Source organism: Amycolatopsis sp. NPDC059235, from assembly GCF_042754125.1.
GTDB lineage: Bacteria > Actinomycetota > Actinomycetes > Mycobacteriales > Pseudonocardiaceae > Amycolatopsis > Amycolatopsis albidoflava.
On the sequence record NZ_JBHZAG010000044.1, the window covers coordinates 1 to 57,671 of the forward strand.

A 57,671-nucleotide genomic window follows, 5' to 3' on the forward strand; every position below is an offset into this window, starting at 1 on the left:
CCCGTGACGCTGCCCAACGCCGTCTGCATCCACGAGGAGGACGACAACCTGGCCTGGAAACACACCGACGGCAACCTCGGGCACGCCGAAACCCGTCGGCAACGCCGGCTTGTGGTCTCCTGCTGGGCCACGGCGAACAATTACGACTACGGGTTCTTCTGGTACTTCTACCTCGACGGCACCATCGAGTTCGAAGTGAAGCTCACCGGCATCGTCTCCACCGGCGCGTACGAGGGAGATGCTCCGCGCTACGGCACCGCGGTCGCTCCCGGCCTGTACGCACCGAACCATCAGCACTTCTTCAACATGCGGCTGGACATGTCCGTCGACGGCGAGCACAACAGCGTGTACGAAGTGGACACTGTCGCGGTGCCAGGCTCCGAGCAGCACAACGCGTTCGCCGCGCAACCGACGCTGCTCGCCCGGGAAAGCCAGGCACAGCGGCTGGTCGACCCGCTCTCCGGTCGCAATTGGACAGTCGTCAACCCGTCGGTCCGCCACCACACCGGCCGCCCAGTCGGCTACCAGCTGATGCCGGGGACCAACATCCTGCCGCTGGCCCAGACCGGATCGCAAACGAGCAGGCGCGCGGGCTTCGCGTACCGGCATTTGTGGGTCACCGCCTACGATCCGGACCAGCGCTACGCGTCCGGCGACTACCCCAACCAGCGTCCCGGCGACGACGGACTCGTCGAGTACGTCCGGGCCAACCGCCCGCTCGTGGACGCCGATGTCGTTGTCTGGTACACGTTCGGAGCGAACCACGTGCCGCGCCCGGAGGACTGGCCGGTGATGCCGGTGTCCAAAGTGGGCTTCCACCTCAAACCGGTAGCGTTCTTCGCCGCGAACCCAGCGCTGGATCTGCCGAGACCCGGACACCACTGTTAAAGTCTGCTTCGCGCCGTCCGGCAAGTTGACTGCCGGGCGGCGCGAAGCTACCCAGGAGTGCTCACAGGTAGCCGACGCTGTAGGGAAGCTTCAGCTGCACCAGCTTCGTAGCGCTCAAAGCGCACCCTGAGGTACGCGTTGAATGATTTGCCCTCGTGGACAGCGCACGGCTTCGCCGCGCAGCTTCGCTCGTTGCGTTTGTCATAGCTGTAGGCAACTTGGAGCACCGCCGGCCGGTTGAGGCCGATCAACGTCGCCTTGTCCATCTCGCAGGTCAGATAGACTGTCTTCCCCGGCGCGATCATGCATTTCGAGCTCGTCGCCGTCCTGCGGCCGTTCTGCCAGACGCCCATCGACACGTCGGTGAAATGGACGGGCACCTCGACGACGAGCGTTTTTCCGCTGATCGTGTAGTTGACCGGCTGGCGGTCCCTGTTGGTGTCGGTCCATTTCGAGTCCAGCAGCAGCGTTTGCTTGACGGTTTTAGCCTGCCCGTTCGGCGGCGGGAAGGCGATTGCGACGTCCTTGCCCGCCACTTTGTGCGTCTCCCACTTGAGGTCCGCGCCGGACTCGAACAGTTCCTGCGGTGTCCCCGGCGGATCGGCGATCCAGTCCCGGGGCTTGGCGCTGAACCAGCCAATGAACATCTTCGCCAGGTAGTAGGCGGCAAGCGCGACCGCGACGACCGCCCCGGCCGGCGGGAACGCGACGCTGACCGCGGTGCCGATCAACGACACCACCGCGACTGCTCCACCCTCGATGTCGCCATTCGCGATCGACTCGCCGAGCGAGAAGATGTCGCCGATCACCGGGGTCATCGAGATGACCGACTTGGCGACGGCGACTTCGGTGCTCTCGGACAGTCCAGCCTGGGCGTATGTGGCGTTAGTGACGTGACCGGCGATCTCGCCGATGTCGTCGGCCTTGTCCGCCAGTCGTCGCACGGCCGGGTTTGACGCGAACTTGGCGACGGTCTTGACCAGCTTGCCGAAGCCGCTGCCGATGCCGCGGGACTCCTGCTGTTGCTTCCGGTCCTGCTTCAGTTCAGCGACCTCGGCCGGGTTGGCCAGGATCTCGTCGTGCATCTGCTTCGTCAGCGTCCGGATGTCGTTCTGCAGCGCCCGGGCTTGCGGACCGGTCATCTCGCAGGCGGTGCCACCGTGCTCGATGCAGCCCTCCTCAAGAGATTCGTTCCACTCCTCGGGCGACTGCTTTGACCAGACGTCAAACTGCCTGGTCGTGCGCTCGGCGGCCGGATCCGTGCCTGGCGGGTCGGCGAGCCGGACCTGCGCGGCACGTGGGGCGGGCGGTGTCGTGGCCGAAACAGCTTCACCAATACCGACCTGCGCGATCAACGCCAGGGCTGTCACCACGGCAGCCGCGGTGAACCCTGTCAATTTCCCGATACTTCGCACCCGCGCACTCCTGTTGGACGTCGCGAAACCGCCTGATGAGAACACAGAATGATACGAACGAAAGATCTGTGACGAGAACAACCGACGCGCAGCCCGATCCGCTGAAGATCTCATCGAGGCCGACTCGATCGCGCTACTGACTGTAGGCCTCGCGCATCGGATTCCTCCTGCGGTGCGCGCTGAATATTCGCCCAGTACGGCAGTCCTCGGCGCTGCGAGGAAAGGCGGCACCGGATTCGGGTCCGAACCCCCGAACCAGCGGTTCGCCGAGGAATGGCACAGCGCGGCTTCTGGGAGGAATTCGTTCCGGATTGTCCGAATTTCGCTTTTCTGCTTCACCTCGAGTGTCAGAGCGGGACTCTTGCCGAATTTGTCCCGTACGTCTGCTTGCTGGCTACCATGCACGTCTCCTCTGGGGAAGCGTCATCGGGACGGATTGCACTATTGCGGTCCTTCGGTGCCCTTTTGCTTGCCGAATGCGGCAAGGTTGAACCGCTTGTTTCACTTGAATGAGTGATCGTGTCCGCTGGCTATCCTGAAATGGAGGCCGGGCGCCGATCATCGTGCTGCTACTTCAGCGACATCCCCTGCTCTGAAAGGCGGTTGCCTTCATGCCCGTTGACGGCTACATGGAGAACCCATTCGCGCTCCGCGACGACGACCTCGCCAAGCTCTGTGCGATCCGCGAGGCATTGCTCGATCCTTCGCCGCGCCGCATCGGCCGGCTCGACCAGTGGGGCATGGCTGACATCTACGAGACGTACGCGGAAGTCGCCGCCTACGACGAGTTCCCGATTTCCATGTCGGACGGGACGCGGATCGACGCGGCGCTGAGCGTCCCGCGCGACCGCGCGTCCGGGCAGACCTGTCCGACGATCCTCATGCCCGCCCCGTTGAACAGGATCGGCCGGCTGGCCTGCGTCGGCTTGCTCCCGCGCTGGGCGCTCGGCGGATATGCGGTCCTTTCCTACAGTCAGCGCGGCCTTGCCGAATCCGGAGGCGAGATCCAGTTCTCCGGGCCGCAGGACATCGCCGACGCCTCCGAGATCATCGACTGGCTGTCTGGGCACCGGTCTGTCGCCGCAGATCGGATCGGCTGTTTCGGAGCGTCCTACGGCGCCGGGACCGGTCTTCTGCTCGCCGCGCGCGACCAGCGGATCAAAGCGGTCGTCGGGACCAGTGCGTGGGGCAACCTGCTGACGTCGTTGTGCGAGAACGGCACTCGTCGCACGAAGGCGTTCGAAGCGCTCGTGGCGCTGTTCGGCGAGGACCGGTGCTCGAAGGAGTTCCGAGCCGTGATCGAGAAGATCCGCGACAACGACATCGACGACGAGGTCAGAGAGTTCGCCCGGCTCCGCTCGCCCAACCACTACCTGCGGGCCTACAACGACGCACAGACGCCGATCATGCTGACCACCTCGTGGCACGAAACGATTTTCCCGGCACCCGCTGTCGTCGACCTGTTCACCGGGCTGCAGTGCCCCAAATCGCTGCTGATCCAGATCGGCGACCACGGCAACAGCGAACTGCCCGGCCTGCTCGGCGCCGTCTCCAAGCCCACCGAAATGGCCTACCGATGGATGGACCACTTCCTTGGCGGAAACGCTGGTGACGGGGTAGCGCCGCGGTTTGGCGTGCGCTCTGAGTACATGCACAACCTGCTGTCCGACCTGTCCCACCCCGACTGGGAAAGCTGCAACCTGCCCAAGGTCCGGTTGTACCTGACGGGCGCCTCCGCCGGACGGCGCGACGCGCAGATGACGGAGAGCCGGCCGGAGCCGGGCTGGGCTCGGCCGGTGGCTGCGACCGGCAAGGAAACCCAGGTCGTCGTCGCCCCCAAACTGGTCCGGACCGGCCTGGCCGAGCGTGCGGGCCTGCCCCAAGTCTACCGGACCGCCGAGATTGACCGGGACCTCGCCGCGATCTGGACTGCCGCTCCAGCGGAGCACCCGATGCGCATCCAGGGGGACCTCGATCTGCAACTGACCGTGACTTCGGATCAGCGGAACACGACGATCGTCGCCTATCTCATGGACAGCGACCCCGTCAGCGGCGAGGCGACAATCATCACGCACGCCCCTTTCACCCTCGGCGGCGGCCGACCAAGCCGGACCGCCATCGCGACCTTCGCGCTGCATCCTGTCCACTATGTTCTGGCCAAAGGCCGGCAGCTCCAGTTGGTCATCGCCACCCACGATCCGTCCTACGCGGACGCCAACACCGCGCCCGCCGTCATTTCGATTGGTTCCCCTCGAGGCGCTGAGTCCTGCCTCGACATCCCGATCAGAGCGCTGCGGTAGCATCTGCTCCTCACGGCGCTCCGTGATCCGGCCCATGCCTCGGCGGGCCGGATCACGGAGCGCCGTGCGACTGCCCGTGGTCGATCCTGGGCTGGAAATCGTGGTGTCGAGAGGTTGCTGCCCGGGGTGTCGGATCCGCCGGGCAACGGTCGTCCGTGTCAGCCCGCGGAGTCGAAAGAGGAACCGATTTCGCCGTGCTTAGGGGAATCTTCAGGTCAGTCCGGATCCACGGTTCCTCCGGGACGTCACTGATCGGGGCGGCGGTGGATCGTTCGGGCCGAATTGCGGGAGTATGGTGGTTCCCGGTCGCTAATGACCAATTCCCGGGGAGGTCTCGGTACCGGCCAGATGCCTTTATGCGGTTTCGCGGTCGGTGGCTGCGCCGCTGGGCAGGCAGCCAAGCCTGTTGGCGAATAGCAATGGCGAGCATTGTCATATTGACGAGCCGGATCCCTCGTATGGTGATGTGGCGGCTGTAACCGCGCGTCCGGTGCGCGGCTGGGTGACGCGCGCGGTTCAGCGCGCCCCGCAGCTTGGGAAGATGACTTTGCGCATCGAGGCGGGAGCCAATTGTCGGCGTGCTGGACGCGCTCAAGCTGTCCGCAGGTGGAAATCCGCTGCGCCGCATCGACCGATGACGCAGCACTTCCCTTGCGGAGGCGTGGGGCATCCTGACGGAAACAGCGCCCAGAAGCCGGCTTCGGGGAGGTCTGCTCGCCAATTCCGTTGGGCTACTTCGCGGCAGGTTTTCTCATCGCTCGGTTGCGGGGTGGCTTCGGTTCCTCCTGCTGGCGTTCGTCGTACGCGGTGATGACTTCGGTCGGGATGCGGCCGCGCTCGGCGACGGCCCAGCCGTTCTCGACGGCCCAGGCGCGGATCGCTCGAGAGCGTTCGCGATCCTCCGCCGTGGGCGCGGCCGAGATGTGCGCGGTGGTCCTGCGCCCGCCGGTGCGCCGTCCTGCGGCGATGAACCTGGCGAGTTCGTCGCGCAGGGCGGACGCGTTGTCGTCGGACAGGTCGATCTCGTACTGGGCGCCATCGAGTCCGAATCGGACAGTCTGGCCGGCTGCGGAGCTGTCGAGGTCGTCGACCATCTCGACGAGGACTTTCTGCGCCATGACGGGTGATTCCTCCTGAAAATGGAAAGCGATCTCCCTGACTCTAACAACCGGACCGCTGTGGTTGCCAGGCGGCGGGAATCATCGGGACCGGCTGGTGTCTCATCTCTTCTGCGACCGCGGCGAGCGGAGACGGCAGGCATGGATAATGACGACGCCGAACGCCGGGAGAGAGCCCCGTCTGGTGGTTTCGGCAGGAGACGGGCGGTGCGGCTCGGGTCGAACCGGTTTCGGATCGGTCGTGGCAGTTTTCGCCGAAGGCACTGCCGGTCCGGCCGGACGAGCGCTGTCGCTCGGCGATCCAGGTGGGCAATTTCCGTACGCAATGGCGTGGCGGCAGACGTCTGCCCGGCCCCGGCAGCACAACAGATCAAGGGTCCGCGTCGATCGGTGCATTTCGCGAACCGGCTGAATGGACGCCTGCGCGGGTGGACCCCGTTGCGATGGCAGACGATCTGCTCCCTGCCCCCGTTCGGTGCCGACAAGGTCACGGACCTGCTGCAAATCAATCGCGATCAACGCTCTCCGCTCGCTGATCTCGGCTGACGGGCGCTCTCGCCGGCGGCGGCCGCGATCCCGCACGACATCTCTTCGGCCGCCGCTCTGGCGAGTAGTTCGCGCCTCGTCCGATACCGACTCCCTGCCGGAGCTCCAAGCAGCCCGCGGCTGAACCCGGTTCGTCAAGTGTTGCCTGGACATCGGCCGCGAGCAGGACTGCTCGTTCCTCGCGCGCCGGCAGCGATCATCGCGCACCTGCCCGCTGTGCGCCGCTGTCCCACGGCCCAGCGGCGAATTCATCTCGCGCGGTGCCGAACGTCCTGGCGTCGCGCGGCTCTTCCGTGCCCACCGGCGGTTGCTTCGGCTGCCCGGCTCCTGGGCAAACCCAGTGTGGTCGTGGCCCCTTTGGGCACTATTTTAACAAATAGCATGGACGATCATTGCCAAATGAGAGTTGGATGTCCCGGGTGGGCGACGACGCGGTCGCAATGACTGTGCATAGCGGCCGGTATCCTCGTCGGCGGCCCGGTTGGGTGTTCCTGTCGGCTCTCGGGGCGGACTTCGGTCCGGCTGGAACCTGTCATCCGCGAACAAGGCGCTGCGGCACCCGGTGACCGCGGTCGTCGGCAGCAGCGGCATCGAGGCGGATCGTCGGCAAGCGGGGCAGCGGCCATGACGGTGCCGTTCGACCTGTGTTCGTCCCAGGTGGGCATTCCTCGCTGGCGCAATGGGCGCAGCTGTACCGGCTGATCGAGCGCGCGGACGCGCGCCTGAAACCGCGGCGGAAAGAATTCTAGGCACTGCTGTGCGGATCAGGAGAACGACTGCGTGAGACGAGTGATTCCGGTGACCGGCGACAGTGCGGCGGTGGCCGCGGCGCATTGCGCTTCTTCGTGTGAGCCGCATATTCTTTACGAGAACGGGGGAACCGTCTCCTGGCCAAGGGTGAACGCGCCGTGGTCGAGGCTTGTCCGGGACGCGTGCGGTTGCGCGTGGGCGGGCGGCATCGCGGCACCTCGCGGGCCGTTGCCCGCGATCGGGGCGGCGTTGCGGGCAGGAGCGACAGAGAACCAGGCTTACGGCTGGCTTGCGGCGGAACTCTTCGAGTCCGCCGTGGAGGAATACAGTCGCACGCTTCTTAGTGCCGCAGCGGGAAATCGTCTTCGAGCCAGGGGCGCGGTGCTTTCCGCCGACAGTGTCGGGGAGCTGGACGACCTTGCTCAGCAGGTGGGCAGTGCGGAGCGAAAGGCGGCCGGACCTTCGCCCTCCGAGCGGATTCCGCCCGGAGGAAGCCACGGCCACGAGCCCGTCGGCGACCGGCCGACCGTCCCGGTGAACCATGTGGACGCGGCGATCGCCGAGAGCCGGTTCGACCAGCTGGACCGGCGGATCCACTGGATCGGCGAGGTGTCCCAGGCCGACCCCGCCCCGCGGATCGGGGAGCTCCTCGCCAAGAGCGGCCGGGCCACCGGGCGGACGACCGGCCGGGTCCGCGCCGTCAACGCCACGGTGACGGTGAACTACCCGCACGGGCGGGTCGCGCGCTTCGCCAAGCAGATCGTCGCCGACGCCACCCTCGCCGCGCCCGGCGACTCCGGCGCGGTGGCCGTCGACCGCCAGCAGCGCGCGGCCGGCCTGGTGTTCGCGACCTCCCCGACGGTCAGCCTGCTCAACCCGGTCCCGCTCGTCGAGCACCTCCTCGGCGTCCGGATCGCCAGCCCGGAGCGCGAGGACCGGCCCGCCGGCCGCTAGCCCGCGCCTCCCCGGCCGCGGCCCGCGTCCCCGAACGCCCGGCCGCGGCGACACGACCGGGGGTGCGCCCCTTGCCCCTCCCAAGCGCGGGGCGCACCCCCCGGCGGACGCAGCCGCCGCCGCGTGACCCCCGGGTGCCGCCGGAGGTCACGCGGCGGCGGCTGCCTCGCCGCCCGGCGTGCCCGGCTCCGGCGACGCGGCTCCGGCGGGCGGCCACGCCGCGAGGCGCCGGTCGAGGCCGGGGTCCCCGACCTCGCGCAGCACCGGCCGGTCCGGTCGGCCGGGCCGGCCGCCCGCCGTCAGCGCCCGCACGAACCGCGCCACAGCGGCGGGGACGGGCAGCACGTCCCCGCCCAGATAGGACACCTCGACCAGGTCGAAGCCCGAGTCGGCCTCGACCGCGACCGCCCAGCCGGCCTGCTCGTCCCACACCAGCGCCAGGTCCAGCTCCGGGAACACCGGCAACCGCCCGTACAGGGGGACGTAGGCAGTCGCGGGGGCGTCCAGCAGCCACACCACCAGATCCGGGCCCGCCCCCACCGCGGCCCCGACCGCGTCCACGTACCGGCGCAGGCCCCGCGCCGGCACCGCGTCCTCGTCCAGATCCACCGAACCCACCGCCTACCCGCCGCCGGGCACCGGCTGTGCCCCGCGATGTACGCCCGCACCCCGCCCGCCGCCGACATCGCTCGGCCCGGCTCTCGACATGGACCGAGGGTTCTCGGCTGGGTGATCACTGCCGGTCCCCGGTTGAGTCCCGGCCGCGGCGAGCCGACCAAGTCAGAGCCCACACCCCTGAAGGGAAGGACCTGCTCGATGCCCACGCGGCTCGACATCCGGCGCGCGGCCGGCGGGCTGCGGCTGCTCGTCCCCGCATGCGAGAGGCCGCCGCAGCCGATCCGGCTCAGTTACGCCCAGGCCGACGACCTGATCACGCGATCCGCGCTAGCCGCCTCCGTACCCTCGGCCCAGAGGGTGGCACGCGGTGCCGGAGCGTCGTCGGCCGAGCTGGGCGAGGCGTGCGGCTGGCTGCACCTGCGCGAACCGGATCTCGCCGCCCTGGGCGACGCGCTGCGCGCCCGCATGCCCGACCGGATGACCCCCGCTCCCAGCACTGCGCACACCACTGCCCTCATGCGCCTCCGGCCCCGATGACGGCGAGAGCGTCGAGCGGGAACCCGAGCCCGCCAGCGGCGAGCAGGACTGCTGGGCAATGAAGGCCGTGCTGGCTGGCGGGTGACCGCACCGGCGGCGCGGTCACCCGCGACCGGTCGGTTACCCTCCCCTGATGCTCGGCTGGCCTATGCAAAAGGGGCCGTGCGGTCGCTGATCTGATCGGCATCGAATGAGGAAAAGTGACAAGTACGGGACCGATCAGGCGACGCGGCCGTGAAGCAACCCAAAGACTGAAGGTCGAACGTGATCGACATGTCGCGCACCCCGAGACCCTGCAAGGCAGTCGCCATCCGACACCCCGTGATCCACATCGTTCAACGCGAACCATAGAGACCAGGGGCCCCACGAACGTCGTGGGGGCGAGCTCGGGGGAAGTGATCACCATGGACCCAGCAACCCTGAACCACCGGGAACACGCGATCCTGCTTGCGGCCGCCCAGGGACGCGGCGAACTGCTCGCCGGCTGCGAACCCAGCCTCGCTATCGACGGCGGCTGGTGTCGACCATGCCGCAGTCGCGCGAAGCGTTCCTGGCGTCCGGAGGAGCGGTAGCGGATCTGGGTGCAGGCAGCCTGCCAGGTCACGCGGTTCAGGTCGGCGGCCGAGATCCGGTGCCAGCACGGCGACGCCCGTAGTCAATGGGTGTGGGAAGCTCGTCGAGCCTTCCGGCGAGCTGGCCGAGTGCGCTGAGTACGGGCTCTCAGCTGCCGGTCTGGCGGAGTTGCTTGGTGATGTGGGCGCAGACGGCGCTGCTGGCCGGCGGTTGGCCCAGCAGCGCCCGGGCGCGGGTGTGACGACGGCTCCTCCGGCGGCACCGGAGGTTGCGGTGACCCGTTCCGAATTGCCTGACCAGGTACCTGCGAGCAGGTGAGGACCGCGATCAGTTAGGCGACACCGGACGAGTTCTAGGCCGACGCTGCCTATGACGACGACCAGACGTTCGACTGCCGGCAATCGGCGGACGCTGATCTGCTGGTGTGCATGCCCGCTCCCGGGCCACGGTGCTGCTGCTGGTCGTCGACGAGACGAACGATTCGTTCTCCGGAACATCGAGTCATGTGCATCGGCCCGGAGGACGGTTGGCCGGGACCGCCTCGCCAACGTAGGGTTGGCCGTCGTCGCCAGCCGCGTCGGCGACTGCGTGCGCCGGGCGACCTTTGCCTGCTGCGGCATCGAGGACTTGCCCGACAGCTACGCGACCGCAAAGCCATTCGAGCCCTGCAGGTCACCGCTCTCTCGGCGCGGTGCGGAGGCGAGATGCCGGCGCGGACGGCGTTGTGCGGCCAGTTTCGGTACCGGGCTTTTCAGGGTTGACTGCCGAGTTCGACCTCACGGTCGTGCGATCGCGCTCGGGCTGCCATTAGCAGCCGGCTTGGCCCAGCGGCCGGCCGCGATGAACGTTTCTCACTGGATCGCACAAGTCTTCGGAGTGGGGTTGGCGTTAGACGACATGCGAGTTCGCCGCCCTGCGTAGCTTGTCCGACGTGGACCTATGTGTGCGGAGCCCGCATACGCCGTCCTGACTGGCGTTCGCCGGACACACAGCTGCGGATCGTCTTGCTGCCACTCCCGAGGCGCACTCTCCACTGTGGTCGCCGTCCTTGCAGGGCGGTGAGCTAGGCCCCGTGCGCCGGCGGGTACCGCCGCGAAACAACGGTGCAGCGTACCGGGTATGGACGTCCAAAGAGTTCGGCGCAGAAGGGCACGCCCCGACGCCGCAAGAGGACGGAAAGCCGAATCGGTGCGACTGTGTCGGGGCTTAGGTTTTAAAAGCAGTCGGGACGAGAAGCAGGTACATCGTGACTACGTCGACCGCCGTGGTTCCTGAAGACCTGGTGATTGCTATCAGCGGCGGTGCCGGTCTGGAGGTGAGCCCGCACCTGCTCCACGAGGTCGCGCGAGGCGGCGGGTTGGGAGTGGTCGACCTTGCAGACGACGACAGTGCTGTTCGTGGCCTTCGGCACTGCCGTGGACGGACCCGGGGCAGGTTGGGAGTCCGGATCGGCAGCGGCAACGCCCTGCCTCTGGCCGATGTGGAGGATCTACTTGGCGCTAAGCCCGCGGTGGTGGTGCTGGCAGCCGGCCTGACGTGGCTGGGTTCCGCGCTGCCCGCAGGCTGCCGAACGATTGTCGAGGTGACCGATCTTGGCGAGGCCCGCGCGGCGGTGCATGCCGGTGCGGCAGGCCTCATCGCGCGCGGAATGGAGTCGGGCGGCCGGGTCAGTGAGCTCAGTGCCTTCGTTCTCCTGCAGCAGTTGCTTGCCGATGATGCGGTGACCGTTCCGGTCTGGGCAGCGGGCGGTATCGGGCCGCGAACGGCGGTCGCATCTGTTGTCGGCGGAGCGGCCGGGGTCGTTTTGGACAGCCAGCTGCTGATGCAGCCGGAGGCTGTCGTCGACGACGACTTGCGTGCCTTGATGAGGCGAATGGACGGCAGCGAGATTGTTCGCGAAGGCGACCTCCGGGGCCTGAAGCTTGGTGGAGAACTGCTTCCCATCGGTCAAGACGGCTGGCTCGCCGCTTCGTTCGCCCATCGCTGGGCGGGCACGGCCGCTGCCGTGCGCGGCATACGGCAGGCCGTACGCGCCGCGGCGACGTCCGAGACGGCAGGCCGATCGTTCTGCGTGGGCGCGCCGCTGGCCCGCACCCTCGGCACGGCGTTGCCTGTCGTGCAGGGGCCGATGACAAGAGTCAGCGACGAGGCGGCCTTCGCCGCTTCGGTCGCCGATCAAGGTGGCCTTCCTACCATCGCGCTCTCTCTCGCAGATCCCGAGCAGTCAAGGCGCATGCTGACGGAGGCGGCCGCTGCCATGGGCACTCGGCCGTGGGGAGCCGGACTGCTCGGATTCGCGCCTGAAGCGTTGCGTGAGGCACAGACTCGCCTGCTCCTTGAGATCAAGCCGACGTGTGCGATCATCGCGGGCGGCCGGCCAGCGCTCGCGAAAGACCTCGAAGCGGCGGGCATCAGCACGTTCCTGCATGTGCCGTCGCCGACTCTGCTGCGCCAGTACCTGGTTGCCGGCACCCGCAAGTTCGTCTTCGAAGGGGCCGAGTGCGGCGGTCACATCGGATCCCGAACGAGTTATGCGCTGTGGGAGGTGCAGCTGCAAGTCGTCGAGGACTTCCTCGTCGACCACCCTGCGGTTCCGGCAACGGACCTCCAAATGCTCTTCGCTGGCGGCATCCACGACGAGCGGTCCGCCGCCATGGTCGCGGCGATGGCGGGGACGCTGTCCGATCGCGGCGTACAGGTGGGCCTGGTCATGGGCACCGCCTATCTCTTCACCGACGAAGCCGTGGCGTCCGGTGCCATCCAGCCGCTGTTCCGGCAGCGCGCCGTGGAGGCCACCACCACCAGTCTGCTGGAGACCGCGCCGGGTCTGGTGACCCGTTGTCTGCCGTCACCGTTCGTTGACGACTTCCACAACCTGCGGCGAGGACTTGAGCAGGCCGGCTCATCGAACCGAGAGCTGTGGGACCAGTTGGAGGTGCTCAACGTCGGCCGCCTGCGCATTGCCAGCAAGGGGCTGCGCCGAGAGGGCGACGAACTGGTGACTGTGGACGGTGCGGTCCAGGCCGAACAAGGACTGTTCATGGCCGGGCAGGTCTCGGTGCTGCGCACGGCAGGCACCACGATCAAAACGCTGCACACTCAAGTGACGTCCGGTGCGGCGGACTTTCACGCCGAGCGGTTGACGGCACTGCGGGCCTGCTTCGAGGACACGCAACACGAGAAGGCGGAACCCAAACCGGTCGACGTCGCCATCATCGGAATGGCCTGCGTCCTTCCCGGTTCTCCCGACCTCGCCTCGTTCTGGCAGACCGTGCTCAGCGGTGCCGACAGGATCACCGAAGTCCCCGCCGATCGCTGGGACGCCGACCTTTACTATTCACCGACCCTCGAACCGGGCCAGGCGGGGAAGATCACCGTTTCCAGATGGGGCGGCTTTATCGACCCGGTGCCCGTCGATGCGGTCGGATACGGGATCCCTCCCGCCGCGCTGGCCAGCATCGACCCAAACCAGATTTTGGCGCTGGAGATGTCGAACCGGGCATTGCGCGACGCCGGGTATCCGTACGATGCGCGAGACGCGGACCACGCCCGCACCGGCGTGATCTTCGGTGCTGAAGGCGGCAGCGAAATGGCCAACGCACAGACGCTCCGGCTCGTCCTGCCGGCGTACTTCGGCGCGGTGCCTGCGGATATGGAAAACCTGCTCCCGCGGATCACCGAGGACTCGTTCCCCGGTGTGCTGCCTAATGTCATCGCGGGACGGGTGGCGAGCCGGCTTGACCTCGGCGGGCCCAATTACACGGTGGACGCGGCCTGTGCCTCCTCGCTGACCGCGCTGGACGTGGCATGCAAGGAACTTGTCGGCGGACACAGCGACTTGATGGTCTGCGGAGGCGCGGATCTGCACAACAACATCAACGACTACCTGATGTTCACCACGGTGCACGCGTTGTCGCCTACCGGGCGCAGCCGCACCTTCGACCGTACCGGTGACGGCATCGCCATCGGCGAGGGCGTCGCCTGTGTGGTGCTCAAGCGCCTCGCCGACGCGGAGCGTGACGGCGACCGGGTGTACGCGGTCGTCAAAGGCGTGGGCGCGGGGAGCGATGGGCGGGCAATGGGCCTGACCGCGCCGCGCCCGGAAGGCCAACGACGTGCGCTCGACCGCGCGTACGCGATGGCAGGTATTTCCCCCGCCCAGGTTGGCCTTGTCGAAGCTCACGGCACCGGCACCGTCGTCGGTGACCGCACCGAGTTGCGGACCTTGACCGAGCTGTTCGCCGACTCGGGCGCGGAGCCGGGCAGCACTGCGCTCGGGTCGGTGAAGTCCCAGATCGGGCACACCAAGTGCACGGCCGGAATGGCCGGTTTGATCAAGACTGCGCTGGCGCTGCACTACGGCGTGAAACCGCCGACGATCAACCTCACCCGGCCCAACGCTGCCTGGGACCCGCAGACCAGCCCGTTCGCCTTTCATACGGAGGCCAGTCCGTGGGCGACCCCGGCCTGCGAACGGATCGCCGGAGTCAGCGCGTTCGGGTTCGGCGGCACCAACTTCCACGTCGTGCTCAGCGCCCATGCCCCGACGGCCGACCCTCGGCATGCACAGTGGGAGTGGCCCGTCGAGTTGTTCTGCTTCCGTGGCAACGACCTGGCCGGCGCCCATGTCGCCGTGCGCAGGCTGCGCGACGAGGTCGACGCGGGCCGGAGCGGATCCATGCGGCAACTGGCCGCCGCCGTCGCCCGGAACTCCAACCCGCGCAGCGGTCCGGTGCGGGTCGCGGTGGTGGCCTCGGATCTCACGGAGTTGCGTCGGTTGCTCGTCCGAGCTCTGGCCGGGGAACACGATCCCCGCGGCGGGCTTGTGCAACCATCCGAGGTTCCGGCCGAGGGAACCGGCAAGGTGGCGTTCGTATTCCCAGGGCAGGGAAGCCAGCGGCCTGGCGCGCTGGCGGACCTCTTCGTTGCGTTCCCCGAACTTCGTGAGTATGCGGTGCTGGGGCGTGAGTGGTCCGACTTGCTGTTCCCGCCCACTGCCTTCGACGAGGCCACTGCGCACGCGCAGGGGGACCGGTTGCGGGACACACGGGTGGCTCAACCGGTCCTCGGCATAGGCGGACTTGCCGTGGATCATGTCCTGCGGAGGCTCGGCATACGGCCCGACATGGTGGCCGGGCACAGCTATGGCGAACTGGTCGCCTTGTGTACGGTCGGTGCCTACGAGCCTGGTGCCCTGCTGGATCTGAGCCGTGAACGGGCTGCCGCCATCGTCGCCGCGGCCGGAGACGACCCGGGTGCGATGGCAGCGGTGACCGGCAGCGCGGTCGAGGTCACCGACGTGCTCGAACAGGCGGGCCTGGTCGGCCGGGTAGTGCTCGCCAACCACAACACGCCGACCCAAGCGGTCATCTCCGGTCCCAGCCATGACGTCGCCAAGGCCGTCGACGCCCTAGCGGCCGTCGGCCTGCAAGCCCGTCGTCTCCCCGTCATGTGCGCTTTCCACAGCCCGGTCGTTGCGCAGGCATCGGACGCGTTTGCCGCGGTGCTCGAGGAAAAGGCCGTGTCGGCACCTGCCACGCCTGTCTGGTCCAACCGCACCGCCGCACCGTATCCGGCGGATGCCGAAGGGATTCGTGCGGAGCTGGCCGCGCAAGTGGCCGCGCCGGTCCGGTTCGTCGAACAGCTCGAAGGGATGTACGCGGCAGGTGCCCGTGTGTTCGTCGAAACGGGACCCGGCCAGGTGATAACTGGCCTGGTCAAGGCGGTGCTGGGCGAGCGTCCGCACCTGGCGGTGGCCTGCGACGCCCGGCCGGGCGGCGGCCCGGGCAACGGGCTCAGGGCATTCCTGACCACGATCGCGGAACTTGCCTGCGCTGGTGTGCAGGTGAGGACGAACTGGCTCTTCGACGGCCGGGACATCGACTCGGCCACGTCTGTCGATCACTCCCGTCCGCACTGGATGGTCGACGGTCAGCTGATCCGCGACCAGCACGGGGCCGTGCTGCCAGGGGGAATGGCTCCCGCACGACGAATCAAGGAGAATCCGATGGCATCAGGTGACGACGGCGTCCCGGGCGCGGGCGGCCGGGACGCCCGCGCCGACTTGGTCAGCCAGTTCATCCACGCCGGCCGGGACATGATCGCCGCGCAGCGGGACATCATGCTCGCCTTGCTCACCGGCGGCGAACCGGGCGGACGGCTGGTCCGGGAGCCCACCCAGAGCGACCTGAGGGAGCTTCCTGCACCCGTAACGAGCCTCCCTGCCACCGGGTCCGCGGTGAACTACGCCGGGCCGATGCAGGAGGTCGGCTCCGCCTCGTACGCGGCGGAGCCGGTTGACCCGGTGCCGGAGCAGGTGGGGGCGCCTGCGCGGCAGAGCGGGCAGGAGCGCGCTCCGGCAGCTGGCCAACCGGATATCTCAGGCGTGATGCTGGCAGTGATCGGCGAACGCACTGGGTATCCGGAAGAACTGATCGAGCCGGATCTGGATCTGGAGGCGGACCTCAGCATCGACTCGATCAAGAGGGCCGAAGTGGTCGGTGAGGTGGCCACCAGGTTGGGGCTGTCGACCAGTGACGAGTCGACAATGGAGGAACTGGTCCGGTCCCGGACGGTGCGGCTGATGGCGGCCGCGTTGGAGCAGCAGTTCGCTGCGCGGCCTGCCGCTCCCGAGACCGTGGCTTCTGAGGGGGAGCCGCCGACGGGAAACGCAGTGCCGAGCCCGGCCGTCGCTCGCGTTCCCGAGCCGATCGCCGGCGGCCGCGTAGTCGGCCGCCCGGCCCGGCGGATGACGGTCCAGCCGGTCACCGCCGCCTTGCCCGCCGGATCACCTCGCGAGCTGGCGGGTGCCCGGTTCCTTGTGACCGGTGCCGCCGAGGCCTTGGATGCGCTCGCTGCACGCCTGGGAGAGCACGGTGCCACCGTTGTGCGCCGACCGGACGACTCGGCGGATCTGGACGGCCTGGTGCTGCTCGATCCGCTCGGGGCTGGCTCGGAGGGGCCGCTGCCGGATCGTGTTCCGCTCCTGCAGTCTTTCCTCGCGCGGGCACCGCGATGGCTTGCCGCCGTGGGCAGGGCCGACAGTCGCGCGGCGGACGGGTTGCCGGGATTGTTCCGTACCCTCGCGCTCGAATATCCCGCTACCGCGGTGCGTTACGTCGAGGTTGAGCCCGAGGTGCCCGCAGGAGAGGTCGCCAATCGGATCATCGACGAACTGACGGCGAATGCGACCGAGGCGGTGGTCCGCTACCGCAGCGGCATGCGTCAGGGGGAACAGACCGCCCCGGCGGACCTGGGACGGCTGGCCGTCGGCGGCGCCGGGTCCAGCGGCGACGGCATTGCGGAGGTCCGGGCACTTGGCCTCGACGAGGAGTCCGTCGTCGTCCTGTTTGGCGGTGCGCGGGGAATTACCGCACGCTTCGCTCTCACGCTCGCCGGAGCCGCTCGTTGCCGTGTCGAACTGGTGGGCAGAACGCCTTTGCCGACACTCTCCGAGGAGGCCGATCTCGCCGCGGCGGGCGACATGACTGCACTGCGTGCCGTTCTCACCCGACATGGCATGCGCTCTCCTGCAGAGATCGAGAGGCGGGCGCGGGGCATCTTGGCCGGCCGTGAAGTCGCTGCCACGGTCTCGGAGATCGGCGAACTTGGTACGCGGGTCCGGTACCACACCGTCGACGTCCAGGACGTCGAGGCGATGCAACGTCTGCTCAAGCAGATCCACAACGACTACGGCCGGGTGGACGGGGTGGTCTACGGGGCGGGAATCATCGAGGACAAGCTGTTCGCGGAAAAGACCCTCGAATCCTTCGCGCGGGTGTATGGCACAAAGGTCAACGGTGCCGCGGCCGTGCTCGAAGGACTCGACTCATGCGGGGCCACGCCGTCGTTCGTCGTGCTGTTCGGCAGCATCGCGGCGGTCTACGGCAGCCGGGGCCAGACGGACTACGCCGCGGCCAACGACACTCTCGAAACGATGGGTGCGCGATGGGCCGCGGGCCGCGAGCGGCGATGCCTCACCGTGCACTGGGGCCCGTGGGCGCCGTCCGGCAGCCACGACGGGATGGTGACCGCCGAACTGGTCGGCGAGTACGCACGCCGCGGCATCGACCTGATCGATCCCGTAGAGGGCGCACGAAGCCTGCTGCGTGAGCTGGCCTGGGCCGACCCGACCGCGACTTCTGTCGTTTACCGCGCGTAGGAGCCAGGGTGGAACCGATAGCCATCGTCGGCATGGCCGCGCTCATGCCGGGAGCGCCCAACCTGGACGTGTACTGGCAGAACCTCGTCGGCGGGGTGGACGCCATCACCGACGTGCCAGAAGCACGCTGGGGCAAGGAGTTTTTCGATCCGGGGCAGTCCGCCAGCCGGTTGGACTGGGTCCGTTGCCGCCGCGGCGGCTTCGTCGACGACATCGCCACCTTCGAGCCGCTGCGGTACGGAGTCATGCCCCGCTCGGTCCCCGACATGGAGCCCGACCAGCTGATCTCTCTGGACGTCGCGGCGGAAGCGATCCAGGACGCGGGCGGCGCGGATCGTATGCCGGACGCCGACCGCATCGGTGTCATCCTCGGCCGGAGCGGCACGTTGAGCTCGGCGCAGGCCCGGTTCGGCCAGCGCGTCCGGGTGCCGAACCAGGTGGTCAAGACATTGCGCGAGCTGTTCCCCGAACTCGGCGAAGACCGGCTTGAGCAGGTCAGGCGGCGATTCGACGAGGAACTGAGCCCGCTGCACGCCGACAGCGTGCTGGGCGTGACCCCGAACCTCGCCGCCTCGCGGATTGCCAACCGACTGAATCTCCGCGGCCCCGCTTACACGATCGATGCGGCCTGCGCCTCCTCGCTGATCGCAGTCGAGCAGGCCGTCGGCCTGCTCGCAGACGGCAGGTTGGACGCCGTCCTCGCCGGCGGCACCCACCACACCCACGACATCACCTTCTGGGCCGCGTTCAGCCAGCTCGGAGCCGTGTCCAAGCAGGGACAGATCCGCCCGTTCGACGCGGCGGCGGACGGTCTGCTCATGGGCGAGGGAACCGGCGTAGTCGTTCTTAAGCGCCGAGACGACGCGGTTCGCGACGGAAACCGGATCTACGCCGTCGTCCGGGGAACCGGCACGTCGAGCGACGGCCGGTCGGCGAGCATGTTCAACCCGATCTCGGCCGGCCAGGCGATCGCCTTGCGCCGGGCGTGGCAGTCGGCCGGCCTCGACCCGAGAGCACCGGACGCCATCGGACTGTTGGAGGCCCACGGCACCGGCACACCGACCGGGGACACCGCTGAACTGGCCTCTGTCGCCGAGGTCTTCGGTCCGCACAGGCGCGGCCCCCGGCCGGTCATCGGCTCGGTCAAGTCGATGATCGGCCACACGATGCCCGCAGCCGGGATCGCTGGGCTGATCAAGGCAGCCCTGGCTGTGTACCACGGCATGCAGTTGCCTACCTTGCACTGCGACCGCCCCAGGGAGGAGATGGAGCGGACTCGTTTCGCGCCAGTCACCGCCGCCCGTGACTGGGAGTCTTCCGGACCCAGACGCGCGGCGGTGAACGCCTTCGGCTTCGGAGGGATCAACGCCCATGTGATCATCGAGGAGCACTCCGGGCAGTCTTCCCGGCGCGCGGCAATCGCGGCCGCACCTTCCTCGACGGTGACCGCGTCCGGGGCCGAAACAGATCAGATGCTGTGGCTGTCCGCGGCCGATCCGGCGGCCCTGGCGGAGTTGCTCTCCGAGGATGGCGACGCGGTGCGGGCCCGCGGGCAACGCAGTGCCTCGCCGACGGACGAGGCGGGCGACGGACCGTGCCGGATCGGCATCATGGATCCTGCGGACAAGCGCCTCTCGATGGCCCGCCGGTTGGTCGAACGCGGTGAGGCATGGCGCGGTCCCCGTGACATCTGGTTCACGCCGCGTCCCCTGCTCGGTGCGGGCGGCGGCAAACTTGCCTTCGTATTCCCGGGCGTGGAGGCGGACTTCTCGCCCCGTACAGCGGACATCGCCGCCCGACTCGGACTTCCCGACAGCTCGTGGTCGGCTGCCGACCTCGGGCAGCACGGAGCCGGCGTGGCCGATCTGGGCAGGATGCTCAGCGAAGCGCTTCGACGCATCGGCATCGTGCCCGATGCCGTGGCCGGCCACAGTATTGGCGAATGGACCGCGGCGATCGTCAGCGGCCAGACGGGCCGAGCGGATGTCGATGAGTTCCTTCAGCTGTTCAAGGCCGAGTTCAACGCCGAGTCGGTCGAGGTCGGCGACCATCTCTTCGCGGCGGTCAGCGCGGGGGCGGCCGCGGTACAACCCCTGCTAGACGCCTGGCCGGATGTGGTGGTCACGCATGACAACGCCCCGAACCAGTGCATCGTCAACGGTCCTGAGCCTCAGATCCAGGCACTGGTCACGGAACTGCGCTCGCGCCGTGTCATCTGCCAGCTGCTGCCGTTCTCCGCGGCTTTCCACACCCCGAAGTTCGCCGATGGGCTCCAGTCGATCGGTGCGGCCCTGGGGCACTGGCAGATTCGGACGCCCACGGTCCCGGCCTGGTCGGCCACCCTCGCCGCGCCGTTCCCCGCCGACCCCGACGAAGTCAGCGCGCTGTTCGTCCGGCACATGGTGGAACCGATCCGGTTCGGGCCGATGATCAAGGCCATGTACGCGTCTGGTGTACGTGCCTTCCTGCAGGTCGGCGTCGGCCAGTTGCCCGCGCTTGTCCAGGACAACCTGCAGGGCTTGGAGCATTTGGCCATGGCGGTCAATACCCCGAACCGCAGTGGCCTGGGCCAGTTGCTGCGGGTGGCCACCGCCGTGTGGGTCGACGGAGGCAGCCCCGATCCGAGCGTGCTCATGGAGTCGGCCTCCGTGTGCAGGGACGGCGCAGGGAAGCTGGTCCTGCCCGGACCGTGCCGTGGACCGGTGCTGCCGGTGAACCTGAATACGCCCCTGGCCAAGCTCGGCGAAGACGCTCCCGGACTGCTGCGGGGAGCCGTCGTGACAGGCGGCCCGTCCATCGCCGCAGCAGCCAAGGAACCCACGGTCCTGCCGGGCGACCGCAGGCCAGCACTGGCCCGCGCAGTTGCTTCGGCTCTACCGGTGACGCCAGCCGGCCCCGCCGAGGCCCCCGTCGCTCCGCGGGCAAGCGACACCGCGCTGACGGTGTTGCGCGACATGGCGGGCACTTCGAGTGCTGCTGCGGAACTGATAGGCCTGCTCCAGCAGACGGCTCAAGACGTGGTGACCGTCATGAAGGCCGAGGCCCGGACACCGTCCCGTACTGGGCAGGCTACCCGTTCCACGCCGCCCATGGCCCCTGCGACGGTGCCCGGCACCGGCGTGGTGCGCACGACGCTCGAGGTGTCGCTCGAGACCATGCCGTATCTGCTCGACCACTGCTTCTTCCCGCAACCGGACGACTGGCCGTTCCCGGAGGACCGTTGGCCGGTCATGGCGGCAACGACGGTGGTGCACCACATGATCGAGGCGGTCCGTCGGATCTCGCCCGGCCGGTGGCCCGTCGAGGTGCAGCAGGCGAAATTCCACCGCTGGCTGCTGGCCGCACCCTCGACCGAGGTCGAGGTGACGGTCACGCCGGCCGGACCTGGCCGGTGGGCGGTGGCATTCGGCCAGTACGCCAACGCCGTCGTCGTGATGTCGTCTGCTTTTCCGGCGGACCGCCCTGCTCCGTGGGCGATCGATTCAGGCGGCGACGAGCCGCCCGCGATCACCGCAGAGCAGCTCTATCGGGATCGGCTGTTGTTCCATGGACCCCGCTTCCAAGGGATCACCGAGATCCAGGCCGTCGGTGACACGTTCGTACGCGGTCTGATCACCGTGCCCGAGGCACCGGGCGCTCTCCTCGACAGCCTCGCGCAGTTTCTCGCCGCCTGGCTGAACACTATGCACCCGGACCGTCCGGTCGCCCTGCCCGTCTCGATGGGCCGCGTCCGGTTCTTCGGTCCCCCTCCCGAGACCGGCACAGTGGTGACCGGGCTTGTCTGCATCACGCGGTTCGACGACAGCAACGTGGTGGCCGACCTGCAATTGCTCAACGGTGGCCAGGTTTGGGTACAAGTCGACGGCACCGTCGAGCGACGGTTCGACAGCGGTCCCGACAACCGCCTCGCCGAGCGGTTCCCCGGGCGACATCTGCTGGCGTCCGTGCAGCCGGAGGGCTGGACGACGGCGTTCGACTGGTCGTCCGACCCGGTCGCCCGTGACATGTCGGCCTTGAGTCTCCTGGGCCGGCGGGCCGGCGAGGAGTACCAGCGAATGACGCCAGCTCGGAGGCGGCAGTGGGTGCTCGGGCGTATCGCAGCCAAGGACGCCGTACGCTACCGCCAGTGGGAGGAGAGTTCGTCCGAGGTCTACCCCGTCGAGGTGGGTATCGAGAACGACGCCACCGGCAGACCGTGGTTCAGGCGGCCTCCCGGCTCCAAGCTCGTCGACTGCGACCTCTCGATCGCGCACTGCGCCGAGATCGGGGTGGCCTTGGCCCAGCAGTGGGAAATCGACGCCGACCGGAATGCGCCGGGGGTCGGCATCGACGTCGTCGACGTGGCCTCCCTCGACGAGACCACCGTCCGCCAGGCACTGACTGCTGAGGAACTGGCGCTGCTCGAAAGGCTCGCCGACGGCGAGCGCGACTTGTGGTTCGCCCGATTCTGGGCAGCCAAGGAAGCCGTCGGCAAGGCCGAGCGCACCGGTCTGGACGGCGACCCGCGCCGGTTTGTCGTCACTGGGTACGACGCGGTGGGCCTGCACGTTACCGCGGGGCAACGAGGCTACCGGGTGGGACTGCGCGGAGTGGTCAATCCGCCCGGACTGCCCGAACGACGCTACGTAGTCGCCTGGACCTGGGGGCCGATCGCTTGACAGGTTCCTTATGCCCGACATCCCTTCACCCCTAGGAGGCAGGCTGATGCCCGCATCTCGGTTGGACGCCGTACTCGCCGAAGTCTCGGACATGGTGCGAGCCGTCATGGCTGACTTCGACAACGAGCTTGACATCGGATCGGAGAGCGCTTTCCGTGGCGATCTGGGCATGGAGAGCATCGATATCGTCGCTCTCGCGGGTCGATTGCAGGCCGCGTACGGCGACTCGGTCAACTTCGCCCTGTTCGTCGCGGGCGACGAAGCGGCCATCGCGGCAGAGCTGCAAGTCGGTCAGCTTGTCACCTATATCGCCGACTCGCTCGAGAAGCCCGGCGTCGGCCGCACCTCGCGCACAAAGGCGGCAGACACGGCATGAACGAGGTGCGGATCAATGGGCTGACGATCCATGTTGGCGAAATCCCGCCCTCGGGGGGCTGGCCACAGCACAAGGGGTCGGTCGTGCTAATCCACGGGTTCGGGCCCGACAGCATGGCGAGCTGGCATCTCACGTTGGCTTACCCTCTCGCCGCTGCCGGGATGCGCGTACTGCTCTACGATCTCCGCGGTCATGGCCGCAGCGAGCGCCCGGCGCGCGGCTACCGGTTCACTGACCTGCTGGATGACCTCGACGCGCTGCTGCTCCACTGGGAGGTCGACGAGCGTATATTCCTCATCGGCAATTCACTGGGTGGCGCATTGGCCTTCGGCTACGCGGCCCGGCACCCGGAACGGACGGCAGGCATCCTTGCCATCGAATCGGAAGCTCCGGCCGCAGGCTACTTCGCCAGAGTAGCGAAGCTGGTGGAGGAAGTCTTCTTCGCCCCAGATGACGGCCAGCAGACGGAGGACGGCACGCGGAAACTGCTGAACACGCCACAGGTGCGCGCCCTGCTCGCTGAGACGTCCATCCGCCACGACCTGCTGACTGAACCGCCGCCTGACCCGGCCCGGCTGGCCGCCGTCGACTGCCAGGTGCTGTGCTTGTACGGGGGAGAGTCCCCGTTGCGCGAAGGTGCCCCGGCGATCAGACGGTTGCTGCCGCAAACTCGCACGGTGGTGTTCGCAGGCCAGAAACACACGCTCCTGATTGACAACCACGAGAAGGTTCGCGAGCACGCGCTGGCCTGGCTGTCGCAGCAGTTGGAACTCTCCTCCGGTGAACGCGGCGACAGCCGCGCCGCCCGGAGGTGCGCCCCGTGACAGCGCGGATGCTGGCCGTCCGGCTGACCGTGGGAAAGCGCCAGCTAAAGGTGGAGACACTGCCGGTTCCGGAACCCGGGCCAAGTGAGGTACGGATCCGGGTGGCCGCGGCGGGAGTCTGCCGCACCGATGTCCATCTCATCGGCGGATCGCTGGCACCGCCTCACCTCCAGGGCGACGTGGTGACGCCGGGTCACGAGGTCGCGGGCACGATCGATGCGGTCGGGCCGGGCGTACGCGGCTGGCGACCGGGGATGCGCGTGATTCTCCTGCCCGGTCAGCTCCGCAGCGACGGTGCCGTCGTCACCCGCGGAATGGACTTCGACGGCGGGTGGGCCGAGTTCGCCATCGCCCGGCGGGACACCCTCGTCCGCATCCCTGACGAGCTGCCGTTCGACCAAGCTGCGATTATTCCCGATGCCCTCGCCACTCCGTGGGCCGCGATCACTGATACCGCGCGCGTCCAGCCTGCTGAACAGATCGGAGTCTGGGGTGTCGGTGGTCTGGGAGCGCATGCGATACAGCTCTTGCGCAGGTCGGATGTCGGTTTGCTGATCGCGGTAGACCCGAGGGCGTCGGCGCGTGAACGAGCGCTGTCGCTTGGCGCGGACGCTGTGTTCGCGCCCGACGACCCCGCTCTGGACCAACGCGTCGTCGAAAGCGCACAGGGGCGGGGCCTGAATGTCGCGTTCGACTTCGCAGGCGTACCGGCGGCCCACGAGCAGGCGCTTGGGCTGCTCGGCTGGTCCGGTCGGCTGGTGCTGGCCGGGATGTGGAACGGCCCGGTGATCATCCCGTCTGGTGCCCGGCTGGTCTCCCTCCGACAGTCCGTACTCGGGCACTACGGATCCGAGATGGTCCACGTCGAACAGTTGGTCCGCATGGTCGCCGACGGCGAGCTGGACCTGACCCATTCAGTGTGCGAGATGTTCGAGCTGGCCGATGCCGAAGCCGCGGTGGACCGCCTGCGACGCGGGGCACAGAGCCAGGATCGCCTCGTGTTGCGAACCTGAGCGGACCGAGGTCTTCCACGCGAGTACATGAATGGAATGTAATTTTCGCATTCGATCTCGTTCCTCAGTAACACTGCTGCTGAAACCGGATGTTGCCACTGACCAGAGGCTTCGATGAGCGATCTCGCCAGGCCCCGGCCGGAGCAAGCTCATTTCCCGATGCGGCGCAGTTGCCCGTTCTCCTCTCCGCCTGGATACGAGCGCTTCGCAGAATCGCCGAACGACCTGCGTCGAGCTCGGCCACGCCAGCCAGTGCAACTGGGTGGTGACGGGGTACGACGACGTCCGCGCGTTGATGGCGCTCTCCGAGATGGGGCCAGACACGCTCGCTGAAATGGGCCAGCTGAGTGAGGAGTGCATCGTAACCGGTGTCAACGGCGGAGCGGGATCACTCCGTCGGGTGCCGCGATGGGCATCTGCGGCCGGGCGGCTTCGGGCGTGGTGAGCAGCGCGACGATGGTGACCGGTCCGCCGCAGTGCGGGCAGTCTCGCTGGGCCGCGATGTGCGGCAGCGGCGCCGGAGGCGCCCGGCAGGGTCGCCGCCGGAGGCGGCGTCCCGAAGGACCTGGCGGCAGCGGAGGTGGGCGTGGTGCGGTCGACCTCCCGCCGGGCGGCCGCGGTGCGTTTGCACTGGGGCGAGCAGTAGAGCCGGGTCTTGGCCTGCCGGCCGGTGGCGACGAACGGTTCCCAGCAGATCGGGCAGGTCTTGCGGGTCGCGTTGTAGTTCGGGTCGCGTGGGTCAGGAGACATGCGCGTTCACCGCCTTGCGCAGCTTGTCCGATGTGGACTGATGAGACCGGAGTCGATAAGATGGGCCGTCGATGCCGACGACAGTCGCGCGGTGCAGCGACCGATCCAACATTGCCGCCGCGACGGTCGCGTCCCCGAAAGCCGTTGCCCAGTCAGCAATCCCGACGTTCGTCGTCAAGATCGTGGATGACTTGAGATAACGCTGGTTGATCACCTGGAACAAGGCTGAGGCTCCGTCGCCGGGCAACGGAAGATAGCCCAGCTCGTCGATCACCAAGAGCTTCGGCCCGGCGAAGAACCGCATGCAGGTCTGCCAGCGGCCCTCGACCGCGGCCTTGTGGCAGCGAGCGGCGAGGTCGGCCGCGGTGGTGAAGTAGACCCGGTTGCCGGCTTCGGCCGTGCCGCGGGCGAGCGCGGTGGCGAGCATCGTCTTGCCGACCCCGGGCGGCCCGACGAACAACACGATGGAGGCGTCGTCGAGGAACCGCAGCGTGGCCAGGTCGCGGATGAGTTTCTCGTCAACGCCGGGCTGGGCGGCGAAGTCGAAGTCCGCCAAGGTCCAGGGATCGGGCAGACAGGCGAACCGCAACCGGCCGGCCAGCCGGCGTTCTTCGGTGGCGTTGACCTCGATCTCCAGCAGCCGCTCCAACGCGGCGGTCATCGACAGGTTCTCCGCGCGAGCCTGATCGAGGACCCGGGGCAGGGCCTCGGCGGCGTTGTCCAGCTTGAGGTAGGAGAAGTGTGAGCGGAGTTGCTGATAGCGGCGGGCCTCGCTCATCTGTGGCCCTGAACGGTTTCCGGACAAGTGATCAGTCCTCCTCGGACTCATAGGTGGGTGCACTGCCCAGCTTCGCCGCGGTGGCGGCGTGGGTGGCCAGGTCGATCACGACGTGGGTCGCGGGCCCCGTCGCGGGCAGGCCGCGCAGTCGTGCTGCTTCGGCCAACGCGGCCGCCGACGGCGGCCGGCGCGTCTTGTGGGTGCAGGGCCGATCGGTGCTGAACGCGCCCATCGCGGCGTGTTCGAGCGCGATCTACATGCCCGTCGTCGCGGACGACCCGCCCGGCGCCGTCCGGGGCCCGGCGGTGAACCGCGACGGTTGCGCCGCGGTCGGTGACGATCCGCAACATGTCCGCGCCGAGCCGGTGGCGGACCTGAACGTGTGCGCCGCCGAGCCCGGGCGGGACGGAGTAGGTGTTGCCGCGGAAGGACACCAGCGCCTGCGGCGTGACGATCCGGGGCAGGTCGAACTCGGCCGGGAACGCGACCAGCGGCGGCGCGTGCAGCCTCTCGGCCGCGGCCAGGTCGGCGACGGTGGTCCGTTCGCCGTCGAGAACACGGCGGCGGGTGTCGAGCTTGGCCGCGACCCGGTCGAGTCCGGCCTGGGCTTCGGCGATCGTGACGTCGTCGCCGAGGGTGCGCCACCAGCGCTGCGCGGCCGAGTGGTTGGCCTTCTCGACCACGCCCTTGCGGTTCCCGCGCCGCGGCGGACACGTCACCGACCGGACCCCATAATGCTTCGCGACCTGCGCGAACGCCGGGGTGATCCGGCCGGAGTCGGGGTAGCAGACGGTCGCCATCCGGTCGAAACGCCAGACCTGGGTCACCCCGCCCAGCCGTCGGACCACCGCATCGAGGGCCTCGACCAAATGCGGGAAGTCCTCGGCATCGGCCAGGACGCCGCGCCACTTGCTCGAGTGCGCCAGCGCCCCGACCAACAGATGCGCCTGCTTCCCGGCGCCCCAACTCGCCGGCGGGTCCGGCAGCTCCAGCCAATCCCACTGGGTTTCCTCGCCCGGCGGGTGGGCGATGATCGCGACGTCACGACCGCGAGAAACCTGACAAGGCTCGCAATGCGGGCGCAGCTGATAGCGGCGCAGCGCGCGGGTGGACGTCGAGTAGCCGCTGTCGTAGCCGAGCTCGGCGACTTCGTCCAAGAGCGTCGCCGCCCACAGATGCGGGTCGTCGGCCAGCCGGGTGCGGCAGTAGCCGACGAACGGCTCGAACGGGTCAGCCACAGCCGACCGGCGCTTGCCCGGCACCACGTCGCCGGCCAGGTAGCGGCGGATGGTCTTGCGGTCACGCCCGAGATGCCGCGCGATCGCCGAGACCGACCAGCCTTGAGCACGTAGGGCCTGCGCCTCCACGTCTTCCTCCAAGGTGAGCATCCACGCCTCCGGCAACGGTCACGGTGATCAACACCGAAACCGTCACCCGGAGGCAACTGACCAGCGCAAACGGCGCGCCGACAGGACACCCCAACTGGGGAATTTCAGAGAGCAGGACTGGCCCTATTCGGGGCTCTGGCGCGGGTTTCGTGGTCCGGTGACTGGGTGTCAGGTTCGCTGTGGTCAGGCCAGGATGACTCGTTTGCGGAGGAGGTCGAGCTTGGCTCGGCCGTACATCTGCCGCTTGATGGCCTTCAGCCGGTTGACGTTGCCTTCGACCTTGCCGGAGCTGTAGGGCAGGGTGAGCCCGGCGGTGACGGCGTCATGGTCGCGGCGGATGCCGACGGTGAACGAGTGCAGGTCGGGCTGGTCGTCGGCTTCCACTGTGGACAGCCACGTGTCGAGGTGTTCGCCTTGTCGTTGGACCATCATGGTCGCGAAGGCCTTGACGTGCTCGGCGAGGCGGTCCAAGTGAGGGCTGCGAGATCGGATGTCGGTGAGTTGACGCTTCTCGCCGTCGTCGAGATCGTCGGGCCGGCGCAGCAGCCAGCCGGTGACCTGGCGAACCTTGGGAACGGTCGGTGGCGCCAGCGGTGGGGCGAGCATCTCGCGGAAGGGGCGCAGGTAGCGGCGGACGGTCTGCTCGCTGCCAGTGTATCCCTGAGCGGTGATTTCCTTGGCGAGTTGGGCGGCGTCGGTGATGCTTTCGGCCCAGCGCTGGTGCAGATACGGTTTGAACGGCTCGAGCAGGTTGCTGCGGCCGATCGCCTTGCCCAGCAGCTCATCGACCGTGGTGGCGCGGGCGAACCGCTGGACTGTCTTACGATCCAGCGACAAGATCCGGCAGATCGCCGACAAGGACTCGCCCTGACGCCGCAAGTCCTGCACCGTGGCATAGCGTTCGCGGGTACGACTCACCAGCCGCGGTTCGGCGGGCTCAGGCGGCCGCTCTGCTGCTGGACGGTCGGGAGCCTCGCTTTCGGGGGCTTCGGGTTTGAGGCAGGCACGGTGGCGTGCAACGGTTTTCTCCACGTAGTCGCCGAGGTTGCGCCACAGGTGAAACCGGTCAGCCACCTGGATAGCGTCCGGCGCGCCGACCTTCGCGCCCTCGGCGTAGGCACCGGCACGGTCGCGGCAGATCGCCTCGGCCCCGGGATGGTCGCGCAACCACTGAGCCAGCGGTTCGGCTTCACGGCCGTCCAGAAGATCGATCGCCTTGCCGGTGCCGATGTCGACCAGGATGGTGCCGTACACGTTTCCCTTACGGAGGGCGAAATCATCGACGCCGAGTGCCGTTGGCGCCTCCGTGAGTTCTGGCTCCGGCAGTGCACGAACCAGCCGCAGCAGAGTCGTCCGGTTGACGTTGATACCCAGCTGCGCGGCAAGCCGCGCCCCAGCTCGTCCGGCCAGGGCCAGACCGACCTGCGCCAACGTCGCTAGCAATGGGACCGACCGGCGGCGATACCGTGCGGATAGGCCCTCGGCTTGTTCCACGAACGTCGTCGCCCCGCAGTCGGAGTTGCGGCAGTAGAACCGCCGCACCGTCAACACGATCGTCACCGGTCGTCCGCCGACCGGCTCATCGGACACGCGTCGCAGGTAGCGGCTGTGCACACGCTCCGACCACGAGGCGCACACCCGACACGATCGGCCCGTCCTGCCCGACCGCGCGAAGATCACCACGCTCTCAGCGCCGGTCTCCACCCGCTCAACGACCAGCCCATCCAGATGCGGCAGCAACTTCTCAAGATCAACAGAGCACTGTCGACATGATCAACTACTACGCTCACTACCAGTCACCGGACCACGAAACCCGCGCCAGAGCCACTTTCGCTTAGCGCCATCAAGACCGAAATTGTTGCTGCGATTGACAATTGGGTCACGTTCTACAACACTGCCCCGGAGGCGCTCTGCGATCGGGATGCTCAGCCCCGACGACTACGAGAGTTCACTCCGCGCGGCTGCCTGAACCTGTGTAAGCCCCTCTCCACTGTTCGGGGTGAACCTCACTCGCCCAGTTCGGGGTTCCAGCATGCTTCCGGTGATCTTGTGGCGGGTTTCGGGGCCGGGTCCGGTGGAGTACGCGGTGCCGCCGCAGGTGGAAGCTCGTGTGGCCAGACTTGGTGTGGTTGATCGGCGTCAACCGGTTCGCGTCGCCCTCTGACGGGCCGTTGCTGTGCGGGAGGGCCTGTCCTGCGGCGACGGCGGTCACGGCGCGCACGGCGGATCACCGGATTTCCCCAGTGCCGCTGGTTTCGGCTTGCGGTGCCCGGGAATTGCGGTCCGCTCCGCGACCTTGGCGCGGCAACAACGCGAAGGCGGCCGCGCGCCGACGATCTGTCCAGGTCGCGGGATCGGTCGGGAATTCGCTGCGGCCGGACGCGTTCAGTGCCGGAGAGCGGCTTGCCGCTGGCGATCTCCGCTGCCAGCACCCACAACTCATCACGCACTCACGTCCTCGTCAGGGCATTCCGTGAACAAGCGGCGGCGTAGCGCGCACCGGCTCGGCGAGCTGCCGATGGATGAGGGGCCAGCATCGGGATGCCGCTCCTCCCCGGTGCCGAGCGACGCTAGCGCGTGCAGAGTGGGCGGCAACGCCGAAGCTCTGCCGCCCACCCGGAACTCATTCAGTGGTACGTCCTATTGGGACGCTTCCTGCTCAATGTACGCATCGGCATGACGGGACCTCCTTTCTTTACGTCCTCGCAAGCGGAGCCGGCAAGTCCTGATACGGCTCGAACAACGGCTCTACCGGCGCGTAGGATTGAAGATGGTCGGCGTATTCCGTCACCCAGTCGCGCAACCCCACCCGTTGGTGAGCCCGTGCGAGCTCGGCCAACCTTTCCACCGCTGATATCGCGAGCGGGTCGGCGCGCAGGGCACCGAAGTAGGCGTTGATCGCTTCGTCGGGAGCCTCTTCCTTCTCATAGCACAGCCCGAGCAGGTACAACGAGTCGTCCGCATGTGGCGGGGCGAGGCGAACTGCCTCCAAACAGTCACGGCGGCATCGGGGCCAGTCTTGTGTGCGGTAAAATATGTTCGCGCGATGCATGTAGCCGCGCGCGGTAAGCGGTGAGAGCGCCACGAATTCGTCCGCGCGATCGAGCGCCGCGCCCGTATCCCGGTTCCAGAGGGCCTCTTTGATTCGGCTCTCCAGCACCGCGTACAGCATCTCGTCCGCGGCCACCGCCTGATCCGGATCGTCTCTCCCCGCCGACCGGGCCAAGTCTTCGGCTCGTGTCATATCCGCGTCGACGGCCGCGGAATCGCCGCGGTATTGCGGAATGAACGCGTTCACCCGGTAGTACCGGCTGAGCATCAGGGTTCGAGTATGTTCGTCCAGGGCGGTCGCGGAGTCGATAGCCTCCATGTGCAGGCGCTGCCACCGCTCGCATTCATCGGCGTCGCCGATGTACTTCGCATTCTGCCGGGCCATCTCATATGTGGCGTCGATACGAGCCATGCCAGGAGGCGCGTTCAAGGCCACCGGGGCGAACTCGCCAGGTGAAAAACTGTCCTCTTCGCCGTCGATCCAGTTCTTGAATCTTGACCAGGTTCGCAGGTAGGCGAGTGCGGCCAACTCGTCACTGCGCGCGATCATCGGGATCGAGATGTCGGGAACCAGATTCACAATCTCATCGAAAAGACCCAGCTTGGTCAGTGTCCAACAGACCCGCACGCGTCGCTCAGGCGACAGGCCGTCCCACGAGTTTACGAGATCACAGAGAATCGACCAGCGCTCCGAGCGGAGCTCCATCGGAAGCTGACCAGTAAACCGAACATCAAACTCCGGTCGGCCGACAGCGGTGGCAAGAGCGCTGCGGAACGAATGATTCATCGAGATCTGAATACGCGGTACCGGCGACGGCTCCACCATCGAGCGATAGTCGAGCTCAACGGCATGGACCGGGAACGTCAGTGCGGGCGGAGCCTCGCCCAGGTCGAGCAATGGCCGGTGCAGCCAAAGCCGAAATGGGTCGAATGTATCCATCGGCAGGTTCCATTGCATCCCGGAAACCTCCAGGTCAACAACAGCGGTGAAATTTCGCCTCATATGCCGGGTCGCCGAACGTGGCGGCTCATCGTGTCCGAAGTCAGGCGTCGATGTGAGCGAGTAGGAACTCGGGCCAGTCGATGCCGATCGGCCGAGAAGTTTACCGCTGCGAGGTGGATCTGTCAAGCAGGTCACTCCGTCCGGCCAGCCGAAGTTCCTCCGGTTGGCCGGACGGAGTGACCTGCGGTGGCTATCGGGCACCAGGAGCTTGACGAGACTCGCACTTGCCGGACAGCTGTTCAGCGGAAGCGTTCGGCGACAGTGCCAGCCCGGACCAACGCTTCAGCCGAGGACGGTCAGCACGATGCCCAGAAAGGCACCCACGATACCGGCTGTCTGCGTTAGCGTCAGCCGCTCCTTCAGTATGCTTCGAGCAAGCAGCACGGTGACAACTGGGTACAACGAGGCAAGTACGGCGGTCACGGCGAGGTGGCCATGTTGGCTGGCGAAAGCGAAAAGGAGAGCGGCACCGGAGTCGGCAAGGCCGACTGAAACGATCGGAAAAATGTCGCGGACCCGCAAGCCGCCGGCGCTGCGCTTGAAGACCGCGGCGATCGTGACGAGGACGACGCCGGTCAGCCGCATGCCCCAGAGTGTCAGCACGGCGTTCGTCGCCGCGCCGCGGGCGATGAATGTCTGGGTCAGCCCGAATATGACGGCGGTCGCGGCCGCCAGGAACACGGGCCGGAGACTTGTGCCGCGGTGGAGTTCGGGCCTGCTGGCCCCGGCGGCACCGGCCAGGCTGATGACGATCCCCAGCAGGGTGAGAGGGCTTAGCCGCTCGCCCGACCCCACGCCGACAAGGACGGGGACAATCGCTCCCAGGGCAGAGATCGGTGCCACCACGCCCATGCTCCCGGCGCTCAGCGCCGCAAAGTAGCAAGCCATGCCCGCCACCGCGGAAACACCACCCGCCACGGACCATGGCAGCCACTTGCTCGATCCGGCAAACCCGCCAGACAGTGGGACTCCCACCGCAGTGAGAAGAAATAAACCGACAGCGAACGCCGCACCGGCCACTGCGACCGACCGGACACGCCGGGACAACAGCGCGCCCAAGAAATCGCCGCCTCCGGCCAATACGCAGGCAGCCAAGGCGAGCAAACCGCCCATGCGCTATGGGCCGGTCGCCGTGATCATCCGGCTGCCGCCTCGAAGATGTCCGCTATCCGCGCGCTCGTACACAGCCAAACGCTTACCCCTCACTGCTCGGGCATGGTGGTGCTCTGTGCTTCGATTGCCTGGAAAGGAAGCCTCATGCTACTTGATGCGCCCCGGGTTCCGTGCACGCTCTGGGCTGCCCGGGTTTCGTCGAGGCATGTTGGTGGATTTCATGCCACGGAGCCAGGCCGGGTCGACGACCAAGTCAAGATCAGCGACGCACGGGATCGAGCCAGCCGAAGTCGAGGCGGCGCTGGAGACACGCGAATCTGCCCACAATACAAGTTGTAGTGCCGTTCTGCGGCCTAGTGGCACGATGTGACTAGTAGATTGTCGCGGCTAGGACTTGGGGTATAGGTGGTGGAGTTTGATGCGTGCGTCGTCGGTGGTGAACTGCCAGCGGACTTGGCGTTGATTGGCGTTGGTGGCGTGTTGCCAGGCGGCGAGTTCGGTATTGAGGGTGTCGAGGTCGCCGATGCGGCGGTCGAGGCATTGCCGTGATAGCGCGGACAACTCGATTTCGGCGATGTTGAGCCAGGACCCGTGTTTGGGCGTGTGGTGGATCTCCAGGCGCTGAGCCAGCGCGAAGGCTTCTGCGGGTTCGAATGCCTCATAGAGCGAGGCGATGCCGTGGGTATTGAGGTTGTCCATCACCAGTACTACGGTCTCGGCGTCGGGATAGTCCTCGGTCAGCAGTTGTTTGACCTGCCCGGCCCAGTCGATCCTGGTTCGCTGGGAGAGGGCGTGCGCGCGGCGCCAGCCGCGCAGGGGCTCGACCCAGACGAAAATCGAGCAGGTGCCGCACCGAATCTATTCGCTGTCTTCGCGGATGTCCTGACCAGGCTTGACAGGGAGTGGGTCACGGACGTGGCCGAGCAGCTGAAAGGGCTTCTCGTCCATGCAGACCACGGGGCGGGTGGCGTCGTACGGCCGGGCGTAGATCGCGAGGACGCCTTCCATCGCCGCGGCGAAGGCCGCGTTCGCCTTCGGCGGGATGGTCCAGCATTTCTTCAGATAAGGACGAAGTTCCGTTTTTTTTAGAACCCGGCCGATGGCGGAGTGATCCAGGTCGGGGGATGTCCTCGATGAGCGCGACGTGTTTCTCCAGCAGTCGCAGCGACCACCGGGCATGCCCCGCCGGGGGCTGTGAGCACGCCAGGGCGATCAGCCGCGCCTCGACCTCGCCGGTCACTGGCGAGGGCACCGGCGGATGCTCGCGCTGCCTGCGCTCGATCGTGGCCCAAATGTCGCCACCGGTCTCGGCGAACCGCTTGGCGACCAGCCGCAGCGTCTCACCCGAGACCCCGACCCGGGCCGCGATCGCCTCCTTCGTGCCGACCTCACCCACCGAGGTGTCCAGCGCGAGCAGCACCCGTGCCCGCATGATCATCGACGCCGGATGAACACCCGTCGTGGTCACCCGGAGCAGCTCGTCACGATCCCGCGCGGTCAACCTGACAGGCCGCTTTTTCTGCGAGGGCACGACAACCGTCCTTGTCCGACAGGGGTAATGACCTGCTGCGCAACAGCATCCCAGCCACGACGGACAAATCTAAGCAGCGACACTCTACTAGTATCGTGCGCCTGAAATTCGTTGGTAACGTCGTGCGAGTGAGTCGATGATTTCTTCGGCGGTCTTGGTCCACACGAAAGGTTTCGGGTTCTGGTTCCAGTCCTTGATCCACTCGCGGATGTCTTTCTCCAGTGCCGCAACGCTTTTGTGGACGCCGCGCCGGATCAGCTGATCAGTGAGGAAGGCGAACCAGCGCTCGACCTGGTTGATACAGCTCGATCCGGTGGGCGTGAAGTGCATGTGAACCGAGGGTGCTTGGCGAGCCATGCCTTGATCGCCGGGGTCTTGTGGGTGCCGTTGTTGTCGCAGATCAGGTGGATGTCGAGTTCGGCGGGGACGGTTTTGTCGATCGTGGTCAGGAACTTCTTGAACTCGGCGGCTCGATGCTTGCGGTGCAGTTCGCCGATCACGGTGCCGTCGGCGATGTTGAACGCGGCGAACAGGCTGGTGATGCCGTGGCGGACGTAGTCGTCGCTGCGGCGCTCGGGCCCCGGCATCATCGGCAGGACCGGCTGGGAGCGGTCCAGTGCTTGAACCTGGCTTTTTCGTCGGCGCACAGCACCACCGCCCGTTCCGGCGGGCAGTGATAGAGCCCGACGACGTCGACGACCTTGTCCGCGAACAACGGGTCGGCGGACAGCTTGAAGGCGCGGTCTGGTGGGGCTTGAGCCCGAAGTCCCACCAGATCCGCCCGATCGTCGATTTCGACAGCCGGGACCGTTCGGTCATCGACGTGCGTGACCAGTGCGTGGCGTTGTGGGGCCGTCTGCTCCAGGATCGTCACGATCACGTCCTCGACCTTCTCGAGCGTGATCGACGGCGGCCGGCCCGGCCGTCCTCGTCGACCGTCCGTCCAATCGCTGCGCAACGAACCGGGACCGCCACTTGCCCACCGTCATCTGATTGATCCCGAGCCGCTCCGCCACCTCCACATTGGACAAGCCCTCCGCGCACGCCAGCACAATCCGGCACCGCAACGCCAGCGCTTGCGCCGACTTCGCCCACCGCTGCAACGTCGCACGCTCGTCATCGCTGAGGATCAGCTCGACCTTGGACCGGTCCACGACCCGCCATCACCGCATCCTGCAATTAGATAGCGGACTTCAGGCGCAGGACACTAGTACTGCAACAGCAGTTAGTGGTGTTGCGGTAGATCATCCCGGTGGTGGTCGATGTGGTGATGGAGCAGCTGGATCTGGTGCATGAGCGGATCGCGGGCCGGTTCGCGCGGTCGGAGCCGCGAGCCCGGGCGCGGGAGTAGGTGTCCGGGCTCGCGGGCCTGGATCGAAAGAACGGGTGGACGCTGGCCGAGCAGGCCGGTGAGGTGTCGCCGGATGGGATGCAGCGGCTGCTGCGCTGGGCGGGCTGGGATGTCGACGGAGTCCGCGACGACGTGCGGGATTACATCGTCGAGTACCTCGGCGGGCCTGATGGCGTGCTGATCGTGGACGACACCTGTTTCCTGAAGAAAGGCATCAGATCCGCTGGGGTGCAGCGGCAGTGCTCTGGCACCGCCGGGCGGATCGAGAACTGCCAGATCGGCACGTTCCTGGCCTATGTATCGCCTCGTGGGCATGCGTTGATCGACCGGGAGTTGTATCTGCCCGAGCCCTGGATCGCCGACCAGGACCGTAGGGAGGTGCTCTGGGGGCGGAGAGGGTTGCGGCGATGGCTGTTTCGGGACGCTGGGCCGTGCGTGGGCGACAAAGCCGTCGGTTGTGGCGGGTGCTGAGCCGCCGCGTTCTGTCTCTCTTCGTGGCTGTGGCGTTGCTGGTGTTTCTCGGCGGTCCGACGTTGTCGGCGTCGACACGGGCTCCGTCGCCTGAGACCCCGCAGCAGCGCATGGGTTCCGCGGCTGACGCCTCGCACAGTGCGGATTCGGCGCTTAGCTCCACGAAGAAGGGGGCGAGCCCGGTCGCGCCTGCCGGTGCCGCTGCAGAAGCGGGTCCCCGTGCGGCGACAGCGGATCCGCATGTCGCGAACCCGAGCCGGCCGGCGAGTGCGCAACCGGCTCAGCCGAGGCACCGCACTGCGGCGTCGGCGGGCGCTGGCAAGGAGATCGCGCGGAGCGGACGGCGACGCGGTCGGTGTTCGAGGGCCGGACGGGATGCGGACGGCGAAGGTCTACGCGCGCCCGGTGCATTACCGGACGGGCGCGGGGGACTGGGCGGGCATCGACACGAAGCTGGCGCAGGGCAACGGCGGCCGGTGGGGCGAGAAGGCGGACTCGACGTCGACGACGTTCGCGCCGTCGGCGGACGACCCCGCTCTGGTGCCGGTCGGGCCGGGCAAGAGCATCGCGTTCGGGCTGCGGGGCGCGGCGCACGCGACCGGCCAGGTGTCGGATTCCACGATCACGTACCCGGGCGTCGCGGCGCATGCCGACGCGTCGTACGTGGCGACAGCGTCGGGCGGAGTCAAGGAAACGCTCGTCCTGTCCAGCGCTGACGCGCCGGCCACGTGGGTCTTTCCGCTGAAATTGTCGGGTGTCACGCCGTCGCTGGGCGCCGACGGAAGCGTCGTGTTCACCGATTCGACGGGGCAGGTCGTCGACACGATCGCACACGGGTTCATGCGCGACTCGGCCATCGACCCGCGCGAACGAAGGTGTGTTGTCGACCGGTGTCGCCTATGCCCTGACGACCGTCGCCGGCGGGCCAGCGCTGCAGGTGACGCTGGACTCGGCGTGGCTGCACGACAAGGCGCGGGTGTTTCCGGTGAAGGTCGACCCGTCGGTCGCGGACCTGAACACCGCGGGGTCGACGTATGTGATGTCGCTGTACAACAACGATTACAGCGGCGACGACATGCTGGACGTCGGCACCTACGACGGCGGAGCGCACGTGGCCAATTCCTATCTGAAGTTCGACGTCAGCGGTCTGTCCAACGACTACATCGAAGCCGCCACACTGGAACTGGACGAGATCTGGTCGTACTCGTACGACGAGCGCCCGATTTGGGTCTCGCCGATCACCTCGGGACGGAGCGTCGGCGGGCAGAAGACCTACCCGTGGGTGTCGATCGGCGGCCCGATCGGCAACCGCAGCTTCGCCGCCGGGCACACCCCCGGATGCGAACCGGCCTGGGAGTCGATCGACCTGGGCGACAACCCGACCGCGGCGGGAACCCATCTGATCGAGTCGTGGACGCACGGCGGGGCCAACAACGGTCTCGCGCTCACCGCGGACTCGGGCGACACGTACGGGTGGAAGAAGTTCGACAGCCTCAATTCCCCGTACCCGCCGTACTTGTCGATCACCTACAGCCCTTACGGCGCTTCGTATTACGCGCCGTCGAATTACCTGCAGCCGACGGGAACCACCAGCGGCTCGCAGCAGGCCACTGTGACGAACCTGGGCAACAGCACGTGGACCCCGGCGAACAACCATCTTTGGTACCAGCTCTACGACATGAGCTGGAACAACCTCCGGATCACGAACCCGCCTGACGCGTGGACGAACCTGCCGGGATCCGTTGCTCCGAACCAGACGATCACGATGACCGGCAACATCGGGCCGGTCACGCCCGGCCAGTACTTCCTGTGCTGGGACATGTTCAACGGCAACAGTTCCTTCAACCTCAATTACGGCGTCGATTCACCCTGCGAGGTGATCAACTCGGCGAACACGCCGCCGCAGATCGACAGCGCCAGCCCGCCGTCGAACACGGCCTTGTCGTCCCTGCAACCGCAGTTGTTCGCCACCGGGCACGACCCGGACAACTACCCGAACAAGGGCGTCACGTACGACTTCCAGGTCTGCTCGATCCCGGCCGGCGGCGGGAAACCGGTGCTGGCAGCGGATTCCGGGGCGTTGCCGGTCGGGAACTACCGGGTGCCTGCTGGGAAACTGGCCTGGAACCAGTCCTATTACTGGACCGTGTCGGCCAGCGACACGGTCGGCCCGTCGAACTGGTCGGTGCCCGCGTACTTCTCCACCGCGGTGCCGAAACCGCTGATCACCGCGCACGCGGGTGTCAACACCAGCAAGCGGAATTTCGACCCGGGCATCGGCGACTACACCACCTCTGCGACGGACGCGAGTGTGGCGACGGCGGGTCCGGCTTTGGGGATTTCCCGTTCGTACAACTCGATCGATCCGCGTACCGGCGGTCTGTTCGGTTCGGGGTGGTCGACGGTGTACGACATGGCGGCCGTTCCGGACGCCGACGGTTCCGGCAGCGTGGTGGTCACCTATCCCGACGGGCACACTGTCCGGTTCGGACTGAACCCGGACGGCACGACCTACACGCCCCCGCAGGGGACGTACGCGACCTTCGGCGGACTCACGGGCGGGGGTTACACGCTGACCGCGCGCGGCGGTTCGGTGTACAACTTCGCGCAGCAGTCCGGGAACACGTGGAAGCTGACGTCGATCACCGACTCGTCCGGCCGCAGCCAGACGCTGTCGTACGACGCGAACGGCAACCTCGCGACCGTCGCCAACACCGGCGGCAACCGGGCGCTGCACTTCACCTGGTCCGGCGGGCACGTCGCGACGGTCGCCACCGACCCGGCGACGGCGGGCGGGCAGCCGCTGACGTGGACCTACGGCTACAGCGGCAACACCCTGACCACCGTGTGCCCGCCGACCTCGACCACGGCCTGCACCGCCTACAGCTACACCGGCGGCAGCGCGCCGGGATCGCACTACCGCTCGACGGTGCTCGACGCGCAGCCGTATGCGTACTGGCGGCTGAACCAGGCCTCGACCGGGACGACCGCGGTCGACGAGGTCAGCGCGAACCTGGGCGTCGACAACGGCACGTTCACCACAGTGTCGCCAAGCGATTCGACGCCGCACGCCGGTTCGCCGAGCGCATCGAGCTGGTTCAACGGCGCGGGTTCGCTGCAGCTGCCGAACAATCTGGTGGCGCAGGCGACGTACCTGTCGGTGCAGATGTCGTTCCAGACCACGCTCAACGGCCCGGCGGGCGTGCTGATGTCGACCGGGCACAGCGCGATCGGGGCGGCGAATCCGAGTTCGGGCGCGATGCCGGTGCTCTACATCGGCACGGACGGCAAGCTGTACGGGCAGTTCTGGACCGGCAGCGTCGCGCCGATCGTGTCGGCGGGCAAGGTGAACGATTCGGCGTGGCATTCGGTCACGCTGGTCGGGCAGGGCAACACGCAGGCCATGTACCTCGACGGCGCGCTGGTGGGCACGCGTGCGGGGACTCTGTCCAATCAGGACCCGATGAACTTCGTCGGCGCCGGCTACGTCAACGGAGGCGAGATCGCCGTTGCCTGGGCGGGGTGTCCCTATGTGGTTGTCAAGCCGCTGCGGGGGCGGTTTCGGGGTGTCGGTAGTGGGTGTGGTTGCGGAGCATGGCGTAGAGGACGTCGCAGCGGCGTCGGGCGAGGCAGATGAGGGCGGCGTTGTGTTTCTTGCCCTCGGCGCGTTTGCGGTCGTAGTAGGCCCTGCTGGTCGGATCTGCCAAGGCCGCGAACGCGGCGAGGAAGAACGCGCGTTTCAGCTTCCGGTTGCCGCTTCGTGCCGGGTGTTCGCCTTTGATGCTGGTGCCGGAGCTGCGGGTGACGGGGGCGATGCCGGCGTAGGCGGCGAGGTGCGCGGAGCTGGCGAAGTGGGAGGCGTCGCCGATTTCGAGGAGGATGCGGGCTGCGGTCCTGACTCCGATGCCGGGCATCGAGGTCAGGACCCCGGCGAGAGGGTGGGCATCGAGTATCCCCTCGACTTGTTCGGCGACTTGTTTGCGTTGCTGCAAAACGGTTTTCAGGCTGTCGGCCAGTCTGGGCAGGACGGTGTCGGCGGCCGCGGTGCCCGGGACGGTGACGGTCTGCTCGGCCAGCGCGGTCGTGATCGCCTCGACCAGCCGCTCGCCCATGCGGGGCGCGTGGGCTTTCGCGATCGCGGCGAGCTTGCGGCGTCCGGCCTTGGCGATGCCGGCCGGTCCTCCGCAGCGGGAGAGGATTTCCAGGACCGCCGGGTGGGAGATGCGCGGTCCGATGGCGCGTTCGAGGGCGGGGTGGATGCCGGTGAGCAGGCCGCGGATCCGGTTGCCGATCCTGGTGGCCTCGGCGGCGAGGTCGTCGTCGAACCCCGGCCAGCACGTCGAGTTCGGCGAGGGCGTCGTCGCCGACGTCGACCTGGCGCAGCGTGTGCGGCAGGGAGCGGGCGGCGTCGGCGATGACGAACGCGTCCCGCGCGTCGGTTTTCGCGCGGCCGGGGCAGAGGTCGGCGATGCGGCGCATGGCCAGGCCGGGCAGGTAGGCGACCTCGTGTCCGCAGGCGCGGGCGACCGCGACCGGCAGCGCCCCGATCGTGGCCGGCTGGTCGACCACGACCAGCAGCGGTCCGTGCGCGGCGAGCTTGTCGAACAGGGCCCGCAGCTTGGGTTCGGTGTTGGGCAGCGGTGCGTCGTGCAGCCGCTTGCCTTCGGGGTCGAGCCCGACCGCGTGGTGGGCGTCCTTGCCGACGTCCAGGCCGAGGAACACGCCGAAACTTCTGCTCATCACCATGCCGTTTCGTTCGCCGCGACGTGGTCACCGATCAGGCATCGAGCGCCGGCACCCACGTTACGACGAGACCTGCCCGCAGGCGGCGTGTCCCTATCAGCGGTCCCTCGACGCCACCGGGCCCGGTGACACCACCCCCCCCGGATCATGGAAGCGACTGGGGGCATAAGCCATGCCGGGCCTGGCGACCACGGCTCCTCGATCAGAAACCACGAAAAAGGTAACGGGGGGGCGGAACCCCTCCGGTACGTTCGCACGCTCCGCGTGCGAGAGACCGCAGCCTGCCGGAAGCTGGTCCGTCGTCGGGAACCGGTTGCAGGTCCGCCGGGCGCGGTGCCTTGTGCGGCGCGCGCTTTTGCGTTCGGGCCGTGCGGGCCGGGCGGCGCGCGGCGAGGTCTGTCGTGCGGGAAACGCTACGCCCGGCGCCCGGCGCGCCCGCCGGCGGTCGGCGGATGCGGTTGCCCGGCCTCGGGGCGGTCGCGGGTGCGGTGGCGCGGTTCCCGGCGCTGGTCGAGGTGCGCGGCGGAGACTTCGTGCAGCGGGAAGACCGTCTCGCCGGTTCCGCCCTCGATCCAGGTGTCGCGGCGGCCGGTGGTGAAGCGGGTGCTCCCGTCGGCGCCGGTCACCAGGGCCTCGGCGAGCAGCCACCGGCCGTCGCCCGCGAGCCGGACGGCGAGGCGCACGGGCCGGGCGAAGCCGGCCGGGACGGCGACGAAGCGGCGGTCGGTGGTCGCACGGCGCAAGCGGTCGTGCTGCGCCCGGCCCAGCACCTGCTCGACGGTCTCGGCGCCGCGGTCGTCGGAGAGCCGGACGTGCACGGGACCGTCGGTGCCCGCGTCCTCCGCGTCGCCGGTCGCGATGTCAAGATAAAACCAGGAACGGCGCATGTTTGTCGGCATGTGTCACGCCTTTCGCTGTGCGGGATGCGCGAAATCGTCGCCACCGGACCGAGCCGCGGCAAGGCATGTCACCCGAGCGGGGCGGTTTTGCCGATCGCCCGGGAGCGGCGGCCCCGATTGCCCGCCGCCTGCGCGACAATGCCCGGGTGATCGAGGTCGTCCGGGAACTGCCGGTCCAGGGTTGGTGCGCCGACGCGCCGCGCCGCCACCGCGCCGTCAAGGCACTCGACGGCCTGGTCGGCCCCGGCGAGCGGGTCCGGGCGGCGTGCTGGGGGATCGTGCACCTCGAAGCGCTGGCGGTCGTGCTCGCCGCGACCGACCGGCGCCTGATCGGGGTCGGGCACTACTACGCGACGCCCGACTCCGGCTGGGTCCTCACCGCCGGCTACGGCGACGTCGCCGACGTCTCGCCGCCGAACCCGCCCGGCACCGACCGCCCGCTGTCGCTGACCGTGGCCGGCCACCGGATCCGGCTGACCTCGCCGGGCCCGGTCGCGGCACGGTTCGCCGACGCGGTCCGCTCGGCGATGCAGACCGAACCGCCGGAAGACCGCAACAACCGCACGCCAACCTGACGCCCGGGCGCGTGCTGCCCGCTCTCGATCCGCGGCGGCGGCGCGGTTCGTCCCGCTCTACCTCGGGCTGATCGTCGCGCAGCTGGTGTACGTGTGGCGGTTCCTGGTCGAGACCTGGCACCTGCTGGTGCAGGCCTTCACCGGCATCGCCGACGGCACCGAGCGCTCCGGCGACACGGCCGGCATGCCGTTCACCGAGGGCGACGTCATGCTCGCGGTTCTGCAGCTGGTGGACATCGTGATGATCTCCGACCTGCTGATCATGGTGATCGTCGGCGGCTACGGGACGTTCGTGTCCCGCATCCGGCTGTGCGGGCACCCCCCACGAGCCCGAATGGCTGTCGCACGTCAACGCCGACGTGCTCAAGACCAAGCTGGTCACCGCAGTCATCGGCATCTCCTCGGTGCACCTGCTGCGCACCTTCGTCCAGCCCGCCCGGGTCACCGACACCGGCCGGATCGACTGGCAAACCGTGATGTGGCAAGCGATCCTGCACTCCCTGCTCGTGCTCTCGGCGATCGGCCTCGCCGCCATCGACCGGATCATGACCAACACCGAAGCCAGCAAGCACTCCCGGCACGTCCCCGTCCTTCCTTCGCCGCGTGCTGCGGATACGGCGGAAACCGCGCCGAGCAGCGGCAACAATGTTCCCGCCAGCCGCCATTGAGCCCGGCTGTCCCAGCAGCTCCGGCCATCTGCTCTCGGCTGGCCGACGCCACCCTCTCCCTCGTGCTGGCACTGATCAGCCGCGCCGCGGCGCGGCTCTGCCGCCGTCGTGGGCAGGGGCGTCTACCGGCGTCTGCAGACGCGTCCACGCCGCGAGGAGCGGAGCCTCGGCCTCGGCGAGCCTGGCCGCGAGATCGGACTGTCCGGTCCGCTTGGCGGCTGCGCGCGCGTTGAACAGGACGACCGACAGGTCTCCGATCATGGAGGCGGTTGCGGTCATGGCGCGGCGGATCGCGTCCGGTGCCGACCATGTTTCAGAGGCGGCGAGGCTGTCCCCGCAATCGCCGGCGGCGACGCGCAGGGCGCGCACCGGCCCGGCCGCCGCGCACGCGGCCTCCTCGATCGTCGGTTCAGCGGTCATCGTCGATCGGCCCTTCGGTCGGGAGGCACCGCTCGGCCGGACGGCGAGCCATTCCAGCGCCTCTTGCGAGCCAGTACTGCAAGTGCTGTGCGTTGCCGGGGAAGCGGCCGAACGCCGACAGCGCCGTGCCAACGACGGTAGCCTCCGGCTCGGGGACGATGCCAGCGGCGCAGTCGCAGTCGCTGCGAACGTGCCCGATCGGGCAGTGCGATCGCCGCGCCGCCCCACCGGCCCCCGCTGAATCGAAGCCACAGCGCAGACGCGACGCCGACCCGTTGAATGTTGGCCGGGCGCCTGCGTTCCCCGCACCATAGGCTCGACAGCGTCCCGGTGGGCAGCCCTCCCCTCGCCGCACCCGGGCTATCAACGCCCGGCACTGTCGACGACTGCAGAACCGAGTTTGACGGCTTCCAGTTCGCTCGTTTCGGCGGGGTTCGCGACGGGGCGTCGCGGCCGGTCACGCTGCGATGCATCGGAGCCGGCCGGTCGTATGTTCGGGGCGCGCGGAACGACGGGTTACCCTCACAGTCCCTTCCCCAGCGCGTGTGGTGCGGTTTTGCTCCCTGGACGTCACCGCGCCGCGTTGTTTCCGGGGCAAGGTGTCAGGATGAGCGAGCAGCGATCGGTTGCAGTCGACGTGGCGGCCGTTCTGGTGCACCTGCGCACCCAGGTACGAGTGTTGGCCGCCACGATGACCGTCGTCCCGGACGCGGTCCAGGTCGCCGTCATGCTCGCGGACCTCCATGACACCATCGCCTGCCTCGCAGAGCCGCTCAGTGCAGCCGCGCCGCAGGCCGTGGCGGCGATCGGCCGGGCCGGCAGGCTGGCGGATCACCGGCGGTACGACGAAGCCTGCTCGGAACTCGTCCACGCCCACCGCATACTCGGCGACGCACTCGACCGCGATCGACCCCTGACACACCCGGCTGTCGAATCCGCTCGGCCTGCTGCGGACAGTGTTCCCCCGCCCCGCCGCCCCTCACTTTGACCGCTGGCCGTTCGCCCCCGCTGGCGGATCGAAGACGATCATTCTCCCCGCTCTGGGCTTCCGCTTGCGCGCCGCGTGCTGCAGGCCTGCGGATTCTCGTGCGCCGCAGCGGGATGACGGCGCTGCGCGGACCGGCGCGGGCCTTGTTCAGCTGCGCAGAGCGGTGATGAGCGTGCGGGCCGCAGGCCTGGTCAGCCGGGCGAGCGCTGCCGGACCTTCTTCTGCGGGGCACGCGGTGCGATGCCCATGTCCTTCACCACGGCCGCGAACGTGGAGTCGAGGGCCTCGACGGTGCCCCGGGAGAGGCCAGCAAAGACAGTAGCGCATCGGTTCCTCAGTGGCCGGTTCCCTTCTCGGCCGCCGTACTCCGCCGGCACAGCTCGCCGCAGACCCGCTCGTTGTCGCCTTTCCGGTCGGCTTCGGCCTTGTCAGGGTTCCTATGCGCCGGGGCGTCTCGCCGAATTCGCGGACGAGCCTGTTGTTCAGGAGATGCTGGAAATCACGGACGCCGTCGGCGCGGCATATGGAATAGACCCGGTGTCCACCCTGTTGCTCGATCCTGATGCTCCTGGCGTCGACGTGCTGGCTCAGGACGCCCCTGAACGCCTGATGCTGGCGATTTTCGCAGCCGGAACAACCGGACACGCGATATTGTCCACGGTCCACGGCGTGTCGTTCGACGTGTTTCTTGGCCACAGTTTCGGCGAGATCGCGGCGCTGACGGCTGCCGGAGCGTTCACCGTCGAAAACGGGGCGCGGGTGCTGTGTTTGCGTAGCGAGGCGCTGCGATCCAGTCCGCCGCCCCCGGGAGGGCTGATAGCGCTACCTTCTTTCATGGCTGGGACCTCAGAGGAACGCTTTCGGGGCTTGTCCCGCGAGGACTGTCATGAGACAGCGTCCTCGGAGGTTTCGGCCGGAGGCTTGTCGTCTAGGAGGGTGTAGTCCCGATGAGGACTGGTTTTATCAGCACGACGCGCCGCCTCCGGTCCCAGTCGTTGTGCCGGATGCGAAGGGAGCAGACGCTTTTGCTGGGAGTAGGAATTGACTGGGCGGAATCGTTTCACGACGTGGCTTTGGGTCGCCCAGGCGAGGGTGTGATCGAGCAATTCCGTATCGATCACACCGCAGCGGGAGTAGGCTGGCTTGTGGCCCGCTGCCTGGAACTGGAATCCGACCCGGCCGACGTGCGGATCGTGCTCGAAACCCGACACGGCCTGTTGGTGGAAACACTGGCCGACGCCGGTTTCACCGTTCTTCCGGTCAACCCGGACTTGGTGGCCCGCCGTCGTGGACCGGCCAAGAAGAAGGACGACGCTGAAGACGCGCGCATCGCCTGCCTGCTGGCGTTGGACCAATTCCTGGAATTGCGCAAACTCGTTCCCCACGGCGAACTGGCCGGGGAACTGCGTGCCATTGCCCGCGATGACGAACGTGCCGCCCGTGACGAGCGCCGACTGCTCAACCGGCTGCGTGCCGACCTGCTGGCGACCTTCCCTGCCGTGCTGGTCGTCGCCGGCGACGACCTCGGGTCGCCGGTCGTGCTGAAGCTGTTGAGCCGCTGGCCTGGCCACGACCAGCTCGCCGCGGCCGACCCGCGCGACATCGCCGCGTTCGCTCGCGCCGCCAGGCATGGCTGGCCGGACCGCTTCGCGGCCCGCGTCGCCGACGCACCGGCAGCCGATCGGCTGCCGGTCAAGGACTACCTGGTGCGCGCGAAAACCGGCACGATCACATTGGCGGCGGCCCAATTGCTGGCCATCCGAGAGCAACGACGGGCCTGGGCGCGCCGCATGGCCGAATTGCTGCTCGGGTCGGCCCGTCACGGCCGCCCGAAACAGCCGAATGAGCCCGATCCGGGAAAAGCGATCCCGGGCGGTGACATTTACCTGAGTTTCCCCGGTCTCGGGGTCCGGCTCGCCGCCCGGATAGCCGGAGAAATCGGAGACGACATCACCCAGTTCGACACTCCGAACGGGCTGCAATGCTACGGGGGAACGGCCCCGGTCACCCGGCGTTCCGGCCGGAGCGAGTTCGTCGTCGCCCGCCGTTTGGCGCACAACCATTACCTGGGCACGGCTGTGCATCAGTGGGCGTTTTGCAGCCTGTCCCGCAGCATCTGGGCACGCGAGTTCTACGACGGGAAAATCGCCGCCGGGAAAAGTCATCACTCGGCCCTGCGTGCGTTGGCGAACCGGTGGCTGGAAATCTTGTGGCATTGCCTGGTCAAAGGCGTCCGTTACGACGAAACAATTCACATTCGCAACCGTCGGCGGGCCCTCCAGCCTCCCTCGGCGGCCTGAGGTTGACAGAGGGTGTCTCATGGCTGTGCCCCTTCCGGCGGACCGCGTGGAGCACCTGCTGCTCGGAGGCGGATTCCACCGACTGGAGATCGCAGCCGTCAACGCGCCACGGCAAAGCGTCGTTTCGGGGCCAGACGACGAACTGGAACGGTTTGCAAGGATGACGGCGGCTCTAGGTGCACCAGTGAGCCGCCTGCCGTCTCCCTACATCTTCCACAATCGCCTGTGCGAGCCAGCGGCCCGTGCCTTCGCCGAGTCGATTGCGTCGGTGGCGACGCAGCCGCTCATGGCCAGAGTCTTCTCCAGCGTCGAAAACGGCTTCTATCCCGACAGCGAGACCGCCCGCGCGGCACTGCCAGGTCATCTGACTCGACCTGTGCGCTATCTCGACGCCGTGCGGCACCTGAACGCGCACGGCGCTGACACCTTCGTAGAATGCGGTACGGGGAACATTCTCACGGCCTTGGCCTGCCGGGCCGTCGCCGATGTCAGCACAGTGGCCATGTTCGGCGAATCCCCGTTCGCTTCGCAGCTGGAGAAGATCCGGACCGCGGCGCCGGCACGAACGAGCGAGTCTGCCGCGAGCGGCACAGCGCGAACTGTGAATCCCGCCCCGAGTGTGCAGCCACCGGCCAAGCAGAAGGACATCAGCAGCTCGCCAGAGACGGATCTGGACCGGGACCGGCTCATCGCCGAACTGTGCTCGGCCTACGCCGACCATCTGGGATATCCCGAAGAGGTCTTCACCTCGGACGCCGACCTGGAAGCCGACCTCGGTGTCGACTCGCTCAAGCGAACCGAGCTACTCAGGTGGACCGCGGACAAGTATCGCCTTGGCACCCTTCCCGAGGGAACTCGTACCGGCGACTACCCGACGGTGGCGGCGATCGCGGAACTCATTCTGCGGCCCGGCGAGGCGCAGAATGTCTGACAGCCGGAAACTGACTGAATCCTGCCGAGCGGCCGTCGAGGACATCGCAAGCAGGGCAGAGACACCGGTGGTCGCCGTGGTCGGCATGGGGCTGGCCGTGCCCAAAGCCAACAATCCCGCCGAACTGTGGGACCTGCTGTGCGACTCCGAGCCGGTCTTCAGCGAACCAGGCGAGCGCTTCGACCTCGCTCGGTTCTGGTCGCCGGCGGAACCGGGCACCCCCCGACCGCACCTACGCCCGGCTCGGCGGCTACATCCACGACTTTCCGGTACGACTAGCGCCGACCGCATCCGAAGATCCGGAGGAAGGCTCGCCAGGGCCAGCATACGCCCACGTCTGGCTCACGCACGCCTTGCGTCAGGCTCTGGAGCCGGTTACGCGGCGTGATCAGGACCGCTGCGGCTGCTACGTAGGCAATTCGGTGCAGACCGGGCAGCGGCTGGAGGAGAGTTTGGCCGCGCACGCCGCGGCCCAGGCCGCTGACCGTGGCCAGGTCTGGAAGGCGGTGCGTCGGAGCTTGCCGCACGCCGGTTCCCTGACCCGCCACCTGCTGCCCGATTTCCTTGTCCAAGAAGCAGTCGACAGCGTGCTGCCGTCCGGTACAGAGGTCATTTCCCTGGACACTGCTTGTTCCTCCGCCCTCTACGCCATCGACCTCGGAGTGCGCAAACTGCTGGCCGGGCAGCAGGACATCACGCTGTGCGGCGGTGGTGAGGAGATGACGTCCTTGGCCGCTGTGCTGTTCTGCCAACTGAAGGTCTCACCCCAACCGAGGACGTACGGTCGTTCGATGCCGCCGCGAATGGCACCCTGTTCACCGACGCGGCCTGTGTGGTGGCCCTCAAGACCGTGGACCGTGCCCGAGCGGACGGTGATCGGATTCTCGGCGTTCTGGCCGGTTTCGGCGCGGCATCCGACGGTCGGGGCAAGGCCATCTACGCACCCAACCTGACCGGGCAGACCAGGGCCATGGCCCGCGCCCGCGCCATCAGCCATCTGCGCCCCGCAGACGTCGACTGGATCGTCGCCCACGCGACCGGAACGGTCGCGGGTGACAGCGCCGAGTTGGCAAGCATCCGGCTGGAAATGGACGGGCACCCGGTAGCGGTTACGTCGAACAAGTCGCTGCTGGGACACACCGGATGGGCTGCGGGAGCCGTCTCCGTCGTGCACGCTCTGCTGGCCATGCAGCATGACCGAATCCCCGCGCAGCAACGCTTCCAGCGACTACCGCGTGACGCCCAGTCCGGCACGGTGGCCATCAACACCGAGGGCCGGCAGTGGCCGGCGCGGAAGGATCGCCCCCGTACTGCGGGAATCTCCAGTTTCGGCTTCGGTGGTACCAATGCGCACCTCGTCGTACGCGACCGGCCGACCGTGGGAGACCGATCCGCACGGCCGCTCGTCGACGACCCCATGGTCCTGGTCGGCTGGAGCGCTCTTCTGCCCGGTGACCCCGACCGCGCCCGCGTCCAGCGGTGGTTGCGTGAGGGCTTCCCGAAGGGCTTGAGCTTCGGGACGGTGTATCCGGAGCCGCCGTTCGCCGAGGTCCGGTTTTCCCGGAACACCCTGCGGGACACCGATCGCACCCAGCTGATGGCCGTGCAGGTTGTCGAACGGTTCCGCCAGGAACACGGTGCGATGTGGGAGCCGCTGACAGAACGCACCGGCGTCTTCTCTGGCTATTTCGAGCCCCCGCGTCTGCTGGGGACCGCGGTGCACCGGATCTACCGCGACACGTACACCGCCATTGCGGACGATCTCGCCGCCCTAGGCCGGGACACGGCGGCGGCCGCCTTGCGAAAGTTCGCCCACCAGGTAGATCAGTCAATCCCGCCGCTCACTGAGGACGCCTTGCCTGGCTTGATGCCCAACGTGGTTGCCGGCCGTGTCGCCAACCGCTTCGACCTGCACGGTCCCAGCGTCGCGGTCGGTGCTGGCCGTGACTCGGTCCTCTGCGCGGTCGACCTGGCACAACAATACCTGCGCAGCGGAGATCTCGATTTCGCGCTGGTGATGGGCGTGTCCGGCAACGCAACCGAGTGGGCGGCCGAACTGACCGGCACGCAGACCGTCAACATCGCCGAGGGCGCCTTCCTGCTGGCCCTGACCCGGTCCTCGATCGCCAGCCGGTTCGAGCTGCCTGTTCTCGGTGTGGTCCGCGCCGTTCCGCAGCGCGGAGCTTCCCACTCCGTTCAGGTCGACGGTACCGGGACAGACACGACATTTCTTTCCGCGGACGGTGCCGTGGCCATCCTGCGCGCTCTGGAAGAACCAGCAGAGCGCGTTCTCGTGACCGGAACAGAAGCGCGCCCCGTCACTGCGGTCGAGGTTGTTCGTCGTGCGGTGGCGCGCCGTCTGGTCATGACCCGGCGCGCCGATTGCGGCACACCAACCCGCCCAGCGCAGCCTGCCATCCCACCGCACACTGCCGTACTGACCAACGATCCCGCCGTCGCCGCCAAGCTGGCCGACTACGCCCGCGCTCATTCCTGCATCGTCATCTGCACCACGCCGGGATGTCCTGACCCGACGGTGCACACGCTGATCGCGATCAACGAACACAGCCTGGAGAGCATCGGCTCCGGCCTTGACACGATCCGGCATCTTCGTGTGATCGCTGCAGTCGGAGCAGCCGGCACCTGGCCCCAGCGCCCACCTGCCAGCCTCGCCCGGCTGCACGAGACATACTTTCTCGCGGCCAAGAAGTGGCATTCCGGCTTGCGTGGCAACGGATCGATCGGCTGCCTCTTGCTCGACGGCGTAGCGGGGAACACCATCCACCCTCATGCGAGCCTGTTCACTGGAACTACCCGAGCACTGAGCCGGGAACTTCCCGACAACGAGGTATTCGCGATTGCCACCACTGATCATGACCTCGCCGCTGGACTGGCCCAGCTGAGTTTCGAGTCGGCCCGGCAACGCAACTTCCCTGCCGTTGAATACCGTGACGGCGTCCGGACCGTCCACCACGGCATGGATGCGCCGGTGCGCAACGATCACGGCAGTATCCAGGTCACCGATGAATCCGTGGTCGTGGCTGCCTGCGGCGCACGCGGGATCACCGCCGAATGCCTGCTCGCGCTCGCCCGCCAATCTCGGCCCACACTGTGGATCCTTGGCACGACCCAAATCGGCCAGCAGCCGAGCAACGGCGACATCTCGCTCGAGGAGTTCGCCGCCACCCGCAAGGAATTCCTGCGACAACGGCTGGCCGAACACGTTGGCAGTTTCGCCCAGCACAATGCGGAGTTCGACCGGCGGCTCCGTATCCACGAGGTGCACCGGACCTTGCGGCTGTTGCGCGACCGGCTCGGCGAGGATCGGGTGCATTATCTCGTCTGCGACGTCACCGACCAGAACGATGTGGATACGGCCGCACGGCGCATCCACGATCAGCACGGACATATCGACCTCATGTTGTTCGCCGCCGGTATCAGCCGACCGGCCAACCTGGACAGGAAAACCCTCGCCGACTTCCGCACGGTTCTGAACAGCAAAGTCGCCGGCTACCACAACCTTCGCCAAGCGTTCGGAGAGCACGTCGCAACCTGGTGCAGTTTCGGTTCCATGGCGGCCACCATGGGCCTGCCAGGCGAGACCGACTACGTGGCAGGCAATGAATATCTCCATACAGCGGCTGCCTGCAGCCCGCATCAGGAGTTCGCCATCGCCTGGCCGGCTTGGACGGACACCGGCATCCTGGCAACCTCCACCCTGGTCCAGGCCGCGGCGGCGCGCAGAGCCGAGAAGACAGGGCTGTCCCCGAGAGAAGGGGCGGCCCATTTCCTCAACGAACTGGCCACTCAGCGCGACCAAGCTCCCGTGGCTTACTACGGTGGCACGAAGGAAATTCAGTACTACCTGGACCGAAGCCCGAAACCGCAGTCGAAACCCGTCGCCATTGTCGACGCGGATGTCTCCCCTGCGTTCTTCCTGGACACTTGCCTGGAAAATGCTGCCGACCATGCGGTCTGGCAGCACATTTCGACCCCCTGCGCGATTCCTGCCTCGCCGATCATCTCGTCTCAGGCCGGCCCACCGTTCCCGCCACAGTCGAACTCGAGATGGCCGCGCAAGCAGCGACCGCGCTGGTGCCTGGCACCCGCGTGCGCGCGTTCTCCGACGCCAGGTTCACTGCATTCCTCCCGACGACCCCTGACCGCACCGGTGCCCACTGCCGCATCACCGCGCGCCTGCTGGAGACCGACGGCGCACACACCCGCGTCGATGTACAGATCACCTCGGACTTCGTTCACGCCAACGGCACTGTCCTCGTCCGAGACCGGCCGCACGCCCGATTCACGGTCCACCTCGTGCCCGCCGACCATCCCCCCCATCCCCTCCGCAGCAGTACTGGCAGACCGACCGCTCCGGCATCTCGACAGACGATCCGTGTGTGCGTTCCGATGCTGTTGTACGCCTCAGCGGACCTTTCGACGTCCTGCGCGACTGCGCGACTGCCTCTCTGACCGGTACACGGGCAGCGCCGCCGTCGAACTCAGGATCGGAGACGAGCCCATGTCCGGAAGGTTCCTCGTGCCAGTCGTAACACTGGATGCGCTGGCCCGGACCGCGGTTCTGATCCAAGCACGCCAGCGGCAGAACTCGATTTCGGTGCCTACGTCAATCGATTGGATCGAGATCTGCGCAACACACAACGACGGCCTTCTTGCATCCCGCCGTGATGGTGCCGTGATTCTTCACGCCAGCGCGACCGAAGCGACAGTGACCGTCGACTGCACTGCTGTCGCCCCTGATGGCCAGATCCTGCTGCGGATCAAAGGAATGGGCACGAAACCAGCCATCGGGTATCGAGACGAAGGACATGCCAGGACCAGCCAGTGATCACGTGTCGGCGACCGAATGTCACTGGGCACCGGTGCCGCGCATCGAGGCGATAGGCGGCCTCGGCCTGCTCGACTGGACCACCGGCGGCGCTGACGACGGCGATCCGGTCGAACAGTTCGAGGTCCGCTGGCGCAAGTGTGTCGCAGTGGGCGGGGAACATTCCCCGGTCATCCCAAGGGCAGGGTCTCGATCCGGTTCAGACCGGCCAGGTCCCGGACGACGTTGCCCTGGACCTCGCACAGGCCGGTCAGTCCGGCAGCGCTGGTTCCGATCTGGTCGACGGCACGACGGCCGGTCCGGCACTCCTGCTATGCCTGCCCGCCCGACGAGGAACGCGTCCCGTGGCAGGTTCGGCGGGTCGACATCGGAGTCGTACCCCCACGACAACAGCCGCAGCGATCAGCCCGCCTGGCCGGCGAGCACCACCGCCCGGCCGTGCGGTGGGCCGATGATCCACTGCCGCCCCGAGCCATGCCGGGCGATCACGCTGCCGCCGGAGGCCAGCCGGTACCAGGACACGGCCTGCTGAGTCGGCGGCTGTCGCTTCGGCGACTCCGACGCGGGCGGCCCCAGGCCAGGCCGAGTCGGGGTGTGGGCTAGGGTGTGCGGGTGCCGAGATTTGCCGCGTTCGATGCGTCCGCGTTGCGCCGGGCCAGCGCGATCGGGCGGCTGCCCTGGCTGGCGTCGTCGGTGGTGTTGGTCCACGTCAACGCCGCGGGCGTAGTCGCCCAAGCCGCGACGCCGCCGCAGAAACGCCGTCTGCTCGACGACGCCACCGCCCGGGACCTTGTCCTCGCCGCGTGGAAAGGCCAATGGGGGCAAGAAATCCTCCATGTCGACGACCTTCGCCACGCACGCGCAGCCACCAGGGAATAGCCAGCCCGGGACATCCCGGGCCGAGCACAACGCCGGGCCCGTGAGCTCGCCGAGCCAGGACCGGCGCTGCCCGGCGGGGCCGACCACGGGTACGTCCGCCGGAGAGAGGCCGTCGATCCGGCGGGGTCGCAACCTGAACGGGGATGTCTTTCGTGTCGGAGCTTGGGTGTGCGTCGCGCGGATTGCGGCGGCGGGGTGGCAGATCGGCGTCGCCTCGGCCTCGGGCGGACCTGCAGGGCAGGTCCCCGGCCGGTCCCGCGCGGCTCCGGCTGGGCAGTCGGCGGTCATTCTGGGCCGGGTGCCATGCGGAGCGGGGTGCCGGGGTGTCGTATGCGCGGGGCGCCCTGGATTCCGGGCCGCGTGCGTCGGGCGGCGGCCGCGAACGGGGCCAGCGCGGCGCGCAACGCGTCGGCGTGGGCGTCGGACAGGTCGATCTCGTAGGCCACGCCGTCCAGCATGAACTCCACGGTCTGGGCGGCCGGGCCGCCGTCGAGGTCGTCGACCAGGCCGTCGTGCGTCACACGGACCACGCCCCTCGCCCATCCCAGCCAGGGCATCCCTCGCGCGGACGCCGCTGCAAGCAACTGTAGCCCGCGCCGGCCCGGTGCGGGCAGATCAGCGCGGCCGGCCCGGCGCCCGATCGTTCGCCCGCGCCGCTGTGGCGCCCGCGTGCGTCCTGCCCGGGGGTCCGCGCGCAGTCCCTGGCCATGCGCGAGCGGCGCAGGGCGTGGGGCTCTCGGCCGGGGGACAATGGACGAGTGAGTCGTACCTGACTGTCAGTGCGCGTGGATCTCGTCGGCGGCGGCCGCGAGCTGTGGCCGTGTCCGGGCCGGATCTTCGCCGCCGCCCGCTCGCACACGTTCGCGCAGCTGGCCGCCGCGATCGACGACGCGTTCGCCCGCTGGGACCGATCGCATCTGCACCAGTTCGAGTTCGCCGACGGCCGCCGGGTCGGCCGCCCCGACTGGGAGGACGGCGAGGACGCCGACCTGCTCGACGGGCGCGCCCTGTCCCTGGGCCGGCTGCGCGGCGGGGAGCAGTTCGTGTACGTGTTCGACCCGGGGCGACTGCTGGGCGCACCTGTGCACCGTCGCCCCGCAGCGGATCGACCCGCTCGAGCGGCTCGGCATCGAACCCGACGCGCCGCTCCTGTACTGGGGCTGGGGCGCGGTCCCCGACCAGTACGGCCGCGACTGGGACGGCGACGACGGGGAAACGCCCCTGCCGCCGGACCCGGAACTGGTCGACCTGCCACCCCTGCAGCCAGGATGGGGTCCCCGGCCCGCGCCGCCCCGGCCGCACTGACACCAGCCGGCCCGACACCCCCGGCACCGGATTGCCGCAGGGCATCGGCGAGAGCCCGGAGAAGGAACATCCGTCGCAGGGCCGGGGGATCGAACCCCGGGACGGTAACCGCCCGCCGCGTCGACATCGCATCGGCGGGCACGCCGGTTCCGGGAATCATCGGCCACTGGATCGAGCTGGCCGGGCGGAGAAGTGCCGATTGCGCACCGAGCTGGCCGTCTGCCTCGGACGGCAGGCGGGGCGCGGGCCGTCCGGTCCGGCTACAGCTCGATGTGCGACCCCATGATCACGGTGCGGTCGCGGGGCAGGCCGAAGTATTCGGCGGCGTCGGCGGTGACGTGCGACGTCGCGACGAACAGCCGTTTGCGCCAGGCCGCCATCGTGGGCGCTTCGCCGCGCCGGAGTTCGATCTTGGACAGGAAGTAGGAGGCATCGTCCAGGTTGAGCCGGCCCTCGGTGACAGCAGGGTCCAGCCCAGCGAGCGCCGCGGGCACGTCCGGGGTCTCCATGTATCCGAAGCGGGCGGTGACGTGGATGATGCCGTCGTGGCAGCCGAGGTCTTCCACCTCCAGGCGCCGGCCCGGCGGGACGCGCGGCACCGGCTCGGTCTCCAGCGACAGGATGACGACGTGCTCGTGCCGGACGTGGTTGTGGTCGGCGTTCGCTCGCAGTGCCAGCGGCGCGGTTTGCTTGCCTCGGTTGAGGAACACCGCCGTGCCCGGAACCAGTGCTGGTGCCCCGTTTCCCTGAAGTCCGTTCACGAATTCGCGCAGCCCGCCCTCGCGTCGCGTGCGTTCGGCCGTGACGATCCGCCGTCCGCGCTGCCAGGTGGTCATGACCGTGAACGCGGTCAGGCCGATCAGCAGCGGCAGCCAGGCGCCGTGGAGCAGCTTGGTGAGGTTGGCGGCGAAGAACAACAGATCCACGACCAGCAGGACGGTCGCACCGATGGCGATCAGCCACCGCGGGGTCCGCCACGCGGCACGTGCGACGCAGAAGAACAGCAGGGTGGTGATGGTGATCGTGCCGGTCACTGCCATGCCGTAGGCGAATGCCAGCGCGGCGGAGCTGCGGAACGCGAACACGAGCGTCAGCACGGACACCATCAGCAGCCAGTTCACCCACGGCACGTAGACTTGTCCGATCGCCGACTCGGACGTGTGGGCGATCCGCAGCCGCGGCAGGTAGCCTAGCTGCGCGGCCTGCGCGGCGACCGAGTACGCGCCGGTGATCACGGCCTGGGACGCGATGACCGTCGCCGCCGTCGCGAGCAGGATCATCGGCACCCGGCCCCATTCCGGCACGAGCAGGAAGAACGGACCGCCGACGTTGCGCGCGTCGGCGAGAATGAGCGCACCTTGGCCGAAATAGCTGAGCATGCACGAGGGAAAGACCAGCCACATCCAGCTGCGGGTGATCGAGCGGCGACCGAAATGGCCCATGTCGGCGTATAGCGCCTCGGCTCCGGTCACGGCCAGGACCACCGTGGCGAGCGCGAAGAACCCGGTCCCGAAATGCCCGCCCAGGAAGGACAGTGCGTATGTCGGCGACAGCGCCTTCAGGATGTCGGGATGCCCGGCGATCCCGACTGCGCCGCACGCGCCGATGACGAGGAACCACGCGATCATCACCGGCCCGAAGACCCGTCCGACCGCTGCGGTTCCCCGGCGCTGCACCAGGAACAGCACCAGGATGATCAGCGCGGTGATCGGCACGATCCAGCCGTCGAACGCTGGCGAGACGACCTTGAGCCCTTCCACTGCGGACAGCACCGAGATCGCCGGCGTGATCATGCTGTCGCCGAAGAACAGCGCGGCGCCGAAGATCCCCACGCAGGCCAGCACGGCCACCGCACGGCCGCCGCGCTGCCCGCCCCACCGCCGCAACAAGGTGATCAGCGCCATGATGCCGCCCTCGCCGTCGTTGTCGGCGCGCATCGCCAGCAGGACGTAGGTGACCGTCACGACGGTTATCGCCGACCAGAACACCAGCGACACCACTCCGAAGACGTTCTCGGTGCGCACCGCCACCGGATGCGGATCGGCCGTGTCGAACACGGTCTGCAGCGTGTAGATCGGGCTGGTGCCGATGTCCCCGAACACCACGCCCAGCGCGCCGACCACAAGCCCGAACCGCACCACTTCCCGTGCCGGGCCGGCGGCGGATCGAGCCTCTCCGGGTGCGGCCGTCTGCTTGCCACGGGTCACCGCGTGCCTCCTCCGGCCGGACCGCCCAGCCCGGCCAACTCGAGACGGGACCCTACTCAGCCCTGCGCACATGGCACGTCTCGTCGCAGTGGCGTGCCCGTTCGCGCGTCGAAATTGCGCGGCAAGACCGTACTCGGGACCCCGCTGAGGTGTGGCAATGTCGCGGCCGGGAGCCGCCGGGCCGCCTTCGACGGAGTGCTTCGGCCTCGACGTCGTGGCCGGAGGCCAAGGAGCTCTGCAGGCGGAGCGCGTTGTGGCGCAAGGCCGAGCGCTCGTCATTGCTGAGCGGCATGGCATTGGGCCGGGACATCTGTCGGCGGACGCGTGATGATGGCTCTGGCACAAAGTCCGTGATCGTCTCGGCGGGTCAGGTACTGAGCAGGACGCGACGGCGGAGGAGGTCGAAGTTGGCTCGGCCATAGATTTGCCTCTTGATCGCTTTGATGCGGCAGACCGCGCCTTCGACGGCGCCGCTGCTCCAGCCGAGGGTAAGTCCGTTCCGGACGGCGTCGTAGTCCCTGAGCAAGCCGGCCGCGAACCCTTGCAGCTGGGGGACATCGCTGGCTTGGGCATCGGTAATCCACGCGTTCAGGTGCTGGCCGCGGAGTTCGCGCAGCATCCCGGCGAAGTCACCAACTAACCGGTCCACCTTTCGGAGGGTCTGGCAGCGGTCCAGAATCCGCGCAAGGCTCGCCTGTTCCTGCTTGGCGCGTTCGGCTGCTGGGCGGATGATCCAGCTG

Annotated in this window: 36 protein-coding genes and 7 pseudogenes (1 of these 43 running past the window's edge); 24 read left to right on the forward strand and 19 right to left on the reverse strand. The window is 68.1% G+C overall.

Annotated features, from left to right (window positions below):
- Window positions 1–888, forward strand: a pseudogene (locus ACFXI3_RS26120) (tyramine oxidase); the annotation flags it as partial.
- Window positions 889–935: 47 nt separating this feature from the next.
- Here the strand turns inward: ACFXI3_RS26120 and ACFXI3_RS26125 are convergent.
- Window positions 936–2,285 carry a hypothetical protein gene (locus ACFXI3_RS26125; protein ID WP_378402878.1) on the reverse strand — a complete coding sequence of 450 codons (1,350 nt, stop codon included), beginning with the start codon at window positions 2,283–2,285 and terminating at the stop codon, window positions 936–938.
- A gap of 629 nt (window positions 2,286–2,914) precedes the next feature.
- Between ACFXI3_RS26125 and ACFXI3_RS26130 the strand changes: the two genes are divergently transcribed.
- A complete protein-coding gene (locus ACFXI3_RS26130) occupies window positions 2,915–4,603 on the forward strand; it encodes a CocE/NonD family hydrolase (RefSeq protein ID WP_378402880.1) in 1,689 nt (562 codons plus the stop codon).
- 731 nt (window positions 4,604–5,334) lie between these two features.
- Here the strand turns inward: ACFXI3_RS26130 and ACFXI3_RS26135 are convergent.
- Window positions 5,335–5,721, reverse strand: a complete 387-nt coding sequence (locus ACFXI3_RS26135; protein ID WP_378402882.1) for an Lsr2 family protein — start codon at window positions 5,719–5,721, stop codon at window positions 5,335–5,337.
- Window positions 5,722–7,047: 1,326 nt separating this feature from the next.
- Between ACFXI3_RS26135 and ACFXI3_RS26140 the strand changes: the two genes are divergently transcribed.
- Entirely contained in the window at window positions 7,048–7,971 is a 924-nt protein-coding gene (locus ACFXI3_RS26140) for a hypothetical protein (RefSeq protein ID WP_378402884.1), read from the forward strand.
- Between the two features lie 147 nt (window positions 7,972–8,118).
- Here the strand turns inward: ACFXI3_RS26140 and ACFXI3_RS26145 are convergent, their stop codons facing one another.
- Window positions 8,119–8,580, reverse strand: a complete 462-nt coding sequence (locus ACFXI3_RS26145) for a DUF6292 family protein (RefSeq protein ID WP_378402885.1) — start codon at window positions 8,578–8,580, stop codon at window positions 8,119–8,121.
- Window positions 8,581–8,787: 207 nt separating this feature from the next.
- Between ACFXI3_RS26145 and ACFXI3_RS26150 the strand changes: the two genes are divergently transcribed.
- The 6 genes from ACFXI3_RS26150 to ACFXI3_RS26175 all read left to right on the forward strand — a co-directional run bounded on the left by ACFXI3_RS26150 (window position 8,788) and on the right by ACFXI3_RS26175 (window position 24,731).
- Window positions 8,788–9,126 (forward strand): hypothetical protein, encoded by a 339-nt coding sequence (locus tag ACFXI3_RS26150; RefSeq protein WP_378402887.1) that lies wholly within the window; start codon window positions 8,788–8,790, stop codon window positions 9,124–9,126.
- Window positions 9,127–10,945: 1,819 nt separating this feature from the next.
- On the forward strand, window positions 10,946–17,860 hold the full coding sequence (locus ACFXI3_RS26155; protein ID WP_378402889.1) for an SDR family NAD(P)-dependent oxidoreductase: 6,915 nt from the start codon (window positions 10,946–10,948) through the stop codon (window positions 17,858–17,860).
- An 8-nt stretch (window positions 17,861–17,868) separates the two neighbouring features.
- The gene (locus tag ACFXI3_RS26160; protein ID WP_378402891.1) at window positions 17,869–22,518 is read left to right on the forward strand and encodes a beta-ketoacyl synthase N-terminal-like domain-containing protein; all 4,650 of its coding nucleotides are present in this window, start codon (window positions 17,869–17,871) and stop codon (window positions 22,516–22,518) included.
- Window positions 22,519–22,624: 106 nt separating this feature from the next.
- Window positions 22,625–22,894: a phosphopantetheine-binding protein gene (locus ACFXI3_RS26165; RefSeq protein ID WP_378402893.1), complete on the forward strand. Its 270-nt coding sequence runs from the start codon at window positions 22,625–22,627 to the stop codon at window positions 22,892–22,894.
- Window positions 22,891–23,718: an alpha/beta fold hydrolase gene (locus tag ACFXI3_RS26170; protein WP_378402895.1), complete on the forward strand. Its 828-nt coding sequence runs from the start codon at window positions 22,891–22,893 to the stop codon at window positions 23,716–23,718. Before ACFXI3_RS26165 ends, ACFXI3_RS26170 begins: the two co-directional genes overlap by 4 nt.
- A gap of 8 nt (window positions 23,719–23,726) precedes the next feature.
- Entirely contained in the window at window positions 23,727–24,731 is a 1,005-nt protein-coding gene (locus ACFXI3_RS26175) for a zinc-binding dehydrogenase (protein ID WP_378402897.1), read from the forward strand.
- Window positions 24,732–25,470: 739 nt separating this feature from the next.
- Here ACFXI3_RS26175 and istB read toward each other — a convergent pair.
- The 8 genes and pseudogenes from istB to ACFXI3_RS26215 all read right to left on the reverse strand — a co-directional run bounded on the left by istB (window position 25,471) and on the right by ACFXI3_RS26215 (window position 35,499).
- Window positions 25,471–26,259 carry an IS21-like element helper ATPase IstB gene (gene istB / locus ACFXI3_RS26180; RefSeq protein WP_378402899.1) on the reverse strand — a complete coding sequence of 263 codons (789 nt, stop codon included), beginning with the start codon at window positions 26,257–26,259 and terminating at the stop codon, window positions 25,471–25,473.
- A 47-nt stretch (window positions 26,260–26,306) separates the two neighbouring features.
- Window positions 26,307–27,647: a helix-turn-helix domain-containing protein gene (locus ACFXI3_RS26185; protein ID WP_378402901.1), complete on the reverse strand. Its 1,341-nt coding sequence runs from the start codon at window positions 27,645–27,647 to the stop codon at window positions 26,307–26,309.
- 183 nt (window positions 27,648–27,830) lie between these two features.
- On the reverse strand, window positions 27,831–29,387 hold the full coding sequence (locus ACFXI3_RS26190; RefSeq protein ID WP_378402903.1) for an ISL3 family transposase: 1,557 nt from the start codon (window positions 29,385–29,387) through the stop codon (window positions 27,831–27,833).
- 955 nt (window positions 29,388–30,342) lie between these two features.
- The gene (locus ACFXI3_RS26195; protein ID WP_378402905.1) at window positions 30,343–31,656 is read right to left on the reverse strand and encodes a tetratricopeptide repeat protein; all 1,314 of its coding nucleotides are present in this window, start codon (window positions 31,654–31,656) and stop codon (window positions 30,343–30,345) included.
- A gap of 327 nt (window positions 31,657–31,983) precedes the next feature.
- Window positions 31,984–32,814 (reverse strand): EamA family transporter, encoded by an 831-nt coding sequence (locus ACFXI3_RS26200; RefSeq protein ID WP_378402907.1) that lies wholly within the window; start codon window positions 32,812–32,814, stop codon window positions 31,984–31,986.
- 387 nt (window positions 32,815–33,201) lie between these two features.
- Complete coding sequence (locus ACFXI3_RS26205; RefSeq protein ID WP_378402941.1) at window positions 33,202–33,672, reverse strand: transposase; 471 nt, start codon at window positions 33,670–33,672, stop codon at window positions 33,202–33,204.
- Window positions 33,673–33,721: 49 nt separating this feature from the next.
- On the reverse strand, window positions 33,722–34,345 hold the full coding sequence (locus ACFXI3_RS26210; RefSeq protein ID WP_378402909.1) for a hypothetical protein: 624 nt from the start codon (window positions 34,343–34,345) through the stop codon (window positions 33,722–33,724).
- Between the two features lie 87 nt (window positions 34,346–34,432).
- A pseudogene (locus ACFXI3_RS26215) lies at window positions 34,433–35,499 on the reverse strand (IS630 family transposase).
- A gap of 98 nt (window positions 35,500–35,597) precedes the next feature.
- Between ACFXI3_RS26215 and ACFXI3_RS26220 the strand changes: the two are divergent.
- Window positions 35,598–36,068 (forward strand): annotated as a pseudogene (locus ACFXI3_RS26220) (IS701 family transposase); the annotation flags it as partial.
- A gap of 509 nt (window positions 36,069–36,577) precedes the next feature.
- On the opposite strand, the gene ACFXI3_RS26225 reads toward ACFXI3_RS26220, so the two are convergent.
- Window positions 36,578–37,009: a hypothetical protein gene (locus ACFXI3_RS26225; protein ID WP_378402911.1), complete on the reverse strand. Its 432-nt coding sequence runs from the start codon at window positions 37,007–37,009 to the stop codon at window positions 36,578–36,580.
- A gap of 38 nt (window positions 37,010–37,047) precedes the next feature.
- Here ACFXI3_RS26225 and ACFXI3_RS26230 point away from each other — a divergent pair, with 38 nt between their 5' ends.
- A complete protein-coding gene (locus ACFXI3_RS26230; RefSeq protein WP_378402913.1) occupies window positions 37,048–39,804 on the forward strand; it encodes a DNRLRE domain-containing protein in 2,757 nt (918 codons plus the stop codon).
- Here ACFXI3_RS26230 and ACFXI3_RS26235 read toward each other — a convergent pair.
- Together ACFXI3_RS26235 and ACFXI3_RS26240 are read right to left on the reverse strand one after the other, a co-directional pair.
- Window positions 39,707–40,907 (reverse strand): annotated as a pseudogene (locus tag ACFXI3_RS26235) (IS110 family transposase). The gene ACFXI3_RS26230 and the pseudogene ACFXI3_RS26235 overlap by 98 nt on opposite strands.
- Before the next feature lie 416 nt (window positions 40,908–41,323).
- A complete protein-coding gene (locus ACFXI3_RS26240) occupies window positions 41,324–41,809 on the reverse strand; it encodes a hypothetical protein (protein WP_378402915.1) in 486 nt (161 codons plus the stop codon).
- A 146-nt stretch (window positions 41,810–41,955) separates the two neighbouring features.
- Here ACFXI3_RS26240 and ACFXI3_RS26245 point away from each other — a divergent pair, with 146 nt between their 5' ends.
- From ACFXI3_RS26245 to ACFXI3_RS26255, 3 genes and pseudogenes are all read left to right on the forward strand, one after another.
- A complete protein-coding gene (locus ACFXI3_RS26245; RefSeq protein ID WP_378402917.1) occupies window positions 41,956–42,384 on the forward strand; it encodes a hypothetical protein in 429 nt (142 codons plus the stop codon).
- Window positions 42,385–42,475: 91 nt separating this feature from the next.
- Window positions 42,476–42,643, forward strand: a pseudogene (locus ACFXI3_RS26250) (hypothetical protein); the annotation flags it as partial.
- Window positions 42,644–42,743: 100 nt separating this feature from the next.
- The gene (locus ACFXI3_RS26255) at window positions 42,744–43,052 is read left to right on the forward strand and encodes a hypothetical protein (RefSeq protein WP_378402919.1); all 309 of its coding nucleotides are present in this window, start codon (window positions 42,744–42,746) and stop codon (window positions 43,050–43,052) included.
- 75 nt (window positions 43,053–43,127) lie between these two features.
- On the opposite strand, the gene ACFXI3_RS26260 is transcribed toward ACFXI3_RS26255, so the two are convergent.
- Entirely contained in the window at window positions 43,128–43,472 is a 345-nt protein-coding gene (locus ACFXI3_RS26260) for a hypothetical protein (protein ID WP_378402920.1), read from the reverse strand.
- A 607-nt stretch (window positions 43,473–44,079) separates the two neighbouring features.
- On the opposite strand from ACFXI3_RS26260, the gene ACFXI3_RS26265 reads away from it, so the two are divergent.
- From ACFXI3_RS26265 to ACFXI3_RS26310, 10 genes and pseudogenes are all read left to right on the forward strand, one after another.
- On the forward strand, window positions 44,080–44,460 hold the full coding sequence (locus ACFXI3_RS26265; RefSeq protein ID WP_378402922.1) for a hypothetical protein: 381 nt from the start codon (window positions 44,080–44,082) through the stop codon (window positions 44,458–44,460).
- A 489-nt stretch (window positions 44,461–44,949) separates the two neighbouring features.
- Entirely contained in the window at window positions 44,950–45,402 is a 453-nt protein-coding gene (locus ACFXI3_RS26270; protein ID WP_378402924.1) for an acyltransferase domain-containing protein, read from the forward strand.
- 62 nt (window positions 45,403–45,464) lie between these two features.
- The gene (locus ACFXI3_RS26275) at window positions 45,465–46,760 is read left to right on the forward strand and encodes a transposase (RefSeq protein WP_378402943.1); all 1,296 of its coding nucleotides are present in this window, start codon (window positions 45,465–45,467) and stop codon (window positions 46,758–46,760) included.
- Window positions 46,761–46,779: 19 nt separating this feature from the next.
- Window positions 46,780–47,691, forward strand: a complete 912-nt coding sequence (locus ACFXI3_RS26280) for a phosphopantetheine-binding protein (protein ID WP_378402926.1) — start codon at window positions 46,780–46,782, stop codon at window positions 47,689–47,691.
- Window positions 47,684–47,887 (forward strand): annotated as a pseudogene (locus tag ACFXI3_RS26285) (beta-ketoacyl synthase N-terminal-like domain-containing protein); the annotation flags it as partial. The gene ACFXI3_RS26280 and the pseudogene ACFXI3_RS26285, both read left to right, overlap by 8 nt.
- Before the next feature lie 58 nt (window positions 47,888–47,945).
- On the forward strand, window positions 47,946–48,644 hold the full coding sequence (locus tag ACFXI3_RS26290) for a beta-ketoacyl synthase N-terminal-like domain-containing protein (protein WP_378402945.1): 699 nt from the start codon (window positions 47,946–47,948) through the stop codon (window positions 48,642–48,644).
- Window positions 48,542–51,370 (forward strand): annotated as a pseudogene (locus ACFXI3_RS26295) (SDR family oxidoreductase); the annotation flags it as partial. The gene ACFXI3_RS26290 and the pseudogene ACFXI3_RS26295, both read left to right, overlap by 103 nt.
- Window positions 51,371–51,636: 266 nt before the next feature.
- Window positions 51,637–52,164 carry a hypothetical protein gene (locus ACFXI3_RS26300; protein ID WP_378402947.1) on the forward strand — a complete coding sequence of 176 codons (528 nt, stop codon included), beginning with the start codon at window positions 51,637–51,639 and terminating at the stop codon, window positions 52,162–52,164.
- The gene (locus ACFXI3_RS26305) at window positions 52,088–52,540 is read left to right on the forward strand and encodes a polyketide synthase dehydratase domain-containing protein (RefSeq protein WP_378402949.1); all 453 of its coding nucleotides are present in this window, start codon (window positions 52,088–52,090) and stop codon (window positions 52,538–52,540) included. Before ACFXI3_RS26300 ends, ACFXI3_RS26305 begins: the two co-directional genes overlap by 77 nt.
- A gap of 612 nt (window positions 52,541–53,152) precedes the next feature.
- The gene (locus ACFXI3_RS26310) at window positions 53,153–53,419 is read left to right on the forward strand and encodes a hypothetical protein (protein ID WP_378402928.1); all 267 of its coding nucleotides are present in this window, start codon (window positions 53,153–53,155) and stop codon (window positions 53,417–53,419) included.
- A gap of 284 nt (window positions 53,420–53,703) precedes the next feature.
- Here the strand turns inward: ACFXI3_RS26310 and ACFXI3_RS26315 are convergent, their stop codons facing one another.
- The 4 genes from ACFXI3_RS26315 to ACFXI3_RS26330 all read right to left on the reverse strand — a co-directional run.
- Entirely contained in the window at window positions 53,704–53,949 is a 246-nt protein-coding gene (locus ACFXI3_RS26315) for a histone-like nucleoid-structuring protein Lsr2 (protein WP_378402930.1), read from the reverse strand.
- Window positions 53,950–54,195: 246 nt separating this feature from the next.
- A complete protein-coding gene (locus ACFXI3_RS26320) occupies window positions 54,196–54,549 on the reverse strand; it encodes a hypothetical protein (protein WP_378402932.1) in 354 nt (117 codons plus the stop codon).
- Between the two features lie 435 nt (window positions 54,550–54,984).
- The gene (locus tag ACFXI3_RS26325; RefSeq protein ID WP_378402934.1) at window positions 54,985–56,931 is read right to left on the reverse strand and encodes a potassium transporter Kup; all 1,947 of its coding nucleotides are present in this window, start codon (window positions 56,929–56,931) and stop codon (window positions 54,985–54,987) included.
- A gap of 367 nt (window positions 56,932–57,298) precedes the next feature.
- On the reverse strand, window positions 57,299–57,671 hold the end of the coding sequence (locus tag ACFXI3_RS26330) for an ISL3 family transposase (protein WP_378402935.1). 872 nt of this gene lie beyond the right edge of the window; the window shows 373 of its 1,245 coding nt (coding positions 873–1,245); its start codon lies beyond the right edge, outside the window — the gene reads right to left on this strand; the stop codon is at window positions 57,299–57,301.

Bases quoted from the DNA above. Each gene is read 5' to 3' on its own strand.
- ACFXI3_RS26130 (WP_378402880.1), top strand. From the start codon at position 2,915: ATGCCCGTTGACGGCTACATGGAGAACCCATTCGCGCTCCGCGACGAC.
- ACFXI3_RS26135 (WP_378402882.1), bottom strand. From the start codon at position 5,721: ATGGCGCAGAAAGTCCTCGTCGAGATGGTCGACGACCTCGACAGCTCC.
- ACFXI3_RS26150 (WP_378402887.1), top strand. From the start codon at position 8,788: ATGCCCACGCGGCTCGACATCCGGCGCGCGGCCGGCGGGCTGCGGCTG.
- ACFXI3_RS26165 (WP_378402893.1), top strand. From the start codon at position 22,625: ATGGCTGACTTCGACAACGAGCTTGACATCGGATCGGAGAGCGCTTTC.
- ACFXI3_RS26170 (WP_378402895.1), top strand. From the start codon at position 22,891: ATGAACGAGGTGCGGATCAATGGGCTGACGATCCATGTTGGCGAAATC.
- ACFXI3_RS26175 (WP_378402897.1), top strand. From the start codon at position 23,727: ATGCTGGCCGTCCGGCTGACCGTGGGAAAGCGCCAGCTAAAGGTGGAG.
- istB (WP_378402899.1), bottom strand. From the start codon at position 26,259: ATGAGCGAGGCCCGCCGCTATCAGCAACTCCGCTCACACTTCTCCTAC.
- ACFXI3_RS26185 (WP_378402901.1), bottom strand. From the start codon at position 27,647: ATGCTCACCTTGGAGGAAGACGTGGAGGCGCAGGCCCTACGTGCTCAA.
- ACFXI3_RS26195 (WP_378402905.1), bottom strand. From the start codon at position 31,656: ATGCAATGGAACCTGCCGATGGATACATTCGACCCATTTCGGCTTTGG.
- ACFXI3_RS26200 (WP_378402907.1), bottom strand. From the start codon at position 32,814: ATGGGCGGTTTGCTCGCCTTGGCTGCCTGCGTATTGGCCGGAGGCGGC.
- ACFXI3_RS26225 (WP_378402911.1), bottom strand. From the start codon at position 37,009: ATGAACCCGTGTGCGATCGTGTCGACGACCTGCCCCGTCGAATCGGTG.
- ACFXI3_RS26240 (WP_378402915.1), bottom strand. From the start codon at position 41,809: ATGCCGACAAACATGCGCCGTTCCTGGTTTTATCTTGACATCGCGACC.
- ACFXI3_RS26260 (WP_378402920.1), bottom strand. From the start codon at position 43,472: ATGACCGCTGAACCGACGATCGAGGAGGCCGCGTGCGCGGCGGCCGGG.
- ACFXI3_RS26265 (WP_378402922.1), top strand. From the start codon at position 44,080: ATGAGCGAGCAGCGATCGGTTGCAGTCGACGTGGCGGCCGTTCTGGTG.
- ACFXI3_RS26270 (WP_378402924.1), top strand. From the start codon at position 44,950: ATGCTGGAAATCACGGACGCCGTCGGCGCGGCATATGGAATAGACCCG.
- ACFXI3_RS26275 (WP_378402943.1), top strand. From the start codon at position 45,465: ATGCGAAGGGAGCAGACGCTTTTGCTGGGAGTAGGAATTGACTGGGCG.
- ACFXI3_RS26280 (WP_378402926.1), top strand. From the start codon at position 46,780: ATGGCTGTGCCCCTTCCGGCGGACCGCGTGGAGCACCTGCTGCTCGGA.
- ACFXI3_RS26320 (WP_378402932.1), bottom strand. From the start codon at position 54,549: ATGCCGAGCCGCTCGAGCGGGTCGATCCGCTGCGGGGCGACGGTGCAC.